The sequence below is a fragment of the Variovorax paradoxus B4 genome (assembly GCF_000463015.1).
Taxonomy (GTDB): Bacteria; Pseudomonadota; Gammaproteobacteria; order Burkholderiales; family Burkholderiaceae_C; genus Variovorax; species Variovorax paradoxus_E.
Genome location: NC_022247.1, coordinates 1,522,210 through 1,577,513, shown reverse-complemented (window position 1 = coordinate 1,577,513; position 55,304 = coordinate 1,522,210). Strand labels below are relative to the sequence as shown.

The following is a 55,304-nucleotide window of genomic DNA, read 5'->3' as shown; positions in this document are numbered from 1 at the left end:
GCCTCGTAGGCGATGCCAAGTGCGCCGGCCACGTCGCCGTCGGTCACCAGTTGCGCCACCTCGGCATCGGTGCGCTGCGCGGCGATCTGCTCGGGCGTGCGGCGGTCCACCGGCGCGCCGTCGTCCACGCCGCCGCCGGGCAGCAGGTCGATGCCGAAGGCGTCGTGGTGCTGGTACATCACGTAGCCCAGCAGGCTCGACATCACCCAGCCGAAGTAGATGAACGCGAAATTGGCGATCGGCAGCATGATGAGGCCGTCGATCATCGGCAGCAGCATGCCGATGGCAATCTGCGCGCCCGCGCTCAGCAGGAACAGGAAGAAGCACAGCAGCGCATAGGGCCAGCCGATGATGCGCATCGCATCCATCACGTGGCCGGGGTTCATGGCCTGGAAGAAGCTGCCCGACTGCACCAGCACGATCATCGCGGCCGGAAAGGTGAACGACACCACGAACAGCGCCACCGTGCCCAGCACCGGCTCGAACCACGCGAGCCAGCCGATCAGCGCGCCCTGCACCAGCGAAATGGCAAACAGCTTCCACGGCAGGTTGACCCAGTCTTCATTCAGCTCGCGCGGAAAATCGGCCGAGCGCCAGATGCCACGCGAACCGAGCGCCGTGACCTTGAAGCCGTAGCGGCTGGCCGCCAGCACGATGCCCAGTTCGATCACGATCAGCGACAGGCCGGGATGCAGAAAAGGAATGGCCTCGAACAGCAGGCTGCAGAACGCGAGCACCAGGCCGTACATGAGCGGCCGCAGCTGGAACGGAAACGCGAAGAAGCTGTTGAGGCGGTGCCAGAAAGGCGGCGGGGGCGGGAGCGATTCCTTGATGAGCATGATGGCGGCGCCTGCTTACTTGAAGAAGTCGCTCTGGCTCATGGCGCCGCGCCCGCCCAGACGCACCACCGTGACGTCGTCGCCGCGCACGAGCCGCATCTGGCCCAGTTCGCGCTCCAGCCGCTGCGTGAAGCTGCTCTTGAACTGCATGGCCGCCTCGCCCATCTTCAGCACGCTGGTGCCCTCGACGGTGGCGCTCCTGCGGTCGCTCGCCACGTCGATGCTGTCGATGTGGTACTCGTATTCGATGGTGAGGATGCCGCCCATGCGCTCACCCACCGACTCGAACATCTTGAAAGACTTGCGGATGCCTTCGCAGGCCTGCTCGCGGTCGCTGGTGGTCTCCTGCGTGCGGCCCATCATGATCGTCTTGCTCTGGATCACGGCCTTCTTGCTGAGCTGCTTGCACAGCAGCTCGGTATCGCGCGAATAGACGGCGTGCGCCTCTTTCTCGTAGTACTTGCGCACCATGGCCTCGTCGAGCTTGCGCCCGCCGATGAAAAAGTACCACGCGCCCACGCAGAGCGCGACAACGATCGCAATTTGCTTCATTCCCCGCCCCCGCACCCTGGTGCGCCCCGCTCCGATTTTGCGGGGCAGTATACGTTGCCGAATGTTTCCTGCGTGCGGGAAACGGGGGGTCGGGGCGCTCAGATGGCGCGGTAGAAGATGTAGTCGGCCTGGTACTTCACGACCTGCTTCCGGCCCATGGCCGAGGCGTCGCAGGCCGCGGCCGGCGCCACGCCACCCTGCGTGGAGACGCGCTGGATGTAGCTCACACCCTGCATGGCCCCCGTGCCCATGGCCGGGTTCGCCCTTACCAGCTGGTGCGGGATGTTGCCGCCGCCGTTGGGCGCCACCGCCACCTGCGTGGCCGTGACCTTGGAGCCATCCATGCTCTCCCAGGTGGCGGGTGGACCGTAGTACCTGCCCACCTGCTTGCCGCTGCGGTCCGTCAGCCTGGCGTCGGGGCCGACGAAGACCCATTCGTGCTGGCCGGGCATGTTGGCCTTGGCCCTGCATTCGTAAGTGATCTCGCCGGTGCCCACGGTCTCCATGGCCACGGCGTGGCCGGCCGGCACTTTCACCGCGTCGGGCAGGCTGGCCTGGGAATACATCGGGGGCTTGACCCCCATGCCGGAACAGGCGGCAAGGCCAGCGGCTGTGGCGAGCGCGGTCAGGATGCGGATGGTCATGGACGGTTCCTTTGCCCGAATTTCTTCGGATCGATGATGAATGAATGGAGCGCGAGTCCGTCCTTGGTGTCGTGCGTTTTCGACGGTCTCGCAGGCCTGTACGGCAGCCGTGGCCGAATGGATTCACGGCGGCCGAAGTGAATCCGTCAACGCCGCGCCGCCGTACCTTTTCCATGCAGGCCAATGCCCCACAATCCGCGCATGACAGCACCCAGCCCCGACGCCGAACTGATCTCGCTGATCGATCGCATCGGGCGCCGCGACGAGGTCGCGCTGCGCCTGCTCTACGACCGGACGGCGCCCAGGCTCATGGGCCTGGCGATGCGTGTCGTGCGGCAGCGCGAGTGGGCCGAGGACGTGCTGCAGGAATCGTTCATGACGGTCTGGCGCGCGGCCGGCGACTACCGCGGCACGCTGAGCCCGCCGCTCGCCTGGCTGGGGCTGATCGTGCGCAGCCGCTCGCTCGACCTGCTGCGCCGCCGCACCGCCGATCGCGCCCAGCTCACCCAGGAGTTCGACGAGCTGATGGCCGAGACGATCGAATCCGATGCACCCAGCCCGGCCGACACGGCCGACGCCAGCGAGCAGGCCTGGGCGCTGCACCAGTGCCTGAGCCAGCTCGAGGCCCGCCAGCGCGAGGTCGTGAGCCTGGCCTACCTGCGCGAGCTGAGCCACGGCGAACTGGCCGAGCAGCTGAAGCTGCCGCTGGGCACGGTCAAGACCTGGATCCGGCGCGGGCTCGAAAAACTGCGCCTGTGCATGGGACGCTTCGCCTAGCAGCGATGACAAAGGCAAGTTTTCCATGAACCTTCTCGCCCACCCCGAACTGCTCGAGCTGCTGGCCGCGAGCCATGCGCTCGGCACCTTGCGCGGCGGCGCCCGCCGGCGCTTCGAAACCCTGGCGCGCGAACAGGCGCCGGTGCGCGCCGCGGCGCTGGTGTGGCAGGGCCGGCTCGCGAGCATGACCGAGCTGCAAAGCCCGGTCGTCCCCGACGCCGCGGTCTGGACCCGCATCCGCAACATGGTCGACGCCGAGCAGGCGCAGCACGCCATCGGGCGGCAGCGCGGTGCGGCCCCCAACGCCTCCCCGGCACCTGGCGGCTGGCTGCGCAGCCTCGCGCTCTGGCGCGGCGCCGCCGCGGCCGGTGCGCTTGCCACCGTCATGGCGGTGGTGGTCGGGCTGAACCTGCGCGATCAGCTGCAGAACGCGCCGGCGATCCAGTACGTGGCGGTGCTGTCCGACGACAAGGCCACCGCCTCGATGCTCGTGACCTTCGACCCCAGGAAGCGGCAGCTGGTGCTGCAGCGCGTGGGCAGCTACAGCGAAGACGCCGACAAGTCGCTGCAGCTCTGGGCCCTGCCGCCGGGCGGCGCGCCGCGCTCGCTCGGCGTGCTCGACAATGCGCCGGCGCTGCGGCTGGCTGCGTCAGAATCCGATGTCCACGCCGTGCCGACCCTGGCCGTTACGTTGGAAGCCAAGGGCGGCGTGCCACCCGGCAGCGGTCCGAAGGGCCCGATCGTGTTCAAGGGCGCCCTCATTGAGAAAACCATCTGACCTGCTTCCCGTCTTCCCGATGTCTTCGATGAAATCCGCGCTGCTCGCGGCCGCACTGCTGACGGCAGCGCTTGCCTCGCATGCCCAGACCGCTTCGGCCGCCTTCCCCTACGAGGCGGACGGCTCCGCCGCCGCAGACGCTTCCTCCGAATACCTCGCCGCCAAGGCGCGCTGGGCACGACGAGCTTGCCGCCTTCTTCCGGGCCGACCAGCAGCAGTTCCCGGCTCCCGGCGGCGTGGTGTTCGTGGGCAGTTCCACCGTGCGCATGTGGAAGAACCTCGGGCAGGATTTCCGCCAGGTGCCCGGCATCGTCAATCGCGGCTTCGGCGGCTCGACCCTGGCCGACTGCAGCCTGTTCGCGCGCGACCTGGTGGTGCGCTACAGGCCGCGGCAGGTGCTGGTGTACGCCGGCGACAACGACCTGGCCGAAGGCCGCACGCCGCTGCAGGTGCTCGAGAGCTTTGCGCGCTTTGCCAACGCGGTGCGCGCCGAGTTGCCCAACACGCGCATCAGCTTCATCTCGATCAAGCCGAGCCCCTCGCGCGAGCACCTGATGTCGCAGATCCGCGAAACCAACAACGTGATCTCGGCCTACCTCAACCGGCTGCCCGACAGCGAATACATCGACGTCTTCACGCCGATGCTCGGTGCCGACGGCCGGGCCCGGCCGGAACTGTTCAGGAGCGACAGGCTGCACATGACCGACGAGGGCTACCGGCTCTGGCAGTCGATCATCGCCAGTTATCTTTGACTCGCCCTCAGGCCCGCGCGGTCTCCGTCGGCACGTCTTCGGCCGGCGGCGGCAGGTCGGCCCCGCGCGTGAAGCGCGCCACGGCATACATGCCGGCGAACACCGCGAGCAGCAGCAGGCCGTCGCCCCACCAGGGCCGGGCGGTCTGGCTGTCGCCGTAGAAGGCCAGCACCAGCAGCACCGCCACCAGGTGCGCGCAGAACACCGGCAGCGAGGCCGCGCCCATCGCCTCGAGCCAGTGCAGGCGCGGAATCCTGCGCATGAGCCCCGGCCCGAAGCGCACCGCCAGGATGCCCAGCGCCACCAGGTTCACGAGGCGCAGCGGCCCGAGCTGCCACTTGTCGAACAGCAGGTTCAGTTCCACGTCGCCGCCGAACGGTGCCTGGCCGTTGATGCCGTGGTGGCGCCACCAGAAGCCGTAGACCGAAATGGCCAGCGCGGGCACCCACAGCCAGGCCGGAAAGCGCAGCGGCCGCGCATCGGGCAGGTTGCGGCTGGCACCGAGGCACAGGCCCGCAAACCACAGGAACTGCCAGGCGTAGCTGTTGAAGGCGCCCATTTCGTGGAACGGAACCGGCAGGCCGAGGTAGTGCACCGCCAGCCCGTAGATCCATTCGCTGAGGCCGAATTGCGCCAGTGCCCACAAGGCGACGCTGGCGCCCATCACCGGCGTCCAGCCGTGGCGCATGGCAAAGGCCAGCACCCAGGGGCTCATCAGCATGAAGAAGATGTACATCGGCAGGATGTCGAGCAGCGCGGGCTCGTAGATCAGCAGCAGCCCGAAGAGAAACCCGTCGCGCGGCTCGGCCAGGTAGTAGGACACCAGGTTCTTCACCGCGGGCTGGTCGACGTGCAACCCAAGCGCGGCAATGACCGTGAACAGGAACAGCAGGATCGCCGCCTGGCACAGGTACACCTTGAGCACGCGCCGCCAGAAGGCCTGGCGCATCGGGTCGACGCCGCGCACGTAGCCGATGCGGCTGTAGACCAGCCCGGCCACGAAGGCCGACAGCAGCACGAAGCCTTCCGCGGCCGAAACGAAACCGAAGGGCTGGCCCAGCGGGTCGGTCAGGCGGGTCGGCAGATGGGTGACGGTCATCAGCACGAGCATCAGCCCGCGCAAGGCGTCTATTTCCCAGTAGCGTTTCATCGGTCGGCGGCGAGGTCTTGGTGGCGGTCTGCGCGGCGCACGCACGACAGTGCCGATTGTATGAAGAGCGGCCGAGGCATATGACTCCTGGCACTGCCGGAGCGCCTTTCAAATCGGCTACGCTGCGCGCTGCTTCCAGGTGGAGAAAAAATTGAAAAGAACCATTCCAGCGCTGCTTCTGGCCGGCAGCGCCTTGTTCGCCGGCCCGGCCCTTGCCCTCCAGATCATCAGCCTGACGCCGCAGGGCGAAGTGGCGCGCGTGCGCCAGGTGGTCGCCAAGTTCGACCAGCCCGCGGTCAATTTCGGCGACCCGAAAGCGCCCGCGCCGCTTGCCGTGAGCTGCACCGACGCGCAGGCCGGCAAGGGCACCGGCCGCTGGACCGACGCGAAGGCCTGGGTCTGGGATTTCGAGAACGACCTGCCGCCCGGCGTGCGCTGCACCGTCACGCGGATTCCCGGCTTCAAGTCCGGTTCGGGCGGCGAGCTGACCGGGCCGGATCGCTATCAATTCAATAGCGGCGGACCATTCGTGCGCAACTTCATGCCGGGCAGCTATGGCCGGATCGACGAGCAGCAGATGTTCGTGCTCGAGCTCAACGGCGCGGCCACCGTGGAGAGCGTGCGCCAGAACGTCTGGTGCGCGGCCGACGGCATCGGCGAGCGCATTCCCGTGCGGTTGCTCGAAGGCGAGCAGCGCACCGGGCTCCTCAAAGCCTTCGGCCGCGAGAAGGAAGCCGCCAAGGACCCGCTGCGCTTCATCGCACTGCAATGCAACCGCACGCTCACGCCGGGCAGCAAGGTGCAGATCGTCTACGGCAAGGGCGTGGCCACCCCGTCGGGCGTGGCCAACAACGTGGAGCGCCGCCTGAACTTCCAGGTGCGCGAGCCGTTCGCCGTGTCTTTCAGCTGCGAGCGCGAGAACGCGCAGGCCGCCTGCCTGCCGCTGCGGCCGATGCAGCTGCAGTTCAACGCGCCGGTCACGCGCAAGATGGCCTCGCAGATCCAGCTCAAGGGCGGCGGCAAGTCGATCGCCGCCACGCTCGAAAACGACGGCGGCACGCCCAGCGAAGACGACGTCGTCAGTGCCGCGAGCTTCGGCCCGCCGTTCGCCGAAGACACCAAGTTCACCATCGAGCTGCCCGCCAAATTCGAAGACGCCTCGGGCCGGCCGCTGGCTTCGCCCGACAGCTTCCCGCTGAAGGTGGCCACCGGCGCGATGCCGCCGCTGGCCAAGTTCGCCGCCTCACCTTTCGGCGTGGTCGAGCGGCTGGCCGAACCCGGCACGCCGGCCATGATGCCGGTGACCGTGCGGCGGGTGGAACCTGCGCTCATGGTGCAGGCGCTGACGCCCGGCAAGGTCAGCGACATGAACCCGAAGACCGACGCCGAAATCATCGCGTGGTTCCGCAAGGTGCGCCGCTACGACGAATACACCGTGAGCCGCGAACAGGCGCGCAAGGACATCAAGGGCGCGCTGCCCGCCGTCATCGAAACCAGCGAACGCACCCGCGTGCAAAGCCGCATGCTGTCCCTGCTCGCGGGCCAGCCCGGCGTGAAGGCGCTCGACATGCCCAAGGCCGAGAGCGGCGATCCGCGCCCGTTCGAAGTCATCGGCATTCCGCTGACGCCGGGCTTCCACGTGCTCGAGATCGCTTCGCAAAAGCTCGGCGACGCGCTGCTCGACGAGCGCTACGGCGCCAGCCGCACGATGTACGTGCGCACCACCGCGCTGGCCACCAACCTTGCCGTGCACTTCAAGCTCGGCCGCGAGAACTCGATGGCCTGGGTCACCACGCTCGACAAGGGCAAGGTGGTGCCGAACGCCGAGGTGCGGGTGTCCGATTGCCGCGGCGTTGCCGTCGCATCGGGCACCACCGACGCCAACGGCATCGTCACGCTGACAGGCGTTGCGCCCGACGCGCCCAACTGCAACGGCCCGGACGAATACAACGCGGGTGCCTGGTTCGTCAGCGCGCGCGCCAAGGACGACAAGGGCATTGAAGACCTGGCCTTCACCTGGAGCGACTGGCAGCGCGGCATCGAGCCCTGGCGCTTCAACGTGCCCACCAGCCTGCAGCCCGAGCCCGACCGCGTGGCCCACACCATCTTCGACCGCACCTTGCTGCGCGCCGGCGAAACGGTGTCGATGAAGCACCTGATCCGCACCCAGACCAGCAAGGGGTTCGGCCTGCCCGAGAACCGGCCCGACACGCTGGTCGTCACCCACACCGGCAGCGGCCAGCGCTTCACGCAGCCGCTGGCCTGGCGCAAGACCCCGACCGGCGGCCTGAGCGCGGAGAACACCTTTGCCATACCGCCGGCCGCCAAGCTCGGCCTGTACGAAGTGATGCTGCGCAGCGGCAAGGGCAAGGACGCCAGCAGCGGCGGCTCCGAAGAAGAAAGCGAAGGCGACGACGGCTACAACCGCAGCTTCTCCACCGGCCAGTTCCGCGTCGAGGAATTCCGCCTGCCCGTGCTCGAAGGCCGCATCGCACCCGCCGACAAGAAGCCGCTGGTGAGCGTGGCCTCGGTGCCGGCCGACGTGCAGATCAACTACGTGGCCGGCGGCGGCGCCGCCAACCTGCCGGTGCGCGTGTCGGCCATGGTGCGCGGCAAGAGCCTGAGCTTTGCCGACCACGAGGCCTTCAGCTTCAATCCGCCGCGCGTGCAGCCCGAAGGTTCGCAGGCGCCCGCCGCGCCCGCCGCCGACACTGCAGGCGGCGAAGAAGACATCAACAGCGCCAACGACACCCGCGTGATCGCCGACAAGCTGCCGCTCACGCTCAACAAGGACGGCGCCGGCAAGGTCACGATCGACAAGGTGCCCAAGGTGAAAGCCGCGCGCGAGCTGCTGCTGGAGGCCACCTATGCCGACCCGAACGGCGAAGTGCAGACCATCCGCAGCACGCAGACGCTGTGGCCCGCGTCGGTGATCGCCGGCATCAAGACCGAAGGCTGGGTCTCGACCAGCCAGAAGCTCAAGTACCAGGCACTCGCGCTCGACCTCTCGGGCAAGCCCCAGGCCGGCGTCACCCTCAACGTGCGCGCCGTGGCGCGCATCACCACCACCAGCCGCAAGCGCATGGTGGGCGGCTTCTACACCTACGACAACAAGACCGAGACCAAGGACATAGGCACCGTCTGCAGCGGCAAGAGCGATGCGCGCGGGCTGCTGCTGTGCGAATCCGAACTCAAGGAAGCCGGCGAGGTCGAGCTGGTGGCCAGCGCCACCGACAGCGAGGGCCGCGACAGCCGCGCCGCCAGCTCGGTCTACGTGACCAAACAGGGCGAACTCTGGTTCGGCGGCGAGGACAACGACCGCATCGACGTGCTGCCCGAGAAGAAGAGCTACCAGCCCGGCGAGGTCGCCAAGTTCCAGGTGCGCAGCCCGTTCCGCTTTGCCACCGCGCTGGTGTCGGTGGAACGCGAAGGCATCATCGAGACCCGCGTGGTGCAGCTCGACGGCAAGGACCCGACCGTGAGCCTGCAGGTCAGGCCCGAATGGGGACCGAACGCCTACGTGAGCGTGCTCGCGCTGCGCGGGCGGCTGCGCGAGGTGCCGTGGTACAGCTTCTTCACCTGGGGCTTCAAGGCACCGCGCGAGTGGTGGACCGCCTTCTGGTACGAAGGCAAGGAATACGTCGCGCCCACCGCGATGGTCGACCTGAGCAAGCCCGCCTACCGCCTCGGCATGGCCGAGATCCGCGTCGGCACGCGCGCGCACCAGATCGACGTGACCGTCACGAGCGACAAGCCCAGCTATCCGGTGCGCAGCAAGGCGCAGATCACCATCTCCGCCAAGCTGCCCGACGGCAAGCCGGCGGCCGGCGCCGAAGTGGCCCTGGCCGCGGTCGACCAGGCGCTGCTGGAGCTGATGCCCAACGACAGCTGGAACCTGCTCAACGCCATGCTGCAGCGGCGCAGCTGGGGCGTGAGCACCTCCACCGCGCAGATGGAAATCGTCGGCCGGCGCCACTACGGGCGCAAGGCCGTGCCCGCGGGCGGCGGCGGCGGCAAGGGCCAGACCCGCGAGCTGCTCGATACCCTGCTGCTGTGGAACCCGAAGGTGGTGCTCGACGCCAACGGCCAGGCCGTGGTGACGGTGCCGCTCAACGATGCGCTCACCACCTTCAGGATCGTGGCCGTGGCCGATTCGGGCACCAGCCTGTTCGGCACCGGCCAGGCCAGCATCCAGGCCACGCAGGACCTGCAGATCATCAGTGGCCTGCCGCCGCTGGTGCGCGAGGACGACCAGTTCCGCGCCCAGATCACGCTGCGCAACACCACGCAAAAACCGATGAAGGTCGAGGCCACGCCGCGCGCCACGCTGCTCACGCTCGAGCCGCAGACGGTGGACATCCCGGCCGGCGAAGCACGCGAAGTCGCATGGACCGTGACCGCGCCCGCGCAGCTCGCGCAGACGCGCGCCGAAGCCATCCTGTGGGAGATCGAGGCCAAGGACACCATTGGCGGCGCACGCGATGCGCTCAAGGTGCGCCAGCGCATCATCCCGTCGGTGCCGCTCACGGTGCAGCAGGCCACCCTGGTGCAGCTCGACGGCCCCTTCACCATCGACGTGGCACCGCCTGCGGACGCCCTGCCCGGCCGCGGCGGCCTGAAGCTCGCATTGCAACCCAAGCTGGCCGAAGGCCTGCCGGGCGTGCGCGACTGGTTCGCCAACTACCCGTTCGTCTGCCTCGAACAGAAGACCAGCAAATCGGTCGGCCTGCGCGACGCGAAGATGTGGCAAAGCGTGCTGGCCCAGCTGCCGACGTACCTCGACAGCGACGGCCTGGCCAGCTACTTTCCGCCGCGCGACGGCGAGTCCAACCGCGGCAGCGACATCCTCACCTCGTACCTGCTGGCGGCCACGCACGAGGCGGCGGCGCTGAACCCCGCCTTCGCGCTGCCCGACGCGGCGCGCGCGCCGATGGAGTCGGGCCTCATCGCCTTTGTCGAAGGCCGCATCCAGCGCGAATTCTGGAGCCCGCGCAAGGACCTGGACGTGCGCAAGCTCGCCGCGCTCGAGGCCCTGTCGCGCTACGGCACGGCCAAGGGCAGCATGCTCGGCAGCATCACCATTGCGCCGAACCAGTGGCCCACCAGCGCCGTGATCGACTGGCTCAACATCCTCAAGCGCGTGCAGGACGTGCCGCAGCGCCAGCAGCGCCTGGACGAAGCCAGCAACGTGCTCAAGGCGCGCCTGTCGTACCAGGGCACCAAGCTCGTCTTCAGCACCGAGCAGGACGACTACTGGTGGTGGCTCATGACCAACGGCGACGTCAACACCGCGCGCCTGCTGCTCAGCGTGATGGACGACCCGGCCTGGAAGGACGACATCGGCAAGCTCGCCAACGGCTTCATCGGCCGCCAGCAGAACGGCGCCTGGCACACCACCACCGCCAACCTGTGGGGCGGGCTCGCACTCGAAAAGTTCTCGAAGGTGTTCGAGAGCACGCCGGTGGCCGGCGTCACGGCCGCCACGCTCGGCGCCGTCAAGGCGCAGGTCGACTGGCGCAACGTCGAGCGCGTGAAGACCACCGACGCGGCCGGCGCGCCCAACCAGAGCACCTTCTTCGGCGCACCCGCGTCGCCGGGCAACCTGAAGAACAACACCATGTTCCTGCCCTGGGCCGCTTCACCTGCCGGCGCGCCGGTGCGCGACACGCTGCTGGTCACGCAGCAGGGCAGCGGCAAGCCCTGGCTCACGATGCAGTCGATTGCCGCGGTGCAGCTGAAGGCGCCGTTTGCCGCCGGCTATGCCATCAAGAAGACCATCACGCCGGTCGAGCAGGCCACCGCGGGCAAGTACACGCGCGGCGACGTGCTGCGCGTGGCCATCGAGGTGAACGCCAGCACCGACATGACCTGGGTCGTGGTCAGCGACCCGATTCCGGGCGGCGCCACCATCCTCGGCACCGGCCTCGGCCGCGACTCGCAGATCGCCACGCAGGGCGAGAGGAAGTCGGGCGCCGGCTGGCTCGCCTTCGAGGAACGCAGCTTCGAGGCCTTCCGCAGCTACTACGAGTACCTGCCCAAGGGCGTCGTGAAGATCGAATACACCGTGCGCCTCAACAACGTGGGCGACTTCGCGCTGCCGCCGAGCCGTGTCGAGGCGATGTACGCGCCCGAGATGTTCGGCGAGACACCGAATGCGCGCGTGAAGGTGGAGGCTGCGAAGTAGCCGCCTGGTCGAACCGGTCATTGAAACGAGGAGGACCCCATGGGCCTGTCAATTGGTGTCGGCATGCTCGCCGATCTGCTCGCAAACGATCCCGAGGGTGCCGAATGGCTCAATGAGGGTTTCGCTGCGGCAAACCGCAAGCTCGCCGAAGCGGGCCTGCCGCCGCACGTCGAGCCTCGCGAGTTGCCACCGATCGAGTCTCGCGCACAGCTCGACGGCCTGCCGTACTCGTTCATCCACCACCTTCGCCGCGCCTACGCGCATCGCGTGAGATCACCCGGGTGGATGGCCGCGCCCTTGCCGGAGGGCACCGACCCCACCGAGGACGCGACGCTCGAAGACGTGGCCAGCGGGTTCGACAGCCACCTGCTCTGCCACTCCGACGCGGAAGGCTTCTACCTGCCCGTCGACTTCGAGGAAGTGCTGTTTGCCGAGGAAGACGAGACCGATTTGCCCGGCGGCATGCTTGGTTCTTCGTACAGACTGCTTGAAGAACTGGTGCTGGTGGCACCTGCACTCGGCATCGCGCTCTCGAACGGTCAACTCTCGGACGCCGAAGCGGCCCGCCTCGGCGCGAGCGGCGAAGACGAGGAAGGTCTGTATCGAGAGATCGAGTCGTGGCTGCTGCTTTATGAGTCGGCCCGACTCAGCATCGCGCACAAGACGGCCATCGTTTTTTGCTGAGCGGCATTGCCGTCTCTCTGAAGCAAGGCGCGGGAGGGCCTGCGTTCTATGCGGGCCTCGCCGCCGCAAGCGCCGCCTCGTACACGGCAAGGTCCGCGTCCGAGAAGCAGCAGAACGCGACCTCCTGCACGCTCGCACCCGCTGCCAGCGCCGATCGGACCGAGACCACCGCGATGGGCGCCGCGAGTTCGATCGGATAGCCGTAGATGCCGGTGCTGATCGACGGAAACGCAAGCGTGCGGACATCGCATTGCCCGGCGATTTCCATCGACTTTCGATAGCACGATGCCAGCAGTTCCGGCTCGCCGTTCGAGCCGCCGCGCCAGACCGGCCCGACGGTGTGAATGACGAATCGGGCCGGCAGCCTATAGCCCTTGGTCAGCTTGGCGTCGCCGGTCTTGCAGCCCGACAGCAGCCGGCACTCGTGCAGGAGCTCGGGCCCGGCCGCGCGGTGGATGGCGCCATCGACGCCGCCTCCGCCGAGCAGCGATGAATTCGCCGCATTGACGATGGCATCGACCTGCAGCGTGGTGATGTCGCCGCGCATGGCACGAAGCGCTTTCCGCATGATTCAGCCCCCTTCAGGGCAGATTAGACGACAGGCGCGCTGAATGCGATCAGCTTGCCCATGTTGCCGACGAAGCTGGCCACCGCGATCTCCTGCGGCTGCTCCTTCTTGACGTAGGGCTCGATCAGGGGCGGGTCTTGCGGATCGCCATGTTTGGGGCGGGCCGGGTGCGTGCCCCGGGCCGGTTGCGCGCACTGGCCGCTCAGACCCGCGCGGCAAACCGCTCCACAGCCTCCGTCGGGCCGGCCACGATCAGGAGGTCGCCGGGTTTGACGACGGTGTTCTCCTTGGCGTAGATGAAATCCTCGTGGCGTCGCTTGATGCCCACCACCGTGACGCCGTGCCGGGTTCGCACTGCCGATCCGGACAGCGGCTTGCCATGGGTTTCGCTCGGTGCCCGCGTCTTGGCAATGGCAAAACCGTCTTCGAACTCGATGAAATCGATCATCTTGCCCGTCACCAGGTGCGCGACGCGCCGCCCCATGTCCGCCTCCGGGTACACCACGTGATGGGCGCCCACCCGCTCGGCGATGCGTCCGTGCTGCTGGCTGTTGGCCTTGGCCCAGATGTCCTTGTTGCCCATCTGGCTCAGGTTCAAGATGGTCAGCACGCTGGCCTCGAGGTTCTGGCCGATGCTGACCACCGCATGCTGGAATTCGTTCACGCCAAGCTGCTTGAGCGACTCCAGGTCCGTGGCGTCGGCCTGCACCACGTGGCCGAGCACGCCGGCATGCGCCTGCACCGCCTCGGCGTCGGTGTCGATGGCCAGCACGTCGTGCCCCAGTTCCGCCAGTGCGCGCGCCACGCCGGAGCCGAACCTGCCCAGGCCGATCACGACCACGCTGTCTGCATTGTTTCTACTACCCAACAATTGGCTTCTCCTCAGGAAAACGGTAGCCGCGCCGTGTGTGGTTCACGGCCATGGCGGCGGCCAGGGTGACGATGCCGACGCGCCCCGCGAACATCAGCAGGACCAGGACGAACTGCCCCGCCGGCGGCAATTCGGCGGTGATGCCGGTCGACAGCCCGACGGTGGCAAATGCGGAAATGACCTCGAACAGCACCTTCTCGTAAGGCAGCGACGTCATGGGCACCAGGGTCAAGGTGGCCAGCACGATGGCGCCCGCGCTGAGCACCAGGATGGCCAGCGCCTGGCGCTGGACGGCGGTGGAAATCCGCCGCCCCTGGAACTCGACGTCCTGGTGCCCGCGGATCTCGTTCCAGACCACCAGCAGCAGCACGAAGAAGGTCGTCACCTTGACGCCGCCGGCGGTCCCGGCGCTGCCGCCGCCGATGAACATCAGCAGGTAGTGCAGGTTCAGCGACTCCACGGTGAGTCCGCCGATGTCGACGGCATTGAAGCCGGCCGTGCGCGCCGAGACCGAGGTGAAGGCCGCCGCAAGCACGCGCGTGGGCCAGTCGAGCGCTCCGAGGGTTGCCTTGTTGCCGGACTCGGCCAGCAGCAGCGCCACCGTGCCCGCGACGATCAGGAAGATCGTGCCCCACAAGGTGAGGACCGTGTGTATCGATCGGACCTGCCGGCGCCGGCGCAGGCCGATGAGCTCGTGCAACACCGGAAAGCCGAGCCCGCCGACCACGATGGCCACCATCAGCGGCCCCAGCACCCAGGCGTCGTGCACGAACCGCACCACGCTGTCGCTCCAGGTGGAAAACCCGGCATTGTTGAAAGCCGACACGGCGTGGAAGACACCCTGCCACAGCGCTTCGCGCCAGTCCATGCCGTAGCCGAGGGCGAAACGGGCGCCAAGCAGCAGCGCAGCAACGGCTTCCACCGCGAAGGTCACGATCAGGACCAGTTTCGCGACGCTCCTGACGTCGCCCAGCCCGAGCGAATGGGTTTCCGCCTGCAGCAGCAATTTCGACCGCAGGCGCATCTGCCGATTGACGAGCAGCCCGAGCAGCGTGGCGGAGGTCATCATGCCGAAGCCCCCGAGCTGGAACAGGCCCAATATGACGGCCTGCCCGAAGCCCGACCAGTAGCTTCCGGTGTCGACCACGGCGAGCCCGGTCACGCACACGGCCGAGGTGGCGGTGAAGAGCGCCGCCAGCCAGGGCGCGCCCTCGCCCGCCGCATGGGACACGGGCAGCATCAGCAGCCCCGTGCCGGTGCCGATGACCGCGAGAAACGCAAGCGCCAGTACGGACGACGGGTGCGTGAGCCTCGTGGTCACGCTTTTCCTAGCGGTAGAACGCTTCGACCCTGCCCTTCAGCTTGATCAGCAGCGGCTTGCCCTTGCGGTCCACCGTCTTGCCCGCGGGCACCTTGATCCAGCCTTCGCTGATGCAGTATTCCTCCACGTCGAGGCGTTCCTTGTCGTTGAAGCGGATGCCGATGTCGTGCTCGAAGACAGCCGCCACGTGGTGGGGGCTGCGCGGGTCGGTGGACAGGTGATCGGGAAGAGGCGGAAGAGAATTGGCTTCGGTCATGACGCGGATGATATGGCCTCTCTCCGAAGCCCCGGCCGGCGCCCCACCCTAGCGCCGCTTCCTCGGCGCCTTCCTGGCCGCAGGTTTGGGCGCAACGCCCAGCGAGGCGCGCGCGAGCGCATCGGCCTCGTGGTTGCGGTGCCGCGGCACCCAGCGCAGGCTCGCCTCCTCGAACGACTCGAGCAAGGCGCGGGCATCTTCGAACAGGCCGGCCATGCGCGCGATCGGCCTGGCGCCGGGCGTGCCGAGTTGCTCGACGAGGATGCTGTTGTCGGTATAGGCCAGCACCGCGGTCGCGCCTCTTGCCTTCAGTTCCTCGAGGGCGAGAGTCAGCGCCCTCAGCTCGGCTTCGTTATTGCAGCCAATGGCATGGCTGGCCAGCGACAGGGTGTGGCGGGTGCCGTCGGGCTCGGTGATGACCGCGCCGGCGCCCATGCGGCCGGGGTTCGGCATCGCGCTGCCGTCGCAGTACACGGTCCAGTGGCGAAGTGGCATCGCTGCGTCGACTCAGCAGTTGTTGCGCTTGATGCCCGCAAGGTTCTGGCAAGGCCGCTGGCCTGGCGGCGGACCTGGGTCCTGCGGTCGGGGAGGCCGTGGTGGACGAACGATCGGACGGCCGCCGTCGTAGTACGGGTCCGGGCCCCAGGTATAGACCGGCGGTTCGGTCACCGGGCGCTGCGGCTCGTCGACGTTGCGCGGAATGATGGCCGGGCCCTGCGGCGCGTTGCTGGTCGGGGGCGGCGGCGGCGGCGGTGTGTACGCCGGCCGGCGCGCTTCTTCGGCCGAAGCGGGTGGGGTCACGGTCAGCGGCTCGGTGATGGGCACCTGGCGCGAAAGCCGGCTGCCGGCGGGGCAAGGGCCGTCGGTATAGACGATGCGCCCGCTCGCATCGGTGCAGCGCACCACGTCGGCCGCCTGCGCGCCCATGGCGGCGGCCGCGCCGAAGAAGAAAACCGGAATGAAGAGAACCGATGTGCGCATCATGCGACCTCCGCCATTGGCAGCCGAAGACGACAGTGTCTCCCCTGCCCTGCATTCTGGCCGGGTTTCTACAATCGAAGGTTGTCCGCTCTTTCCTCCAACCGCATCAGGCCATGACCGTATCGATTGCAATGTTCGCTCTGGTGGCCGGTGCCGGCCTGGCAAAGGGCCGGCCGCGACGCCACCTGGGGCAGCCCCATGCGTGAGCACGACAACCCGCGCCACCAGCCCACGCGCGTGGCGGACCTGCACCGGTTCGACACCGTCATCGACGCGCGCTCGCCCTCCGAGTTCGCGCTCGACCACATTCCCGGCGCCATCAACTGCCCGGTGCTCGACGACGAAGAGCGCCGCATCGTCGGCACCATCTACAAGCAGACCGGCGCCTTCGAGGCGCGGCGCGTCGGCGGCGCCATGGTGGCCGCCAATCTCGCGCGGCACCTGCGCGAACGCTTTGCCGAGCAGCCCGCCAACTGGCGCCCGCTCGTGTATTGCTGGCGCGGGGGGCTGCGCAGCGGCTCGATGGTGACCTGGCTGCGCCTGGTCGGCTGGGACGCGCAGCAGCTCGCCGGCGGCTACAAGAGCTTTCGCCATCATGTGCTGGCGCAGATCGAAGCCACGGTGCCGAAGCTTCGGCTCAAGGTGATCTGCGGCGCCACCGGCAGCGCCAAGACGCGGATCCTGCAGGCGCTGGCCGCGCGCGGCGAACAGGTGCTCGACCTGGAGCACTGCGCGAGCCACAAGGGTTCGCTGCTGGGCGCCCTGCCCGGCGTACCGCAGCCGTCGCAAAAGCAGTTCGAGACGCGCATCGCCACCTGCTTCAGTGCGCTCGACCTGTCGCGCACGCTCTACGTGGAAGGCGAAAGCGCGCGCATCGGCCGGCTCTCGGTGCCCATTCCGCTGGTCGCGCACATGCGCGCCGCCGCCTGCATCGAAGTCCAGGCGGATGCGGCCGCGCGGCTCGACTATCTGCTGCGCGACTACGCCTACCTGGGCGACGACCGCGCCGCGCTCGCTGGCCAGCTCGACAGGCTGAAGGAAATGCAGGGCAAGGCGGTGGTGCAGCGCTGGCAGGAATGGGCGCTGCAGGGCGACCTGCCGCAGCTCTTTGCCGAACTGATGGCGCTTCACTACGATCCGCACTATGAACGCTCGCAGGCGCGCCACTTCGAGAAGTGGCCGCTGCGCCAGCAGGTGGCCGCGCCCGACCTGACGGACGCGGGCATCGAAGCGGTGGCGGAGGCCATCCTTCGGCTGAACGCCGGGGGATAGCGGGCCGATTGACGGCAACAGAAAGGCAGGCTGCATGACACTCGAATGGCGCCATTCGCTCGAAGGCCTCGACTGGGACGAGCTCTCGCGGCTCTACCAGGCCGCGCCGCTCGGCAACAAGCAGCCCGACGGCCTGAAGCTCGTGTTTGGCAACAGCATGTTCAAGTGCCTTGTGTTCGACGAGGGCCGCCTCGTTGGCGCAGGCCGCGCCATGGCCGACGGGCTCGACTGCTCCTACATCTGCGACGTGGCGGTATTCCCCAGCCACCAGGGCACGGGCCTTGGCAAGCAGATCGTCTCGCGGCTGGTGGAACTCTCGCGCGGGCACCGCAAGATCATTCTCTATGCCGTGGTTGGCAAGGAGCCCTTCTACGAGAGGTTCGGCTTCAGGCGCATGAAGACCGCGATGGCGATCTTCGAAAACCAGGCGCAGGCCTTCGAGCGCGGCCTGATCGAATGAGCCATTCCGTCGTCTCCACCGACGAGCATCACTTCGAAAGCCTGCACAAGGCGCTCGACGTCGTGGCGCGCGAACAGAAGTACCTTGCGCTGACGCAGGCGCCGCCATGGGAACAATCGCTGGCCTTCTACCGCAACGTGCTGGCAGCGGGCTTTCCTCATTTCGTGGCGGTCGATGGCAGCGGCAAGGTCGTGGGCTGGTGCGACGTATCGCCGGTCTTCGGCCACTCGAGGGCCCACATCGGCGTGCTTGGCATCGCGTTGCTGCCCGAGGCACGCGGCCACGGACTCGGCGCGCAGCTGCTGCAAGCGGCCATCGGCAAGTCATGGGCGCGCGGACTGACTCGCATCGAGCTTTCCGTTCGCGCAGACAACCCGAAAGCGAAAGCGCTGTACGAGCGATTCGGCTTCGAACACGAAGGCCTCCTGCGCCGCGCCAGCCTGATCGACGGCACCTACCACGACGCCCACGCAATGGCGCTGCTTCGATAAACTGACGCATCCCCTGCCGAATGGAGTTCCCGTGTGCAGAAGCATCAAGACCCTCTACAACTTCGAACCTCCCGCCACCGAGCAGGAGATCCGCGCCGCCTCGCTGCAGTTCGTGCGCAAGCTCAGCGGCTTCAGCGTGCCGTCCAAGGCCAACCAGGAAGCCTTTGAGCGCGCGGTCGACGAAGTGGCCGCCAGCGCGGCCCGGCTGATCGGCTCGCTGGTCACCACTGCCGAGCCGCGCGACCGCGCCATCGAGGCCGAACGCGCGAAGGCCAGGTCGGCCGCACGCTTCGGTACCTGAACCCCATCACGACAACATCATTGGAGAGAACCAACCCATGCCGATCGAACTCTGGCTTGCCTTCGTCGCCGCATCGTCCGTGCTGCTGATCATTCCGGGGCCGACCATCCTCACGGTGATCAGCTATTCCATGTCGCACGGCCGGCGCGCGAACGTGCCGCTGGTGGCCGCGGTGGCGCTCGGCGATTCCACCGCGCTGGTGGTTTCGCTGCTCGGCCTCGGCGCGCTGCTGGCCGCATCGGCATTCTGGTTCACGGTGGTGAAGTGGGTGGGCGGGCTGTATCTGCTTTACCTCGGCATCAAGCTCCTGCGCGCGGGCATCGGCGGCACCGAAATCGCGGCGCCTGCCGCGCCCGATTCGCGCTGGAGGCTGTTCGCCAACACCTACCTGGTGACGGCGCTCAACCCCAAGGGCATCGTGTTCTTCGTGGCCTTCCTGCCGCAGTTCCTGAGCCCCGCGGCCGACATGACGCGCCAGCTGTGGGTGCTGGGGGTCACCTTCGTGGCCATGGCAGCGCTCAATGCCACGCTCTACGCCGTGTTCGCGGGATCGGCCCGCAAGCTGCTTTCCTCGCCGCGCGCGCAGCGGCGCTTCAATCTTGCGGGCGGCTCGCTGCTGAGCGCGGCGGGCGCGTGGGCACTGCTCGCGCGCCGGCCCGCCTGAGGCGCGCTCCGGCCAGGGTCAACGGTACGGGTTGTTCGGGTTGCGGTCGTAGCGGTTCGGCACGCCGTCGCCATCGCGGTCCCGGTCGTAGCGGTTGGGCACACCGTCGCGGTCGCGGTCGCGGTCGCGATCTCCGTAGCCATAGTGCGGGCGCGGCGCCGGACGGTCATAAGGTGCAACGACGCAGCCGGCCAGAGCGGCCGATGCGGCAAGCAGAATGGCCAATGTCTTCATCATCATTTGATCTCTCCTTGGAGTTCTGGAAAAGACGGCTTGCCTCCGCAAGCCGGCATCTGCATTGAAGGCCACCTCCGTCTCGGCTGCGTATCCGCCATGAGGCCGGGGTGTGAAGTTCGTTACCGGATGTGGAACGTGCTGCAAACTTTGCAGCCAAGTCCTTCCCGTCGCAGGCGGCGGCGCGCCCGTCTGCAAGTAGGTGCAATTCCCGTGGCCGCTTCGCCGAGAATGGCGCCGCCACGCCGCCGATTTCGGCCCCTGCCATCACGACTTCCATGCACCGCCTGCCCTTCTCCGCCAGCCGCAGTTGCCTTGCCGCAACGCTGACGGCCATCGCCTGTGCACAGCCGGCACCTGCGCTGGCCGGTGCCGTGAGCTTCGAGGAGGTGAAGCGAGAGTTCCGTTCTTCCGACACCGCCGTGCTCGACCGCAACGGCGAGCTGCTGCAACGCGTGCGCACCGATGCCAGCGTGCGGCGCGGCCAGTGGATGGCGCTGGCCGATGTCTCACCCGCGCTGCGCATGGCCATGGTGCTGAGCGAAGACCGGCGCTTCTACGAACACAGCGGCATCGACTGGCGCGCGGTGTCGTCCGCCGCATGGGGCAACCTGTGGAACACCCGCACCCGCGGCGCATCGACCATCACGATGCAGCTCTCGGGCCTGCTCGACGAAGACCTGCGCCGCGCCAACAGCGGCCGCACCTTCACGCAGAAGATCGGCCAGACCGTGGCGGCCACGCAGCTGGAGCGCAGCTGGCGCAAGGACCAGATCCTGGAGGCCTACCTCAACACCGTGCCCTTCCGCGGCGAGATCGTGGGCATCGACGCGCTCTCGCGCACCCTGTTCGGCAAGGCGCCGAGCGGCCTCGACGCGCGCGAGGCCAGCGTGGCCGCCGCGCTGGTGCGCGCGCCCAACGCCAAGCCCGCGCTGGTGGCACAGCGCGCATGCGAAGTCATGCGCGCGATGGAACCGGGACAGAAGATCGATTGCGATGCGCTCGACATGTTCACGAGCGCCGCGGTGCAGCGACGGGCGTTCGACGCGAACGAAGGCATTGCGCCGCATGCGGCGCGGCGTGTGCTCAGAGACCTGCGCGAGGCCGGCGACAAGGAGGCCGCCGTGCGGACCACGCTGCGCGCGCCGCTGCAGCGCTTTGCGCTGGCCACGCTGCAGCGCCACCTGAAGGAGCTGCGCGGCCGCCACGTGGAAGCGGCGCGCTCGTGGTGCTCGACAACGCGAGCGGCGAGGTGCTCGCCTGGGTCGGTTCGTCGGGCCCGCTGAGCCAGGCCGCCGAGGTCGATGCGGTCACCGCGCTGCGCCAGCCCGGTTCCACGCTCAAGCCGCTGCTCTACGCGCAGGCCATCGCCGAGCGGCGGCTCACGGCGGCCTCTCTGATCGACGATTCGTCGGCGCAGATCAGCACCGCGAGCGGACTCTACATTCCGCAGAACTACGACCGCCAGTTCAAGGGTCCGGTGTCGGCTCGCACCGCGCTCGCCGCCTCGCTCAACGTGCCGGCCGTGCGCACGCTGGTGATGGTGTCGCCCGAATCCTTCGCGCGCCAATTGCGCGCGGCCGGCCTGCCGCTGCGCGAAAGCGGCGACTACTACGGCTACAGCCTTGCGCTCGGCAGCGCCGAGGTGTCGCTGCTGTCGCTCGCCAACGCCTATCGCACGCTGGCCAACGGCGGGCGCTACGGGCTGCCCACGCTGACTGCGCGGGCGCCGGCGCAGGCTTCGACCGCGAAGGCCAGGGCCGGCGACAACGCCGCCGCGCCCATCCTCGATCCGCGCGCGGCCTTCATCGTCGGCGACATCCTGTCCGACGCGAACGCACGCACGCGCACCTTCGGGCTCGACAGCATTCTTTCCACGCGCTTCTGGACCGCGGTGAAGACCGGCACCAGCAAGGACATGCGCGACAACTGGGCCGTGGGCTGGTCGCAGCGCTACACGGTCGGCGTGTGGGTCGGCAACGCGAGCGGGGCATCGATGTGGGACGTGAGCGGCACCAGCGGTGCGGCGCCGGTGTGGGCCGAGGTGATGCGCTTCCTGCACGCGCGCGAACCCAGCCGCGCGCCCAGGCCGCCGGCCGGGCTGGTCGAGGCCAGCGTGGCGTTCGGTCCCGGCGCCGACGGCAATCCGCTCGAAGCGGCGCGCAGCGAATGGTTCCTGCAGGGCACGGAGCAGCCGCTCTTCGCGCTCGACAACACCGGCGCCGGTACATCTGCGGACGCCGCAGCCGCGCGCATCACCGCGCCGGCCGACGGCACTATCATCGCGCTGGACCCCGACATTCCGCCGCTGCACCAGCGCGTGCGCTTCGAGGCCGAAGGCCGCGGCGTGCAATGGCGCATCGACGGCAAGCACTTTGCGCGCGGCAACAGCGCGCAATGGCTGCCCTGGCCCGGCCGCCACGTGATCGAACTCGTCGACGCCACCGGCAAGGTGATCGACCAGCGCAAGCTCGAAGTGCGCGGCGCGGGCGTGGTCGCGAAAAGCGCGCGCCGATGAACGCGGCTGCCGGCGGCTGCGCCGGCCGGCAAGCCCCCCAATCCCCCTGCCTTCGACTGCGGCATTGAAGTCGAGCGAGAATTCATCCAATGATTCAATGAATTAGTTCTTTCTTATTCATATGCTCCTCCAAGCCCCCCGAACCTCCCTGGCCGACAGTGCCGCCAACAGCATCCGTGCCGAAATCGCGGCTGGCCGCTGGGCCGTGGGATCGCGCATTCCCATCGAGCCCCAGCTCGCGCAGTTGCTGGGCGTGAGCCGCGGCACGGTGCGCGAAGCCGTGAAGACGCTGGTTTCGCGCGGCCTGCTCGAAGTCCGGCAGGGATCGGGCACCTATGTGCGCTCGGGCTTCGATCCCTCGGCCAGCCTGCAGAAGATGCGACGCGCAAGCCTGCGCGACCAGTTCGAGGTGCGCCGCGCGCTCGAGGTCGAGGCCGCGCGGCTGGCCGCCGTGCGCCACACCGCCAAGGACCTGCGCAACCTGAAAGCCCTGCTCGAGAAACGCGGCGTGCCCGACGCGAGCGACGGCGGCGCGAGCTTCATCGAACGCGACCTGGCCTTTCACCTGGCCATCGTCGACATCTCGGGCAACCTGGCGCTGGCGGAGACCTGCCGCTTCATCGCCGGCTACATCAAGGAAACCATCGCGAGCACGATGGACACCAGCCTGCCGGAACCCGACACGGCCGCGCACACGGCCATCATGGAGGCCATTGCAAGCCGCGACCCCGACCGTGCCGCGGAGGCCGTGCGCGCCTTCATGTCGCCCATGATCGATGCGCTGGCGCAAGACGCAGAGCTTGTCCGATGAGCGCGGTGGCGTTCCGGGCGGCCCGCGCCGCCGACGAGCTGCTGATCGACGCCGAGGCCGACAGCACGCCCGCGCCTCGCCCCACGCCTGCAGGCAACCTGGGCCGCCGTGTCCTGCTGGGCGCCAGCGTGGTGCTGATTGCCTTCAACCTGCGGCCGGTGTTCGCCAGCCTGTCGGTGGTGCTGCCGGAGATCATCGCGGCCACCGGACTCTCGGCCACCGCTGCGAGCCTGCTGACCACGCTGCCCATCGCCTGCCTCGGCGTGTTCGCGCCGCTGGCACCGGGCCTGGGTCGGCGCTTCGGCACCGAGCGCACGCTGCTTGCCTGCATGGTGCTCATCCTGCTGGGCACGCTGCTGCGCGGCACCGGCAGCATCCCGCTGCTGTTCGTGGCCTCGGCCATCGCGGGCAGCGGCATCGCGGTGTCGAACGTGCTGCTCTCGGGCCTCGTGAAGCGCGACTTCGCCAAACAGGCGGCGCTGATGATGGGTCTCTACACCATGGCGGTGTGCGGTGGCGCGGCCAGCGCGGCGGGCCTCACGGTGCCGCTCGAGCATGCGCTGGGCGGCGGCTGGACCTATGCGCTTGCGATGTGGGCGGTGCCTGCCCTGCTGGTCACGCTGATCTGGGCGCCGCAGGCCCTGCCCCTGAAGCCGGTGGCCAGCGAATCGGGCTTTGCCGTGCGCGGGCTGTGGCGCGACCGGCTGGCCTGGCAGGTCACTTTCTTCATGGGCCTGCAATCGGCGCTGGCCTACACCGTGATGGGCTGGCTCGCGCCCATCCTGCGCGAACGCGGGCTCGGCGGCGAAACCGCCGGCTACGTGGTGTCGCTGGCGGTCATGACGCAGGTGGTGACCTGCCTCGTCGTTCCCGCGGTGGCGGTGAGGCTGCGCAACCAGCGCGGGCTGGCGGTGGTGCTGGCCGTCGTCACCGTGGCTGCCATGCTGGCGATGCTGTTCGCGCCGCTCGGCGGCGTGTGGCTGTGGGCCGTGCTGCTGGGCATTGCGCAGGGCGGCACCTTTGCCCTGGCGCTCACGTTCATGGTTCTGCGCTCGCCCGATTCGCACGTGGCGGCGCACCTCTCCGGCATGGCGCAGGGCGTGGGCTACGTCGTGGCCGCATGCGGGCCGCTGGTGGCCGGCCTGCTGCACGGCTGGACCGGCAGCTTCCGCGCGTCCTCATGGCTGTTCATCGGGCTGGGCATTGCGCTGGTGATGGCGGGCCTTGGCGCGGGGCGCACGATGCACGTGGGCGCGGTGACGGTCCCCCGGCGCTGAGGGAACCCGCCTCGCTTCGTGCCTGCTACTGCAGGTAGCTCTCGGCCAGCAGCGCCCAGTAGGCTGCGCCGATCGGCAGGTTGCTGTCGTTGAAGTCGTAGCATGGGTTGTGCACCATGCAGCCGCCGTGCTCGCCGGGCGCGCCGTTGCCGATGAACAGGTAGCAGCCGGGCTTCTTCTCGAGCATGAACGCGAAGTCTTCGCTGCCGGTCACGGCCGGGCCTTGCGGCTCGACGTGCGCGGCGCCCACCAGTTCATAGCCGATGCGGCGCGCGAACTCTGTTTCTTCGGGCGTGTTCACCAGCACGGCGTAGCCCTTGCGGTAGTCGATGTGCGCCTTCACGCCAAAGCTCTCGGCCTGCGCCGTGACGATGGCCTTCAGGCGCTTTTCGAGCAGCTCGCGCACCTCGCGGTCGAGCGAGCGCACGCTGATCTCCAGCACCGCGGTCTCGGGGATCACGTTGTTGGCTTTGCCCGAGTGGATGGCGCCCACGGTGACGATCGACATCTCTTGCGGATCGGCGTTGCGCGAGACGATGGTCTGCAGCGCCATCACGATGCTGGACGCGGCGACGATCGGATCGGCCGTGCGGTGCGGCATGGCGCCGTGGCCGCCCACGCCGGTGAGCGTCACGGTGGCGTAGTCCGACGAGGCCATGGCCGCGCCTTCGCGGAACATCAGGTCGCCCTGGCGGCGGCCCGGCGAGTTGTGCATGGCGTAGACCGCATCGCACGGATATTTTTCGAACAGCCCGTCTTCCATCATCTTCACGGCGCCGCCCATGCCCTCTTCGGCCGGCTGGAAGATGAGGTTCAGCGTGCCCGAGAACTCGCCGTGCTGCGCCAGGTACTTGGCGGCGCCGAGCAGCATCGCGGTGTGCCCGTCATGGCCGCAGGCGTGCATGATCCCGGGCCGGCCGCTGCGGTACGCAAGGCCTGTTTTCTCCTCGATGGGCAGCGCGTCCATGTCGGCGCGGATGCCGATGGCGCGTGTTCCGCTGCCGCGCCTGAGCCGCCCCACGAGGCCGGTCACGCCAAGGCCGCGCTCCACCTCGTAGCCCCAGGCGGCCAGGCGCTCGGCCACCAGGTCGCTGGTGCCGAATTCCTCGAAGCCGAGTTCGGGGTTCTGGTGGATCTGCTGGCGCACCGTGACGAATTCGCCGGCGTGCCTTCTCATGTACTCGAGGTAGTGCTGGGCGCTTTGCGGCATCGTGGTCTCGTGTTCCGGATGGATGAATGAGGATCAGGAGGAATCGGTTCGCTCAGGGCTGCAGCGCCATGGTGGCAGGCAGCCGGGTCCATGGCAGGTCGGCCGGGTCGGCGGCCATCGGACCGGGCGCCTTGGCCACGAGGATGTGGCTCGCAATGGGCGCGAAATCGGCGCGAAAGTGCACCGAACTCTTGTTGACCAGCACCTTCATGGCCTCGGGCTCGATGCCCAGGTAGCGGAAGAACTCGCGGTCGAGCATCTGGCTCTTTCCGCTGGCCACGGCAATGCGCACGCCGTCGATCTCCAGGCAGGCGCTCGGGCCGAGCGACACCACGCCGCCGCGCGACATCGGCCCCTTGCCGTGCACCTGCCCGTCGCTGAGCGCGCGCACGGTGAAGAGGCCTTGCACGGGCGCATCGCTGAACCGGCCGCCCCATGTCGGCACCGAGGTGCCGAGCGCGATGCGGATCTGCGCGCCCACGCCGGCCTCGTGCGCCGCCGCGGCCGCTGCGGGATCGAACATCAGCCCCAGCGCGACCTGCCCCGGGTAGCGCTTGCCCGCGCCTTCGGTCAGCAGCGCATGCAGCATGCCGGTGGTGTTGCTGTCGGCGCCCGCGCCGGGGTTGTCCTGCGTGTCCGCGATGACCACCGGCTTGCTCGCGTCCGCTGCCAGCGCCATGGCTTGCGCTACCGCCTCGCGCGGCTCCAGCACGTCGAGCCGCCATTGCGAGCGCGGCCGGTCGATGCGCTCGTACAGCGTGGTCACCGCCGCGCCGGCGTCGTCGCCATAGCCCCACACGACCGGGCCGCACTCGGCGATGTCGGCGGCCGGGAAGCCGGTGGCAAAGCTCAACACCGCATCGTGCTTCGCGTCGAGTTCCCCGAGCAGCCGGTACACCGACGCGGCCGGCTCGATCATGGTCGACTGCACGTTGAGCGGCAGCAGGAAGCCGAGCCGCCGCGCATGCAGCGGCTCGCGCGAGCCGCGTGCGATGCGGCGCGCCAGCAGCTTTGCGGCGAGCCGGCCCGTGTCGGCCATGTCGACGTGCGGATAGGTGCGGTACGTGGCCAGCGCATCGGCCTCGGCCAGCATCCGGCCCGTGATGTTGCCGTGCAGGTCCAGGCTCGCGACGATCGGCACGTCCGGCCCCACGAGCACACGGATGCGCGCGATCAGTTCGCCTTCGGGGTCTTCGAGGTGCTCGGTCACGGCCGCGCCGTGCAGGTCGAGATAGACCGCGTCGATGCCGCCGTCGGCCAATGCGGTGGCCAGGTCTTCGGTGATGGCGGCCGAGATGCGCTCGAACGCATCCTCCGTCACATGGGCCGAGGGCGTGGCGCCGGCCCAGGCCGAAGGCACCAGCGACCAGCCTTTTTCGCGCGCGGCGTCGATGAAGCCGCCGACGGGAATGTTCCTGCCCGCGTAGGCCTCGACGATCGCGGCGCCGCGCCGGTACGGCGGGAAGCTCGAACCCGCGTTGAACGCGGCCCAGTCCGCCTTGCTCGGCGCGAAGGTGTTGGTTTCGTGCTGGAAACCGGCGATGAAGACTTTCATGGAATCCTTTTTTCTTGATCGTGGGACGAAGAGGTTTCAGCTGCGCGCAAAGGCAAAGTCGCGCCCGGGCGCCGCAGCCAGCAGTTTGCGCGTGTAGTCGTGGCGGGGGGCGAAGAACACGTCGCGCACCGGGCCGCGCTCCACGATCTCCCCCTGGCTCATGACCAGCACGCTGTCGCAGATCTGGCTGGCCACGCGCAGGTCGTGCGTGATGAAGAGAATGCCGATCTTCAGCCGCTGCTGGATTTCGTCGAGCAGGCGAAGGATCTGCGCCTGCACCGAGACGTCGAGCGCCGACACGGCCTCGTCGGCAATCAGCACCTTGGGGTCGCAGGCCAGCGCGCGTGCAATCGAGATGCGCTGGCGCTGCCCGCCCGAAAACTCGCTGGGGTAGCGGCGCAACGCATCGGGCGACAGGCGCACCAGCCGCATCAGTTCTTCGGCGCGCGCCCAGGCCTGGTCGTGCGGCATGCCGAAGTTGACCGGCCCCTCGATGATCGAGGCGCCCACCGTCTGGCGCGGATTCAGCGAGCGGTACGGGTCCTGGAAAATCACCTGCACCGTGCGCCGGAACGGCGAGAGCGCGCGGCCCCTCGCATGCGCCACCGAACGGCCGTCGGCAAAGATGTCGCCCGAGCTCGGGTCGATCAGCCGCGCGATGCAGCGCGCCACCGTCGACTTGCCCGAACCCGACTCGCCGACGATGCCCACGGTTTCGCCGGGCCGCACTTCGAGCGACACATTGCGCGCCGCATTCACCGTGCGGCGCTTGCCGGGCCAGCTGCCCGTGACGTAGGTCTTGCAGATGTTCACCGCATTGAGCAACGGATAGGTGTCGGGCACCGGCGGGCGCCGGGGCGGCGAAAGCTCGGGCACCGCGTCGAGCAGCATCTTCGTGTAGGGCTCGCGCGGCGCCGTGAGCACCGCCATCTTGCCGCCTTTCTCGATCATGGCGCCCAGCTCCAGCACCACCACTTCGTCGGCGATCTCGGCCACCACGCCGAAGTCGTGTGTGATGAAGAGCACGGCAGTGCCGTTCTCGGTTTGCAGCTCGAGGATGAGCCGCAGTATCTCGGCCTGCGTGGTGACGTCGAGTGCGGTGGTCGGCTCGTCGCAGATCAGCAGCACGGGCTTCAGGATGAGCGCCATCGCAATCACGATGCGCTGGCGCTGCCCGCCCGACAGCTGGTGCGGATACGAAGCGTAGATGCGTTCGGGCTCGGGCAGCCGCACGCGCTGCATGATGGCCAGGATCTTCTTGCGCCGCTCGGCCGAGCCCATCTGCACGTGCTGGGCGAGCATTTCGTCGATCTGCGCGCCGCAGGTCATCACGGGATTCAGCGCGGTCATGGGCTCCTGGAACACCATGGCCATCGACGGCCCGCGCAGCTGGCGCAGGCGGGAAGGCGTTGCGGCCAGCAGGTTCTCGCCCTGCAGTTCGATGGCGCCGCGCACCGGCACGAGGCCCGAAGGCAGCAGCCCCATCACCGCATTGGCGATGACCGACTTGCCCGAACCCGACTCGCCGAGCAGGCAGACGATCTTGCCGGGCGGCACGTCGAAGGAGATCTTGTCGACCGCATGCGGCCGGTCGCCGCCGCGCGGCAGCGCAATGGCCAGGTCGCAGACGGAAAGAACAGGTGCTTGCGTCATGTTCAGCCCCCGCGCTTGTTGAACTTGGGGTCGAGCGTGTCGCGCAGCCCGTCGCCGAGGATGTTCACCGCGAGCACCGTCAGCGCCAGGAAGATGCCGGGGAACAGCACGTTGTGCGGGAACTGGTTGAACTGCGCCCTGCCCTCGGCCATGATGTTGCCCCAGGTCGCCATGTCGGCCGGCAGCCCCACGCCGAGGAACGACAGGATGGCCTCCACCAGGATGGCCGAGGCGCACACATAGGTCGCCTGGATGATCAAGGGCGCAATCGCATTCGGCAGGATGTGGCGCACGAGGATCTTCCATGTCGGCGTGTCGAGCGCAATGGCGGCTTCCACATAGGGCTCCTCGCGCACTGTGAGCACCACCGAGCGCACGAGGCGCGCCACGCGCGGGATCTCGGGCACCGCAATGGCCACCACCACCGTGAGCAGCTTGCCGCCGAACAGCGCCACCAGGCTGATCGCGAACAGGATGCCGGGGATGGCCATCACGCCGTCCATCAGCCGCATGATGGCGCTGTCGAGCCGGCGGAAATAGCCGCCCAAGAGGCCGACGAGCATGCCGAACACCACCGCCAACGCGGCCACCGCCACGCCCACGGTCAGCGACACACGCGCACCGTAGAGCGTGCGGCTCCAGATGTCGCGCCCCAGGCTGTCGGTGCCCATGACGAACAGGTGCTCGAAGGTGTCGCCCGCCAGGCTGTTGAACTCGCCGCGCGTGCCCGGCATGAGGTTGCCGCTGCCGGGGTCGATGGCGGTCGGGTCGATGGTGCCGAGCCATGGCGCTGCCAGCGACATGAGCACCAGCAGCAGCAGCACGCCGCCGCCCGCGCGCACCGACCAGTCGGCCAGGATACGCTTGAGCAGCGAGCGCCGCCGGGGCGGCGGCAGCGGCTCGGCGACGGCTTCAGCAGGTTTCATCGGAGTGGCGAGCGAATCGGTCATCGTGTTTTCTTCTTGCGCCTCAATAGCGGATGCGGGGATCGAACACCAGGTAGCTCAGGTCGATCAGCAGGTTGATGAGCACGTAGACGACGGAAAAGAACAGCGTGATGCCCTGTATCAGCGGAAAGTCGCGCGACAGCACCGCATCGACCGTGAGCTGCCCGAGGCCCGGAATGGCGAACACGGTTTCGGTGACGACCACGCCACCGATCAGGAGCGCAATTCCGATGCCGATCACCGTGACGATCGGAATCGCCGCATTGGCCAGCGCATGCCGCATCAGCACCCGTTTTTCCGAAATGCCCTTGGCGCGCGCGGTGCGGATGTAGTCTTCGGTCATGGCCTCGGCCACGGCCGCGCGCGTGACGCGTGCAATCAGCGCCACGTAGATGATCGACAGCGTGATGGACGGCAGGATCAGGTGCCTGATCCAGAGCCACGGCCCCTGGCCGAGCCGCGAGTAGCCCTGCACCGGCAGCAGCTGCAGGTGCAGCGCGAAGATCCAGATGAGCACGTAGCCGATCACGAAGGCCGGTATCGAAAAACCCATGACCGAGAAGCCCATGAGCATGCGGTCGAGCCAGCCGCCATGGCGCCAGGCGGCCACCACACCCAGCGGCACTGCGATGAGGATGGTGACCACCAGCGTCACTGCGGCGAGCGACACCGTCGGCTCGATGCGCTGCCCGATGAGTTCCACCACCGTCTTCTTCATGAAGTAGGACTCGCCCAGGTTGCCCTGCAGCAACTGCCCGCTCCAGCGCACGAACTGCGTGGGCAGCGATTCGTTCAGCCCCAGCTGGTCCCTCACCTTGGCGATGTTCTCGCTGGTGCCGCTGTCGCCCACGATGGCGGCGGCCGGATCGCCGGGCGCCAGCCGGAGCATGAGGAACACGATCAGCGCGACGATGACGAGCACCGGCACGGTCGACAGGATGCGGCGCGCAAGAAAGATCAGCATGGGGTTTTGCGAAAAAAAAGAAGTGCGCTCAGCTCTTCTTGATGTTCCAGAACACGTTGACCGGCGAGCGCACCACGCCGCTCACCACACCCTTGCGATAGGCCGTGAGCGGCTTGTATTCGCCGATGGGTGCGTAGATGCCGGTGTCGTACACGCGCTGCTGGATGGCCGTGGCCAGTTCCTTGCGCTTGGCCTCGTCCGCGCTCGCGAGGAATTCGAACTTCAGCTTCTCGAGCTTCTCGTCGGTGGCCCAACCGAACCAGCCCTTCTCGCCGTTGCCCGTGAGCGGCGCGTAGAACATCGGGTTCATGTTGTCGGCAATGCCCCAGCCGGTGATGAAGAGGTTCCAGCCGCCCTTGTCGACCGGGTCCTTCTTGGCGCGGCGCGTGACCAGCGTAGGCCAGTCCATCGACTGCATGTCGACGTTGAAGCCGGCCTGCTTCAGCAGCTGCGCCATCACCGGCGGAAACTTGTTGAGCAGCGCGAAGTCGGCCGGATACATCAGAACGACCGGCTTGCCGTCATAACCCGCTTCCTTGAGCAGCGCCTTGGCCTTCTCGAACTGCGGCTTGCCGGTGAAGTAGCCGGTCTTGTCGTTCGAGAACATCGTGCCGCACGGGTAGACCGAGGCGCAGCTGCTGTAGAGCTCCTTGTGCACCATCTGGGCGCGCATCAGCGCCTCCTGGTTGATGGCCATGATGGCGGCCTGCGCGATCTTCGGGTTGTCGAAGGGCGGAATGACGTGATTCAGGTGCAGCGCAAACGAGCCCTTCGGGATCGGATTGTCGACGGTGATGGCGGCGTTGTTCTTGAGCGCCGTGTATTGCTCCGGCGGCAGCCATTCGATCATGTCGACTTCGCCGTTGGCGAGCGCATTGGCCTGTGTCTGCGCGTCTTTCAGAATGATCCATTCCATGCGGTCGACATACACGTTCTTGCCGCCTGCCGTGCCCGAAGGCGCCTCGGTGCGCGGCACGTACTTGGTATTCTTCAGGTAGACCACCTTCTCGCCAGGGCGGTACTCTTCCTTCTTGAAGATGTAGGGGCCCGAGCCCGTGGCGTCGTCGATCTGCTTGTCGGCCGGCGTGGCGGCCACGCGCGCCGGCATGATGAACGGCGGATTCGACGAAGGCTTGCTCAGCGCATCGAGCACCATGCCGAAGCCGTCCTTGAACACCAGCCTGAAGGTGTTGGCGTCGACCGCCTCGGACTTGTCGAGCGCGGCGTACATCTTCTGGCCCAGCCCGTCGCGCTGGCCCCAGCGCTTGAGCGACGCCAGCACGTCTTCCGAAGTGACCGGCTTGCCGTCATGGAACTCGAGGCTCTTGCGCAGCGTGAAGGTCCACGTCTTGCCGTCGGCGCTGGTGGTGTACTTGTCGACCATCTGCGGCTTGACCTTGCCCTGTTCGTCCACGCCGAAGAGCGTGTCGTACACGGCATAGCCGTGGTTGCGCGTGACGAACGCGGTGGTCCAGATCGGGTCGAGAATCTTGAGGTCGGATTGCGGCACCAGGCGCAGCACCTTGGCCGCGTCCTGCGCGAACGCGCTGGTGGTTGCGAAGGCGGCGGCCAGCATGGCGCCCGCGACAACGGCTTTCAGGTTTCGTTTCGACAGCATCTTCGGTTCTCCGGTTGAAAAAATCATGAGGGATAGAGCTTCGATTCAGGCGTGCATGCGCGGCCGCCTCGGAAGCTCCGATGGAAGAAGAAAAAACGCGCGGTGCACTCGAACAGAAGTCATGAAGAAGAAGGCTCCGGAAGCGCGCAAAGGCCACCCCGCGCATTGCGCGAGATGCCCCTGCTGTCCTTTGGCCTGAGAGATTCACCATGCACGCTCATCGCACACGGCTTGCCCCTTCGGCGGCTGCCCTCGGAGTCCTTTTTTATTCAGAGCTCCGGGCAGCGCTCTCCAGCGTTGATCGAGATATCCAGTCTTGGGACCTGAGCGTTATGGGCTGTCGCCTTCGGTAATGCACTAACTCGAAGCATCGAGCCGGCATTTCTCCTGGATGCATTCTTCCAAGCAGAATGCGTGCCACTCGGGCGCCACTCGAACGCGTGCGCTACTGCGGCCCGCCGCAGAAGCTCGCCCTTTCGGTGGTCCTGGCGGTGAAGTGAAGGCGCGTGGTGGTGGCGTCGCTGGCGGGCGTGTTCTGCGGCCATTCACTCTGCAGCCACGTGTACTGCCAGCTGTAGGCCTCGCCCGGCCTGGCGGGTTCGCCGTAGGTGATGCGAAGGCTGCCGCTGCTCTCGTCATGGCAATGCTTCGACTGCTTGTATTCCTTTTCGCTGAAGCAGGCGCGGATCATCTTCGAGCACGAAAAAGGAATGCCTTCGTACACGGCCCGGGCTGCATCCTCGAACGGCACGAAGTCGGCCTTGCTGAACGAAGCGCCGCCGCCCGAGTACATCTCCGACACCGTCTGGAGCACCGCCACGGCCCACTGCCCTTCGGCCAGCGGATAGAGCGCCGGCGCGAGGGAAATGCGCGCGTCCGCCATGCCGGGGGCCGCCGCCTTCTTCATCAATGCGGCCGCATAGCCGCTGAAGTCATGCAGGCGGTTCAGCTGCCACGTGCCGGCGGCGGCGACGCGCTTGATGCGCGCCATGGCCAGCGGCTCACTCGAGAACACCGCATAGTCCCCCGCCGCCGAGCCGCGCGGCCGGTACAGGCCCAGCGCCTGCGGATCGCAGGGCTGCGGCAACAGCGCACACAAGCGCGCGCGCCAATCCGGATCCAGCGATTCCGGCTTCTTCACCGCATCGAAGAGCTGCGCCGACGGCGCGGCGCCCGCATGCCCCGCGAGCAGCAGGACGAATATCGGCAAGGCGGCGGTGCGAAGAATGGGCAGCGGGTTCATGGACCGGCATGGTAGCCAGCCCGCCCGCAGGATGCTGCAACCAATTGCGGCGCGGGAGAGCCGATGTTGTAGCCTTCGCCCCTCGGCCATCCCGGCCTCGAACGGAGCAAAAGATGGCTGACAGGATCCTGGTGTTCTATGGCTCGTACCGGTCGGACCGCATGGGCATTCGCCTGGCGGACTACCTGGTGGCGGGCCTCAATGCGCGAGGCGCCGAAGCCGAGCTGATCGACGCCAAGGCCGTCGACCTGCCCATGCTCGACCGCATGTACAAGGAATACCCCAAGGGCACCGCGCCCGCGGCCATGGAAGCGCTGGCGCAGAAGATACGCGGCGCGGATGCCTTCGTCTTCGTGACCGGCGAATACAACTGGGGCCCGCAGCCCGGCCTGAAGAACCTGACCGACCACTTCCTCGAGGAATGGTTCTGGCGCCCGGCCGCCGTGGCCAGCTATTCGGCCGGCCGGTTCTCCGGCGTGCGCTCCGGCACCGTGTGGCATTCGATCCTGTCGGAAATGGGAATGGTCGTCGTGTCGAGCACATTGGCCGTCGGGCCCATCTCGCAGACGCTCGATGCGAACAGCAAGCCCACCGGCAGCGCAGGTGAATCGCTCGATCGCTCCTTCGGAAGGTTCGCGGACGACCTGGCATGGTGGACCGAGGCGGCGCGCGCGCAGCGGGCGCGCAAGGCGCCGCCGTATTGACTCACGGGCGGCAAAGCGCAGGCCCTATGTGCCGGCCCGCGCGGCATCCATCAGCGCGGCCGACACGCACTCCAGCGCAATCGCCAGCTGCGTGAGCGTCGGCAAGCCGAATCCCAGCCGGAACACCAGCGGGTCGTCGCCGAACCACGGGCCGGGCGCGACGCGTGTGCTGTACCTGGCCAGCGCCGCGTAGAAGCGTTCGACCGCCGCGGCGTCGAAGAGCTCGCGCCTGAGCCGCATGCAGCACAGCGCCCCGGCATCCGGGCGCACCCACTCGATGTGGCTGGCGTGGCGCGACACCCAGTTCTGGGTGAGCTGCAGGTTTTGCGCGAGGAGCTTTCGCCGCTCGCCGATGATCCAGTCGCGCTGCCTGAACACGGCCAGCGCAAGCGCCTCGTCGACCGGCGAGCAGGAGATCACCGTGCCGAACTTCGCCGTGACCAGGGCCTGGCGCAGCGCCGTGTCGCGCGTGATGGCCCAGCCGATGCGCAGGCCGGCCGAACCGTGGCATTTGGACAGCGAGGACACCGAGATCACCCGGTCGCCCAGCCCAGCAGCACTGGGCACCGCGGCGTCATCGCCATAGGCCGCCTCGCGGTAGGTCTCGTCGATCACGAGCCAGGCCTTCGGCGCATGTTCGGCCAGCATCGCCACGATCTCGCGCAAGGTCTGCGCCGGAATGGCGACGCCCGACGGATTCTGCGGCGAGGCCAGACTCAGTACCTTGGTCTTCGGGGAAAGCAGCTTGCGCAGCGCATCCAGGTCGATGCGGTAGCCGGTGTCGAAGCTCAGCGGCAGCGCACGCGTGGTGGCGCCGACGGCGGCCAGCGCGTTGCGCGACAACGGGAACACCGGCTCGGCCACGACGGCTTCGTCGCCCGCCTGGCACAGCGTGAAGGCGATCAGGAACAGCGCGTGGGCACCGCCGACCGTAACCACCACGTCATCGGCATCGACGCCATGTTCGTTCGCGATTTCCTGGCGCAGGCCGGGGCTGCCCGCCGCCGTGCCGTAGTCCAGCGAAAAGTCGGCGCCGTCCCCGAAGGCCGTGTCGAGCAGTTCCGCCAGCCGCACGCTCGGCCCCACGCTCTCCGCGAGGTCGAAGCGCGGCGCCTTGCTGACCAGGGAGATGATTTCGTTGTCCGGAAACCGTGCCATGAACTGCTGCTTGATCCGTTGCTGTCGATGGCATCGATATTGCAGATTCATGACCGACGATAACAGCCACACTTTCCCGAAATTAGGTGCAGTACAGTTGCGTGCAGTGCCATCCACGCAAGCAGGAGTGATCCGTGTCGCAGCCCCCCCGGTTCCGCTATGAAGAAGTCGCCGATTTCGTTGCCGGCCTGGCCGGCCGCGGCACGCTGAAGCCGGGCGCGCGAGCGCCGTCGCTGCGCGAGATCAGCACGCAGCAGCGCACCAGCCTGAGCACCGCAGTGCAGGCCTACCGCCTGCTCGAAGACCGCGGCATCCTCGAAGTACGGCCGCAGTCGGGCTACTACGTTGCCAAGGCGCCGCCCGCCCTGCCCGTGCCCGCCACCGCGCGGCATTCGATCCGGCCCTCCAAGGTGGAGCTGTCGGGCCTCATGCTCGACCTGCTGAAGCACGCGTCGGACGAAGCCTTCGTGCCGCTCGGCTGCGCCATCCCGAACCAGCGCCTGTTGTCCTCCTCCAGGCTCGACCTCGTGCTGGCCCGCACGGCCCGTGTGAAGGGCAGCCAGTGCAACACCTACTCGCCACCGCACGGCGAGATGTCGCTGCGCCTGGAGATCGCGCGGCGTGCGCTGCGATACGGACAGGCGCTGGCACCGGATGACATCGCCATCACCTGCGGCTGCACCGAGGCGCTGGCGCTGGCCCTCGACGCGGTCACGGAGCCGGGCGACACGGTCGCCATCGAGTCGCCGACCTACTTCGGGCTGCTGCAGGTGCTGCGCGCAAAAAGGCTGAAGGTGGTCGAGCTGCCGACCGATGCCAATACCGGCGTCGCCGTCGATGCGCTGCGCGACGTCGTGGCCGCGGGCAAGGTGCGCGCCTGCGTGCTGGCGTCGAGCTTCAGCAATCCGCTCGGCTGCACCATGCCCGAAGAAAACAAGCGCGCCGTGCTGCGCCTGCTGGCCAGTCACGGCGTGCCGCTGATCGAGGACGACGTTTATGGCGACGTCCATTTCGGCGAGGAGCGGCCCCCGCCCTTCAGCGCGCTCGACACGCACGACAACGTCATCTATTGCGGCTCGTTCTCGAAGACGCTCGCGCCCGGCTACCGCATCGGCTGGATCGCCACGCGCCGCCACATGGCCCGGGTGCTCGAAACCAAGTTCGCCACCAGCCTCGCGACGCCGGTGCTGACGCAGGTGGCGCTCGCCACCTTCCTGTCGAACGGCGACTATGACCGCCACCTGCGCCGTGTCCGGCGCGAGTTTGCCGACACGCTGGCCCGCATGACGCGGGTGATCGAGCAGGCGTTCCCGCCGGGCACGAAGGTGTCGCGGCCGGCAGGAAACTTCGTGCTGTGGGTCGAGCTGCCCGAGCCGGTGGACACGCGGCTGCTGTTTGCGCAGGCGCTCGAAAAGGGCATCTGCTTTGCGCCCGGCGTGGTGTTCTCGGCCAGCGGCAAGTACGCCCACTGCCTGCGCCTGAGCGGCGGCCACGGCTGGGACGCGCGGATCGAGAAGGGACTGCGCACGCTCGGCGCCATGGCGAGCCGGGAACTGCGCCGGCCGGCTGCCGCGGCAGGCACCTGAGCCGCTGGTCCGGGCCACAGGTCTTGCAGGATCAGGCAAGAAGCTTGTTCGATCCGGATAACGCCCGGAGCCCCATTCGCGAGAGACTTGCCTCCATGCCCGGCGCAGCGTTGCGCCATGGTTCATACCAACCAACCCGCACGAGGAGAGTCTCATGAGCGCAATCCAGGAAAAAGTCGTCCTCATCACGGGCGCAAGCGGTGGCATCGGCGCGGCGGCCGCGCGGCTGCTGGCACGGCGTGGCGCCAAGGTGGTGCTCGGCGCGCGCCGCACCGACCGGCTCGAAGCGCTGGCCGAAGAAATCACCGCTGCCGGCGGCACGGCGAGCTTCCAGCGGCTGGACGTGACCTACCGGCCCGACATGGAAGCGTTTGCCGAGTTCGCACTCGAGACGCACGACCGCATCGACGTGCTGGTGAACGCCGCGGGCGTGATGCCGCTGTCGCCGCTGTGGACGCGCAAGGTCGACGAATGGGAGCTGATGCTCGACGTGAACCTGCGCGGCGTGCTGCTGGGCATTGCGGCGGTGCTGCCGACGATGCAGGAACAGGGCTGGGGCCACATCGTCAACGTGGCGCCGGTGCCCGCGCAGGGCGTGTCGCCGAACTCGGCCGTGTATTGCGGCACGCAGTACGCGGTGGACGCCATCTCCGAAGGCCTGCGGCAGGAGCATGCGGGCAGGGTGCGCGTGACGGTGGTTCGCCCCGACGTGAGCGAGGCGGACCGCACGCTGGCCGATCGCATCGCGGCCTGCAGCAGCTTCGAGCGCATGGTCACGCGGCGGCGCATCGCGGTGCCGGCGGAAGCCGTGGCCCGCTCGATTGCGGGCGCCATCGAAGGCAGCAGCGTTTCGGCCCCGCGGCGCCCGGCATGGCGACCGAGGCCGGCCGAGCATGCCGCGTTCTGAGGCGCCGCGTCAGTAGGTCTTGTAGGGCAGGAACTTGCCCGAGAGCACCACGTTGACGCGGTCGCCCTTGGGATCGGCCTGGCGCTGGATGTCCATGCTGAAATCGATGGCGCTCATGATGCCGTCGCCGAATTCTTCATGGATCAGTTCCTTGATGGTGGTGCCGTACACGCTCACCACCTCGTACCAGCGGTAGATGAGCGGATCGGTCGGCACGGCCGTGGGCAGCGAGCCCTTGTAGGGCACCACCTGGAGCCACTTCTGCTCTTCCACGGTCAGGCCGAAGATCTTTCCGATGACCTTGGCCTGCTTGTCGTCGAGCGTCATCTGGCCGAGGCAGGCGGCGGTGGTCCACTCTTTCGAGAGGCCGACCTTCTTCGCCACGTCGGCCCACTGGATGCCCTTGGACACCTTCACGGTGATGATCTTCTCGGTGACGTCGTTGCGGTTCATGCGGGTTTGCTCCTGATTGAAATGATGATGAAGAAGAACGAGGAAAGAGTCACGACGCCTTGGCGCGCGTGACGAGGAAATCGACGATGTGGTTGCGCAGCGCGTAGTAGCCATCGAGGTGGTGCAGTGAAGCGCGCGTGCGCTCGCGCGGCAGCGGGTTGACCACGGTCTCGACGATGTTGCCGGGGCGCCAGCTTCCACCCGGCTGGTCGGCACCGTTCGTCATCAGCAGGATGCGGTCGGCCAGCAGAATCGCCTCGTCCACGTCGTGCGTGATCATGAAGACGGTCTGCTGCGTCTGGCGCACGATGGCCATGAGCTCGTCCTGGATGGTGCCGCGCGTGAGCGCATCGAGCGCGCCGAAGGGCTCGTCGAGCAGCAGCATCTTGGGCTGGATGGCAAAGGCGCGCGCAATGCCCACGCGCTGCTTCATGCCGCCGGAAAGCTGCGCGGGCTTCTTGTCGATGGCGGCCTCCAGGCCCACCATGGCCACGAAGCGCTCCACCTGCCTGTCGACGTGGCCGGCCGACCAGTCGGGCCAGCGCGAAGCCACCGCGAAGGCAATGTTCCTGCGCACCGTGAGCCACGGCATCAACGCGTGGCTCTGGAACACCACGCCGCGCTCCAGGCTCGGGCCGGCCACCTCGCGGCCGTCCATGAACACGTGGCCGGCGCTCGCCTGGTCGAGGCCCGCCAGCACGTTGAGGATGGTGGTCTTGCCGCAGCCCGAGTGGCCGATGATGCAGACGAACTCGCCGCGGTCGAGCGTGAACGACACGTCCGCGAACACCGGCCGAGCCGGCACGAAGGCCTTGGCCAGGCCCTCGATGCGCAGGAAGCCGCCGGTGGCGGGCCGCGGGGCGGGAACAGGTGTCATGAGGGCGCCTCGTGCCGATCGATCACTCCACATAGGTCACCTTTCGCTGCAGGCCCGCGAAGGCCTGGTCGAGCAGCATGCCGACGATGCCGATCACCAGGATCGCGAAGATCACGTTGGTGAGCGAGAGGTTGTTCCACTCGTTCCAGACGAAGTAGCCGATGCCGGTGCCGCCCACGAGCATCTCGGCCGCCACGATGACCAGCCACGCAATGCTCATGCTGATGCGCATGCCCGTGAGAATGGTGGGCGCGGCCGCCGGCAGGATCACGCGGAACGCGCGGCGCAGCGGCCTCACCTCGAGCGTGCTTGCCACGTTGAGCCATTCGCGCTTGACCGAGGCCACGCCAAAGGCGGTGTTGAGCAACATCGGCCACACCGAGCAGATGAAGATCACGAAGATGCCGCTGACCGACGAGTCCTTGATGGTGTAGAGCGCCAGCGGCATCCACGCCAGCGGAGAAATGGGCTTGAGCACTTGGATGAACGGATCGAAGGCCTTGTGCAGCAGCGGCGACATGCCGATCACGAAGCCGAGCGGCACCGCCACCACGCAAGCCAGCAGAAAGCCCAGCCCCACGCGGGCCAGCGAGTACGCCAGCTGAATGGCAATGCCCTTGTCGTTGGGCCCGTTGTCGTAGAAAGGGTTCGAGAGATGCTTCCAGGCGGTCACGGCCATTTCCGTCGGCGAGGGAAAGCCCGAGCTCTTGACCTGCCCGCCTGGATCCTTGCCGAGCATCTTCTGGTATTCGATCTGCTCGGCGGTCATGCCCGCGGCGGCACCGGTGCCGGCCGTGGGCAGGGTGGCCAGCTGCCACGCGCCAACCAGCAGCAGGAACATCAAGAGCGACACCAGTGCCGCTTTCAGCGAAAGGTTTTTCTTGCCGCGCATGGTTCAGGCCATCTTGCCGATGGCAAAGCTCTTGACATAGTCGTCGGGCTTCGCGGGGTCGAACACCTTGCCCATGATGGTGAACTTGGGGTACGCGCCTTCGGGCGCAGCCTGGCCGAGCTCCTTCATGCGCTTCTTCGCATCGGTCAGCAGGAACACCTTCTCGGCAATCTGCCTGTAGTTGATGTCGCCCTTCACGTAGCCCCAGCGCTTCATCTGCGTGAGCATCCACACCGCCATCGACTGCCAAGGAATCGGATCGAAGTCGGCGCGGTCGGGCACGGTGCGGATGTTGCCCAGGCCGTCGGCGAACTTGCCCGTGAGCACCTGGCTGATCACGGTCTCGGGCTGGTTCAGGTACTGCGCGGGCGCAATCACCTTGGCGATCAGCTCGCGGTTCTTCGGGTCGCGCGCCATGGCCGATGCGGTGAGCACTGAGCGCACCAGCGCGGCAAAGGTGTTGGGATTCTTCTCGATGAATTCGGCCGAGGTGCCGAACGCGCAGCAGGGATGGCCGTTCCACAGGTCGCGCGTCAGCAGGTGCAGGAAGCCGATTTCCTCGAACACGGCGCGCTGGTTGAAGGGGTCGGGGCCCAGGTAGCCGTCGATGTTGCCGGCGCGCAGGTTGGCCACCATCTCGGGCGGCGGCACCACGCGGATCTGGATGTCGGTATCGGGGTTCAGGCCAGCCTCGGCCACGTAGTAGCGCAGCAGGAAGTTGTGCATGCTGTACTCGAAGGGAACGGCAAACTTCATGCCCTTCCACATCTTCGGGTCGCGCTTGTCCTTGTGCTTGTTGGCCAGTGTGATGGCCTGGCCGTTGGTGTTCTGGATGGTGGCGACGTTCATCGGCACCCGGTTGGAACCCGCACCCATCGAAATGGCGAGCGGCATGGGCGACAGGAAATGCGTGGCGTCGTATTCCTTGTTGAGCATCTTGTCGCGGATGAGCGCCCATCCCGCGGTCTTGACCACCTCGACGTTGAGCCCCTGCTTCTGATAGAAGCCCAGCGGATGGGCCATGATGAGCGGCGTGGCGCAGGTGATGGGAATGAAGCCGATCTTGAGGTTGGTTTTCTCGAGCGGGGCCTTGTCTTGCGCCATGGCCTGCAGCGCACCGAGCGGCAATACCGAGGCAATGGCCGCGCGCGCGGTGTTGGCGCCCACGGCGCGCAGGAAGCCGCGGCGCACGCTGTCCACCGGGAACAGCGCCTTCATGAGGCTGGCTTCGAGCTTGTCATCGGGGCTGACGTCGATCTCTGAACCACGGCCATGGCTGCGGCCGCAGGCGCAGCGCATGTTCAGTGGCCGGTCGGCGTCGTAGAGATCACAGGCGGTCGAATCGGATGGGCTGGACATGGTGAGTGCACCTCGGTGAAAAGATGCGTGCCACGATGCAAGCCCCGGGCCGGAAGCGAGGCCCAAAGGCCCAGGGGCCGCAGATCGTGCCGCGCTTGTCGAGGCCTTGTAGGGCTGGCACTACAAGGCGGTGCCCGCCGGCTTCGTTTTCAGGCCGCGGGGGCGGCCTTGCCGTGGCGCTCGGCATACAGCGCAAGCTCGACGTCGTTCTTGGTGCCGGTCTTTTCGAGGATGCGCGCGCGATAGGTGCTCACGGTGTTGGATGCGAGGCCGAGCTGCGCACCAATTTCGCTCACGCTGTGCCCGGCGCTGAGCAGGCGGTACACCTGGTGCTCGCGGTGCGAGAGCTGCTCGGGACCCTGGCCCGCATTGCGGCCCACGGCGGCGGCCAGCGCTTCTGCCGTGGCCGCAGAGACATAAAGGCCGCCGGCGGCCACCTTGCGCACGGCGCTCACCATGTCGTCGGCATCGGCGCTCTTGTTGAGGTAGCCCGAGGCGCCGAGCTTGATGCAGCGCACGGCGTACTGCTTCTCCGGATAGGTGCTGAGCATCAGCACCGGGAGGGTGGGCCAGTCCTTTCGCAACGCCTGCAGAACGTCGAGCCCGTCGCGTCCCGGCAGCGCGATGTCGAGCAGCACCACGTCGAGGCCGTCGGGGCCGCCGAGTTCCTGTACAGCGGCGAGCACCTCGGGGCCGGTCTGGGCTTCGGCGCGCACGGTCATCGAAGGCAGGCCGTTGGAGAGGTCGCCGAGCATCTGCTTCAGGCCTTCCCGCACGATGCGGTGATCGTCGCCGATGAGTACGCGGATGTCGTTCATTTCAATGACGCGATGAGGGTTGGGTCGAGGATTGTCTGTGTTCTTGGCGCTTTTGTTCGGGGCGCGTGCACAGGCCACCGGGTACTCCCCTGCGCGAATGTCCCCCGCCGTCGGCTCCTCCTTGATTTCGCTGCGGGGAGCACCCGATGCCCTGTGCACTGGGCACGCTCGTGGTGTACCACTGATCAACGGCCGCTCTTTCCAACGATCACGCTGATGGGGTGCCTTGCGCAGCGAAATCAAGGAGGAGCCGAAGGCCGGAGGACAATCGCTTCGCCGCGTACCCCGTCGGCGGGAACGCGCCCTGAACAGCAGCGCACGTCAAACCCGACACCGCAAAGCGAAACAAGTCTTCAAGCATCCACCAGCAACGGCAGATGCAGACAGAAAGTGCTCCCCTCGCCCACGCGGCTGTCGATATCGATGCGCCCGCCGAAGTGGCGCGCACGCTCCCGCATGCCGAGCACCCCATAGGAGGTGGCGGCCTCGAAGGCCTGAACTGGCGCGCCCACGCCGTCGTCGCGCACGCTGATGCTCAGTTGCGTGTCTTCGACGCCGATGCGGATGTCGAGGCTGCGCGCCTTCGCATGGCGCCCGACGTTGCTGAGCATCTCCTGGAAGATCCGGAACACCGCGATGGCCGCAGGCTCGGGCAGCTCCACGCCCGCGGGCACGTCGAAATGCCATCGCAGTGCCAGTTCGGCCGACTGCACGAACTCGTGCGCCTGCCATTCGAGCGCCGCCCACAGGCCCTGGTGGTCGAGGATGCTGGGGCGCAGGTCGGTGATGATGCGGCCCACGTTGTCGACTGCGCGCTCGATCAGCTGGCTCATGTTGCTGCACTTGCTGCGCATCTGGGTGCGCATGGCCTCTGCCGCATCCGGCGTGCGCTCCTGCTGCTCGCCCAGGCGCTTGCCGATCCAGTTCACGTCCATCTTGAGCGCCACCAGCAGGCTGCCGAGCTCGTCGTGCACCTCGCGCGCGATGCGCGTGCGCTCGTCTTCCCGCACCTTGTCGAGCCAGGCCGAGAGTTCGCGCAGCTGCACCAGCGCGTCGCTCAGCTCGCGCGTGCGCTCCTGCACGCGCAGGCCGAGTTCGTCCTTGGCCAACTGCAGCGCCTCGGCCTGGCGGCGGCGCTCGGTGATGTCGACAAAGGTGATGACGGCGCCGCGCACCTGCGCGCCGTCCATGATGGGGTGGCTCGAATACTCCACCGCGAAGGCGCTGCCGTCGCGGCGCCAGAACACCTCGGTGTCGATGCGGCACGGCAGGCCGCGGCGAAAGGCGTTGAAGATGGGACAGTCCGTGTCGGCGTAGTGCGAGCCGTCGGGGTGCGAATGGTGCGTGAGCTCGTGCATGTTGCTGCCGATCACGTCGCGCGCCTCGTGGCCCAGCATCTGCGCTCCGGCCCGGTTGATGAACATGCAATGGCCGTCGAGGTCGATGCCGAAGATGCCCTCGCCGGTCGATTCCAGCAGCAACCCCAATTGGTGCTGCCAGAGCGGATGGCTGGCGGTGGGGTTCAGTACGGGTGTCTCCATGCACCAAAAGCAAGCAACAAACGTTCCTGGTTCTTTGCTCCCTCTCCCCTCGGGGAGAGGGTTGGGGTGAGGGAGCTCAGCGCTCCCAGCGGAACTTGCGCTCCGACTCGTCAATGGGCTGGTCGTTGATGCTCGCGAAGCGCCGCTGCATCAGGCCGTTCTCGGCGAATTCCCAGTTCTCGTTGCCGTGGCTGCGGAACCATTGGCCGGCCGCGTCGTGCCACTCGTACTCGAAGCGCACCGCGATGCGGTTGTCCATGAAGGCCCAGAGCGTCTTCCTCAGGCGGTAGTCGTGCTCGCGCTCCCACTTGCGGGTGAGGAATTCCACCACCTGCTCGCGGCCGTTGACGAAGTCGGCGCGGTTGCGCCATTCGGTGTCAGGCGTGTAGGCCAGGCTCACCCGAACCGGGTCGCGCGTGTTCCAGGCGTCTTCGGCGGCCTGCACTTTCTTCGTCGCGGTTTCCAGGGTGAAGGGAGGCAGCGGGGGGCGGGATTCCATGGCGGTCTTTCGTTGAAGGTGAAGGGAGGAAATGGCGAAGGCCCGCAATGTGCCACATGTAGACAGACCTGTCTACATGCCTACAATAGGCTCATGGACATCTCCGGACTGCCCGCGCGCGAACGCATCCTGCTCACGGCGCACGATCTCTTCTATGCCGACGGCATCCGCGCCACCGGCATCGACCGCGTCATTGCCGCATCGGGCGTCACCAAGGTCACCTTCTACCGGCACTTCCCGTCGAAGGACGACCTGGTGCGCGCCTTTCTCGATCACCGGCATGCGCGATGGATGGCATGGTTCGTCGACGCACTCGGACGCCGCGGCGCGCACGAACGCGCCGGCGATGCCGATGGCCTGCTGCTGCTCGCCGAGGTGATGGCCGAATGGTTCGCCGACCCCGCGTTTCGCGGCTGCGCCTTCATCAACGCGGTGGCCGAGGTGGGCGGCAGCGTGGAAGGCGCCGCCGAGCGCGCGCGCGAACACAAGCGCGAGATGGTGGAGGTCATTGCCGGCCTGCTGCCCGCGGCCTTGCCCGCACGCGTGGCGCTCGCCCAGGCCGCCGGGCTCGGCGTGGACGGTGCCATCGTCAAGGCGCAGATGGGCAGCGCCGCGCTGGCGCGCGAAGCCATCGACGACCTGCGGCGCCTGCTCGAGGCACTGGCCGCCACGCTGCATCGATAAGATCGCTCCCGGAAAACACCCCATGGCATCGACGCGACTTCCCTCCACGCAGGGCCTGCAGGCCTTCGAGGCCGTGGCGCGCCTGCGCAGCGTGAACCTCGCGGCGGAAGAGCTCAGCGTGACGCCCAGCGCGGTGAGCCACCGCATCCGGCAGCTCGAGACGCTGCTCGAACTCAAGCTTTTCACAGGCAACGACTTCGGCCTGAGCGCCGACGGCGTGGCCTACCTGGGCCGCGTGCGCGAGGCCATTGCGGCGCTGCAGCAGGTGCCCGGCCGCGAGCCCGCATCGCAGGTGCGGCGGCTGCGGGTGGCAGTGACGCCCACGTTCTCCCGCCAGATGCTGCTGCCCCGGCTCGCGCGGTTTCGCGATGCCTATCCGAACATCGAGCTGATGCTGCAGGTGACCATGCCGGTGCGCAACATGACGGCCGAAGAGGCCGACTTGGAACTGCGCTTCGGCACCGGACCTTTTCACGACCGCGAGTTCTGCCAATTGCTGGCCGACGACGTAGCGCCCGCCTGCAGCCCGGCGTACCTGCAGCGCCACGGGCCGTTCGACGGCTTTGCGACCGATGCCGAGGTCTCGCGCGTGCAGCTGCTGCGCACGCCGCTCGAGTCGTGGCGCACCTGGTTCAAGGCCCGCGGCATCGGCCTGCCGGAGCCGGCCACGGGGCATCAATTCAACGACCTGGGTCTGGCGCTCGACGCGGCGGCCGAAGACTTCGGCGTGGTGCTGATGCACCTGAAGCTCGGCAGCGCCTGGCTGGAGAACGGGCGCCTCGTGCGGCTTTCGGCAGAGAGCGTGCCCTCGCCCAACGCCTACTTCCTGTGCTGGCGGCCGGGGGCGATGGAGCGCTGGGAGTGCGCGACCTTCGTCGAGTGGTTGCGGCAGGCGCTGCGGGACTGACTGAATTCTTTTCAGGTCCGGCCTGGGTATTTTTCAGATCGAGGTCCGTTTCGGGCGTCACACTCGGCCCGCGGCGGAGCTTGCCCATAATCCCCGCTCGCGCGATCGAACAACAGAGACTACCCAGGAGACTCCCCGTGGCCGACCTTTCCAAGATCACCTGCATCGAAGACCTGCGGGCGATCGCCAAGCGGCGTGTGCCCAAGATGTTCTACGACTACGCCGATTCCGGCGCGTGGACCGAAAGCACCTACCGCGCCAACGAGAGCGACTTCCAGAAGATCAAGCTGCGCCAGCGCGTGGCCGTGAACATGGAGGGCCGCTCCACGCGCTCCACCATGATCGGTCAGGAAGTTGCAATGCCGGTGGCCATTGCGCCCACCGGCCTCACGGGCATGCAGCATGCCGACGGCGAGATCCTGGGCGCGCGCGCGGCCAAGGCCTTCGGCATTCCGTTCACGCTCTCGACCATGAGCATCTGCTCGCTCGAGGACATTGCCGAGCACACCGGGCGGCATCCGTTCTGGTTCCAGCTCTATGTGATGAAGGACCGCGACTTCATCGAGCGCCTGATCGAGCGCGCGCGTGCCGCGAACGTGTCGGCGCTGCAGCTCACGCTCGACCTGCAGATCCTCGGCCAGCGCCACAAGGACATCAAGAACGGCCTCTCGACGCCGCCCAAGCCGACCCTCGCCAACATGATCAACCTGGCGACCAAGCCGCACTGGTGCCTGGGCATGCTGGGCACGAAGCGCCGCACCTTCGGCAACATCGCGGGCCATGCCAAGGGCGTGAAAGACCTGTCGTCGCTGTCGTCATGGACGGCCGAGCAGTTCGACCCGGCGCTGAGCTGGGCCGACGTCGAATGGATCAAGAAGCGCTGGGGCGGCAAGCTGATCCTCAAGGGCATCATGGACGTCGAAGACGCGCGCCTGGCCGCCGCGAGCGGTGCCGACGCGCTCATCGTCTCCAACCACGGCGGGCGCCAGCTCGACGGCGCGCCCTCTTCCATCGCGGCGCTGCCCGCCATCGTCGACGCCGTGGGCAGCGAGATCGAGGTGTGGATGGACGGCGGCATCCGCAGCGGCCAGGACGTGCTCAAGGCGCGCGCGCTCGGCGCCCGCGGCACGCTGATCGGCCGCAGCTTTCTCTACGGCCTGGGCGCCTACGGCCAGGCCGGCGTGACGCGCGCGCTGCAGATCATCCACAAGGAACTCGACATCACCATGGCCTTTTGCGGGCGCACGAATATCGAGAACGTGGATTCGGGCATCCTGCTGCCGGGTACCTTCTAAGCCCCCTCGGGCATCAGGCTTGCGGCGCTGGCCGACAGCGCGGGAATCCGCGCGTGCAGAAAATGTTGCTTCCAACAACATCGCCTGCACGGGCGGCAAGAACCATCATGAGCGCAGCCACTTCCATTTCCGGGAGCTCATCGGCCCCCGCATCGTCACCCCCTCCTCCCCACTACACGGCAGAAGAAAAACGCCACCGCGTCTTCTCGATCATGGCGGCCTCTTCGGGCAACCTGGTCGAGTGGTTCGACTTCTATGTGTATGCCTTCTCGGCGCTGTACTTCGCGTCGGCCTTCTTTCCCAAGTCGGACCCGACGGTGCAGTTGCTGAACACCGCCGGCGTGTTCGCGGCCGGCTTCCTGATGCGGCCGATCGGCGGCTGGCTGTTCGGGCGCATTGCCGACAAGATCGGGCGCAAGACCTCGCTGCTGATCTCCGTGTCGATGATGTGCGGCGGCTCGCTGGTGATTGCCTTCCTGCCCACCTATGCGCAGATCGGCGCCTGGGCGCCGTTCCTGCTGCTGGTCTGCCGCCTGTTCCAGGGCCTGTCGGTGGGCGGCGAATACGGCACCACTGCCACCTACATGAGCGAGGTCGCGCTGCGCGGGCAGCGCGGCTTCTACTCGTCGTTCCAGTACGTCACGCTCATTGGCGGGCAGCTGCTGGCGGTGCTGGTGATCGTGGTGCTCGAGCAGCTGCTCACCGAAGCCGAGCTCAAGGCCTGGGGCTGGCGCATTCCGTTCGTCATCGGCGCGGTGGCCGCGGTGGTGGCGCTGCTGCTGCGGCGCACGCTGCACGAGACGCAAAGCGCCGAAGCCAAGGCCAACAAGGAGGCCGGCAGCATGACCGGGCTCTTCAAGCACCACATGCCGGCCTTCCTCACGGTGCTGGGCTTCACGGCCGGCGGCTCGCTGATCTTCTACACCTTCACCACCTACATGCAGAAGTACCTGGTGAACACGGTGCACGTGCCGATCAAGACCGCCAGCTACGTGATGACCGGCGCGCTCTTCCTCTACATGTGCATGCAGCCGCTGTTCGGTGCGCTGTCGGACCGCATCGGGCGGCGCAACAACATGTTGCTGTTCGGCGGGCTCGGCGCGCTGGCCACGGTGCCGATCCTCACGGCGCTGCAGCACACCACGAGTCCCGTGGTTGCCTTCGTGCTGATCATCGTGGCGCTGGCCATCGTGAGCTTCTACACCTCGATCAGCGGCATCGTGAAGGCCGAGATGTTTCCGCCCGAAGTGCGCGCGCTCGGCGTGGGCCTCGCCTACGCCGTGGCCAACGCCATCTTCGGCGGCTCGGCCGAGTACGTGGCGCTGGGGCTCAAGTCGCTGGGCCACGAATCGGCCTTCTTCTGGTACGTGAGCGCGATGATGGTGATTGCCTTCCTCGTGAGCCTGCGGCTGCCGCGGCAGGCGAGCTACCTGCACCACGACCACTGAGGCCGTGCCTCATCAGTCCGCGTAGACGCCCGCGGCCTTGATGATCGGGCTCCACTTGGCGATCTCGGCCGCCACGAACTTCCTGTGGCCCTCGGGCTCGATGCGGCCATCGGCGGCCACCACGGCACCCAGCGCTTCTTCGCGCTTGATGAAGTCGGGGTCCTTCAACGCGGTCTTCAGTGCGTCGCTGAGCTTCTTCAGCACCGCAGCCGGTGTGCCCTTGGGCGCATACAGGCCATGCCAGATCGTGACCTGGAAGTTCTTCAGCCCGGCTTCGTCGAGCGTGGGCAGATCTTTCAGCAGCGGCATCGCGAGGCGCCTGGGCGTGGTCACCGCATAGGCCTTGACCTTCTTTGCCTCGATCTGCGGCGAAGTGTTGGTGGTCTGGTCGCACAGGAGATCGATCTGCCCGCCGATCAGGTCGGTGATGGCGGGTGCGGTGCCCTTGTAAGGCACGGGCGTCATCTCGGTCTTCGTCGCGCTCTGGAAGAGCAGCCCGCACAGGTGCGAGGCCGAGCCGATGCCCGCGTTGCCGATGTTGATCCTGCCCTTGTTGGCGGCAATCCAGCCGGAAAGCTCCGCGTAGTTGTTGGCCGGAAGACTCGGCTTGGCGATCAGCGTCATCGGCACGTCGTTGACGATGCCGAGGTATTCGAAGTCGCTCTCGACCTTGAACGGCACGTTGCGCACCAGCGTGGGCACGGTGGCCATGGCGATGTGGTTCAGGAGCAGCGTGTAGCCATCGGGCGCGGCGCGCGCCACCTTGGCCGCACCGATGGAACTGCCCGCGCCAGGCACGTTGTCGATGATCACGCTCGCGCCGCCCAGGGGTTTGCGCAGGGCCTCGGCCAGGTCGCGCGCCACGCGGTCGGTGGGGCCGCCGGCGGCAAAGGGCACGACGATGGTCACGGGCTTGCCTGCGGGAAAGTCTTGCGCATGCGCACCGGCAGCCAGGAGGATCGCCGCAAGGGCGAACAGTTTTTTCATGAAAGTCTCCGTCAGGGTCAAAAAAGAAAAAATCAGGGCGCCCGCGCGGGCACGCGGGTTTCGAGCGCAGGCGGCTGCCATTCGGGCTTGATGTGGCAGCCGTTCTTGCCGTCGGTGTCGTAGCTCGGCATCAGCGCCGCGCAGCGCTGCGCAAGGCTCGCGGGCGTGGGCTTCTCGCCCTTGTCGATCCAGTCGACAAGCGCCGCGAAGAGTGCCGGGTACTCCGAATCGCTCAGGTAGCTGTGCTCGCGCTCGGCGCTGAAGCTCTGCACCAGCGTGCCGCCCGTGCCGGCGGCATCGCGGATGCGCCGGTAGGCGTTCTCGAGTTCGACGAAGGCCGTGGGATCGTCGATGGCATGCAGGGCCACGGTGGGCAGCGCGGTGCGGCCGGTGGGCTGGCTGTCGGCGGCAAGCGCGCCCTTGGCCTGCGGGTCGGCCGCATAGCGTGCCACGCCGGCATTCAGCGCCGCATCGTCGGCCGAGCCCTGGTAGGCCACGCCGACGTTGCCGAACGGGTTGCGTCCGCCCAGGCGCTGCTGCACCAGGTCCTGGAACAGCCAGGTGGCCCAGTTCAGGTGGCCCACCAGCGAGCGCTCCTGGATCTTCACGACCGACAGGATGGTCTTGAGCCGCGCGGCCTGATCGGGCGTGCGCTGCGCCGCGGGCACGCCGACGCCGGTGCATTCCTTGACGCGTGCGGCCAGCTCGGCGCGCGTGAGCTTCGACTCCATCGGCAGGCCCTGCCACAACGGGTATTGCGGCTCGTCGGGCTTCGGATGGTTGCGGCACACGTGCTGGTAGACGACGCGCAGGTCGAGCCGGAAGTCGTAGGCGCTGTTGCCGCCGCCGAGCACGCCGCTGGTGAGCAGGAGGCCGTCGTACGGGCTCTTTGCACCGCCTGCCGGTGCATAGAGCTCGGCCGCCTTCGCGGCCACGCCCGCGCCGTAGCTCTGGCCATGCAGCAGCGTGCGTCGCGGTGGGCCGAAGCGCTGCACGAAGATGCGGCGCAGGCGCTCGGTGTCCTCCGCGGCCATGGTCACGCCGTAGCCGCCGCGGCGGTAGGTGGAGCCGGCCCATGCGTAGCCGGCCTTCACGGTGACGGCCCAGCGCTTGAGGTCTGCCTCGCTGCGCTCGAGCCTGGGCGGGCCGGTCTCGGGGCCGCCATGGGCATGCATCACGAGCACGCGGTTCCATGCCTGCGGTATGGCGATCCAGTAGAGCGCGCCGGCGCCATCGTCGCCGGTGTAGCAGCGCGTTTGCGCGGGCAACGGCGCCGGGCAGGCCGCGGGCTTGGGGCCCCAGGCGGCGGCCTCGGCCGACAGCGCGGCCATGGTGCCGAGCAGCGCGAAAGCGAAAGTTCGAAGAAGTGGTTTGCCGTTGTTCATCAATGCCGTGCTCCGAGTTCCAGCGCGGCGGCCGTCCCCGATGTGGAGACGAAGCCGAGAACGCCGTGGGTGAAGATGAAATTGCCGGGCCGGCCCGCGTCGGCCTGCACCACGCCGGGCACCGGCGTGTCGTAGCTCAACGCCGCGGCGGCACCGCCCAGGTTGAAGGCGCCGCCCGCCACCGTGGCCTCGCGGCTTTCGCCCGCCACGCTGGCCATGGCGTAGCTGCCGTCGGCCGCGCCCGCCATCAGGCTCTGCTGCGGCGCCAGCAGCCGAAGGCCGGTATTGGCGGCCGACTCACGCACCAGGTGCAGGGGCACCGCGTTGCCGTTGACCAGACCGATCACCATCGAGCCGGTGAGCGTGCCGCCCGTGGTGGTGGCGCCACCCGTCGGCGAGGTGGTGCGCAGGTCGAAGGCGTTGCGTGCGGCGTTGTAGCTGATGTAGCCCTTCTCGGTCTGCGTGCAGCTCGGGTCGTAGGCCATGAAGCTGCCGGTGGCCGGATCGCGGCAGTACTGGAAGGTGCCCGCATTGCGCAGCCGCACCGACGAGGCATGCGCCACCGCTGTGCCGGTGCCCTGCTGCACGCCCACCGCATTGAAGATGTTCGCCACCGGGTTGAACACCGTGGGCGTGGCCGCGTTCTCGAAGGTCGCCTGGAAAGCCAGCAGCGGCGTGAAGCCGCCGCCGGCCGGCGCGTTCACGCCGCCGAGCAGCACGCCGCCGGGCGAGAAGCTGAAGACCGCACCGCTCTCCGCGCTGGCGTAGCTGCACTGGCCCTGCGCCACCAGCGTGCCGCTGCGCTGCGTGCCGGCGGTGCGCTGCAGGCTGGCGTCGATGGTGACGGTGTAGGCCATGGTGGCGGGGTCGATCTGCACGCTGAGCTCTTCGCCGAATCCGTTGCCGCCCTTGTAGGCCGTGGCGGCCGCGGGCAGGTTCGGGCAGGCCAGCGGATCGCCGACCTCGGTCACGCAGCTGTAGTTGACGGCCGCGTCGAGGCTGCCGCTGCCCCGGTACTTGGGCCATGACGGAAAGCGGCACAGCGGACGCGTGCGGCCGTAGGTGCCGGCCAAGGCGTCCACCGCCACGCCGGTGGCGGGCGCGAGGCCCTCCTCCACCCAGCCTTCAAGCGCCGAGAGCGAATCCCAGTTGGGAATGAACACCCCCGTGCCATGGCCCATGCCGGGCACGGTGTAGAAGCGCACGCTCTCGTCCACCGCGGCCTGGCCCAGCGTGGCGACGAGCTGCCGGTAGTAGTCGATGGTGGAGTTGGGGCTGATCACTTCGTCGGCCAGGCCGTGCAGCATGATGATGCGCCCGCCGTGCGCGAAGAAGGGCGCGAGGTCCGGGTTGGTGGCATCGGTGAGCCTCGACACTTCCGCAACGCGCGCCGTGTAGCCGGCCGGGTCCAGCGGATCGAAGCCGAGCGTGTCGAAGCTGTCGATGCGCGTGACGAAGTACTTCACCCACTGGTCGCCGGTGACGTACATGTTGGCATCGGCCGAGGTGGCCGGATTGGCCGGCACCTTGCGCGTGCCGAGGTCGCGCGTGGTGTACGGCCCGGCCACGAGCGCGCCCTCGAGCAGGTTGTAGCCGCCCGCGCGGCGCACGCCGTTGGCGAGCGTGTAGCGGGTGAACTCGAGCGGCGACTCGATGGTGTGCACCGTGGCGATCTGCGCGTCCGACAGGCAGGTGTCGCCCGCGTCCAGCCCGCCGCTGCAGCGCAGCGATGCGAGGATGGGCGCATTGAGCTGGCGGCAGCTTTCCACGTTGCTCACGATGTTGTCGGCCGCGCCGTCGAGCTTGTCGCAGGCCTGCATCGCGGCCTTCTGCACCAGCAGCGTCTTGGCCACGTTCATCCAGCCGGCGCCGCCGTTGCTGTAGAGCGCGCGCCCCACCGCCACGTTCGACAGCCGCGTGCCCGTGTAGTTGAGCGCGGGTTCGTTGGCGATGATGCCGTCGTAGTCGAGCGGCCAGCGCTGCACGTAGCCGAGCGCATCGCGCCCCCCGGTGGAGGTGCCGAGGAAGTAGGCTTTCTTCGGCTTGACGCCGTAGCGCGCGAGCACCAGCGCCTGCGCCACGTCGCGGGTCTTCTTGAGCGACAGGCCGCCGTAGTTGGCCAGCTGCTCGTCGTTGGCCGCAAAGCGGCCGTCGGTGATGCTGCTCGCCTGGTGGCCCGAATCGTCGCCGTAGGTGGCATAGCCGAGCGCCAGCGGCGCGGGCTTGCCGGCCGGGCCGAAGCGGATGGTCTCGGTGCCGTCGATGAGCACGCCGTCGAAACCGCCGCCGCCGAAGTGGATGGTCTTCTGGTTCCACTTCTCGGGCAGGTTGAGCGCGAAGTTGATCGCCTGCGACGCGGGGTCGACCGGCTGGATGGTGCCGCGCACGCGGCAGTAGTCGCCCATCAGGTTGCCGGCGTCGCCCGCGGCCACGGGCACGGCGCTGGTGACGGTGGCGCCCTGCGTGGGCAGCCCGATCGCCGAAGCGGGCAGGCTCTTGCCGGCAAGCTCCGCGCACGAGAGCACCGGCACCACGGGCGCAGGCGGCGGGTTGTCCGGCGGGTCGGCTTCGGGCGGGCCGTTGCTGCCTGCTGGCGGCGCCGGGAAGAAGAAGCCGCCGCTGCCGCCGCCTCCCCCACCGCCGCATGCGGCCACGAACAGGGAAATGCCGATCACAGTGCCGAGCGGGCGGCAGGCGCGGAAAGCGGCGCGAATCATCGATGAGGGGCGCGGTGTGCGCATGGACTTGTCTCCGGCATGCGGCCTCGAAGGGCCGCTTTTTTGAACAGGCGGCCGGACGATAGGTGCACGAGTGACCTGGGGTCAAATAAAATAAAGAAGCACTTTCAATACGAAAAACATATGGACATCAGAGCGCTGCGCTACTTCACGGCCGTGGCCGGCACCGGCCACATGACGCGCGCCGCCGAGCAGCTGGGCATCCAGCAGCCGCCGCTGAGCCAGCAGATCAAGGCGCTGGAGCGCGAGCTCGGCGTGCTGCTGTTCAGGCGCCATCCGCGCGGCGTGGCGCTCACCGACGCGGGCCGGCTGTTCCAGGCCGAGGCGCTGCGCTTGCTGCAGGACATGGAGGCCATGAAGCAGCGCATGGCGCGCGTGGCCAAGGGGCAGGCCGGCACGCTGGCGGTCGGCTTCACGAGTTCGGCTGCGGCGCACCGCTTCATGCCCGAGGCCCTGCGCGCCTTTCGCCGCGCGCACCCGGACGTGGAGCTGCAGCTGCGCGAGGACAACGCCGCCGAACTCACCGAGGCGCTGGCCGCCGGCCGCCTGCACTGCGGCCTTCTGCGCGTGCCGGTGGCGCGGCCCGAAGGCCTGGTGTTCGAAACGCTGCTGCGGGAACCGGTGCTGGTGGCCATGCCCATCGACCATCGGCTTGCCCTCGCGCGCAGCAAGGCCTCGCGTGCGCTGCCGCTCGCCAGGCTGTGCGAGGAAGGCATCATCCTGGTGCGGCGCCCCGGCGCGCCCGGCCTCTATGCCGAGCTGCTCGCGCTGTGCCACGCCAAGGGCCTGCGCCCGCGCGTGGTGGCCGAAGTCGATCGCATGATGACCAACCTGAACCTCGTGGCCGCGGGGGTCGGCCTCTCGGTAGTGCCGGCCTCGATGAGCGGCGTGCACGCGCATGCCATCGCCTATGCGCGGCTGGCCGATGGCGGCCAGCTCGACGCGCCGCTCACGCTGGTGCTGCGCGCCGAGGAAGACAACCTGCCCGCGCAGCACTTTGCCGCGCTGCTGCGCCGGCTCGCGAACGAGAACCCCGCGTCATGAGCATGTCGTTGCCGCGCCGCCGCTTCGTGCGCCGCATGTGCACGCTGCTCGCGGCCTCGTGCGCGGCGGCGCGCCTGCTGCACGCCGCCGCGCCGCCCTGGCCGCAGCGGCCGGTGCGGCTGATCGTGGTGTACCCACCCGGCGGCGTGAGCGACGGCATGGCGCGCGCGCTGGCCGAGCCGCTCGCGCAGGCGCTGGGCGTGCCGGTGCTGGTCGAGAACCGCGCGGGTGCCGGCGGCAGCGTCGGCATGGGCGTGCTCGCGCGCGCCGTGCCCGACGGCTGCACGCTCGCCTTCTCGGCCATCAGCCCGCTCACGCTGCAGCCGCTGCTCGCGCGCGTGGCCTACGACCCGCTGCGCGCCTTCGCGCCCGTGGCCAGCGTCATGCGAACGCCGGTGCTGGTGGTCGGCACGCCGGCCTTCGCGGGGCGCAGCTTCGGCGACCTGG

Annotated in this window: 50 protein-coding genes, 1 pseudogene and 1 riboswitch (2 of these 52 only partly in view); of the genes and pseudogenes, 22 read left to right on the top strand and 29 right to left on the bottom strand. The window is 68.0% G+C overall.

Annotated elements, in window-relative coordinates; translation table 11 throughout:
* The 3 genes from VAPA_RS07165 to VAPA_RS07155 form a co-directional block, all read right to left on the bottom strand.
* On the bottom strand, positions 1–839 hold the 5' portion of the coding sequence (locus VAPA_RS07165; RefSeq protein ID WP_021006101.1) for a tetratricopeptide repeat protein. Its footprint begins 472 nt before the window's first position; 839 of the gene's 1,311 nt are visible here — the first part of the coding sequence; its start codon is at positions 837–839; its stop codon lies off the left edge, out of view.
* A gap of 15 nt (positions 840–854) precedes the next feature.
* Positions 855–1,391 carry a hypothetical protein gene (locus tag VAPA_RS07160; RefSeq protein WP_021006100.1) on the bottom strand — a complete coding sequence of 179 codons (537 nt, stop codon included), beginning with the start codon at positions 1,389–1,391 and terminating at the stop codon, positions 855–857.
* A 98-nt stretch (positions 1,392–1,489) separates the two neighbouring features.
* Positions 1,490–2,035, bottom strand: coding sequence for a DUF3455 domain-containing protein (locus VAPA_RS07155; RefSeq protein ID WP_021006099.1), 546 nt, complete (start codon positions 2,033–2,035; stop codon positions 1,490–1,492).
* A 201-nt stretch (positions 2,036–2,236) separates the two neighbouring features.
* Between VAPA_RS07155 and VAPA_RS07150 the strand changes: the two genes are divergently transcribed.
* The 3 genes from VAPA_RS07150 (at position 2,237) to VAPA_RS07140 (ending at position 4,342) form a co-directional block, all read left to right on the top strand.
* Positions 2,237–2,812, top strand: coding sequence for an RNA polymerase sigma factor (locus VAPA_RS07150; protein ID WP_230558976.1), 576 nt, complete (start codon positions 2,237–2,239; stop codon positions 2,810–2,812).
* 25 nt (positions 2,813–2,837) lie between these two features.
* Positions 2,838–3,590, top strand: coding sequence for an anti-sigma factor (locus tag VAPA_RS07145; protein ID WP_021006097.1), 753 nt, complete (start codon positions 2,838–2,840; stop codon positions 3,588–3,590).
* Between the two features lie 80 nt (positions 3,591–3,670).
* A complete protein-coding gene (locus VAPA_RS07140; protein ID WP_021006096.1) occupies positions 3,671–4,342 on the top strand; it encodes an SGNH/GDSL hydrolase family protein in 672 nt (223 codons plus the stop codon).
* Positions 4,343–4,349: 7 nt separating this feature from the next.
* Here the strand turns inward: VAPA_RS07140 and opgC are convergent, their stop codons facing one another.
* Complete coding sequence (gene opgC / locus VAPA_RS07135; protein WP_021006095.1) at positions 4,350–5,492, bottom strand: OpgC domain-containing protein; 1,143 nt, start codon at positions 5,490–5,492, stop codon at positions 4,350–4,352.
* Between the two features lie 151 nt (positions 5,493–5,643).
* On the opposite strand from opgC, the gene VAPA_RS07130 reads away from it, so the two are divergent.
* Together VAPA_RS07130 and VAPA_RS07125 are read left to right on the top strand one after the other, a co-directional pair.
* The gene (locus tag VAPA_RS07130; RefSeq protein WP_021006094.1) at positions 5,644–11,676 is read left to right on the top strand and encodes an alpha-2-macroglobulin family protein; all 6,033 of its coding nucleotides are present in this window, start codon (positions 5,644–5,646) and stop codon (positions 11,674–11,676) included.
* Positions 11,677–11,715: 39 nt separating this feature from the next.
* Positions 11,716–12,360 carry a hypothetical protein gene (locus VAPA_RS07125; RefSeq protein ID WP_021006093.1) on the top strand — a complete coding sequence of 215 codons (645 nt, stop codon included), beginning with the start codon at positions 11,716–11,718 and terminating at the stop codon, positions 12,358–12,360.
* 46 nt (positions 12,361–12,406) lie between these two features.
* Here VAPA_RS07125 and VAPA_RS07120 read toward each other — a convergent pair whose 3' ends face one another.
* From VAPA_RS07120 to VAPA_RS07095, 6 genes are all read right to left on the bottom strand, one after another.
* Positions 12,407–12,928 (bottom strand): O-acetyl-ADP-ribose deacetylase, encoded by a 522-nt coding sequence (locus VAPA_RS07120; protein ID WP_021006092.1) that lies wholly within the window; start codon positions 12,926–12,928, stop codon positions 12,407–12,409.
* Positions 12,929–13,130: 202 nt separating this feature from the next.
* Positions 13,131–13,799 (bottom strand): potassium channel family protein, encoded by a 669-nt coding sequence (locus tag VAPA_RS07115; protein ID WP_021006090.1) that lies wholly within the window; start codon positions 13,797–13,799, stop codon positions 13,131–13,133.
* Positions 13,789–15,120 carry a TrkH family potassium uptake protein gene (locus tag VAPA_RS07110; protein ID WP_021006089.1) on the bottom strand — a complete coding sequence of 444 codons (1,332 nt, stop codon included), beginning with the start codon at positions 15,118–15,120 and terminating at the stop codon, positions 13,789–13,791. Before VAPA_RS07110 ends, VAPA_RS07115 begins: the two co-directional genes overlap by 11 nt.
* Before the next feature lie 7 nt (positions 15,121–15,127).
* Positions 15,128–15,376, bottom strand: coding sequence for a DUF3297 family protein (locus tag VAPA_RS07105; RefSeq protein ID WP_021006088.1), 249 nt, complete (start codon positions 15,374–15,376; stop codon positions 15,128–15,130).
* Positions 15,377–15,424: 48 nt separating this feature from the next.
* The gene (locus tag VAPA_RS07100; protein WP_021006087.1) at positions 15,425–15,871 is read right to left on the bottom strand and encodes a ribonuclease HI family protein; all 447 of its coding nucleotides are present in this window, start codon (positions 15,869–15,871) and stop codon (positions 15,425–15,427) included.
* Positions 15,872–15,883: 12 nt separating this feature from the next.
* On the bottom strand, positions 15,884–16,360 hold the full coding sequence (locus VAPA_RS07095; protein ID WP_041946033.1) for a DUF4124 domain-containing protein: 477 nt from the start codon (positions 16,358–16,360) through the stop codon (positions 15,884–15,886).
* 195 nt (positions 16,361–16,555) lie between these two features.
* On the opposite strand from VAPA_RS07095, the gene mnmH reads away from it, so the two are divergent.
* Genes mnmH through VAPA_RS07070 form a run of 5 tightly spaced genes read left to right on the top strand, consistent with a single transcriptional unit; the run spans position 16,556 to position 19,545 of the window.
* Entirely contained in the window at positions 16,556–17,629 is a 1,074-nt protein-coding gene (gene mnmH / locus VAPA_RS07090; RefSeq protein WP_021006085.1) for a tRNA 2-selenouridine(34) synthase MnmH, read from the top strand.
* Between the two features lie 34 nt (positions 17,630–17,663).
* Entirely contained in the window at positions 17,664–18,089 is a 426-nt protein-coding gene (locus VAPA_RS07085; RefSeq protein WP_021006084.1) for a GNAT family N-acetyltransferase, read from the top strand.
* The gene (locus tag VAPA_RS07080) at positions 18,086–18,580 is read left to right on the top strand and encodes a GNAT family N-acetyltransferase (RefSeq protein WP_021006083.1); all 495 of its coding nucleotides are present in this window, start codon (positions 18,086–18,088) and stop codon (positions 18,578–18,580) included. The genes VAPA_RS07085 and VAPA_RS07080 overlap by 4 nt, the downstream gene beginning before the upstream one ends.
* A 31-nt stretch (positions 18,581–18,611) precedes the next feature.
* Positions 18,612–18,881, top strand: a complete 270-nt coding sequence (locus VAPA_RS07075) for a DUF2277 domain-containing protein (protein WP_021006082.1) — start codon at positions 18,612–18,614, stop codon at positions 18,879–18,881.
* Positions 18,882–18,918: 37 nt separating this feature from the next.
* On the top strand, positions 18,919–19,545 hold the full coding sequence (locus VAPA_RS07070) for a LysE family translocator (protein WP_021006081.1): 627 nt from the start codon (positions 18,919–18,921) through the stop codon (positions 19,543–19,545).
* Between the two features lie 18 nt (positions 19,546–19,563).
* Here VAPA_RS07070 and VAPA_RS07065 read toward each other — a convergent pair whose 3' ends face one another.
* On the bottom strand, positions 19,564–19,782 hold the full coding sequence (locus VAPA_RS07065) for a hypothetical protein (protein ID WP_196232564.1): 219 nt from the start codon (positions 19,780–19,782) through the stop codon (positions 19,564–19,566).
* Between the two features lie 275 nt (positions 19,783–20,057).
* Between VAPA_RS07065 and pbpC the strand changes: the two are divergent.
* The 3 genes and pseudogenes from pbpC (at position 20,058) to VAPA_RS07050 (ending at position 24,385) form a co-directional block, all read left to right on the top strand.
* Positions 20,058–22,297: pseudogene (gene pbpC, locus VAPA_RS07060) on the top strand (penicillin-binding protein 1C).
* 121 nt (positions 22,298–22,418) lie between these two features.
* Entirely contained in the window at positions 22,419–23,108 is a 690-nt protein-coding gene (locus VAPA_RS07055) for a FadR/GntR family transcriptional regulator (protein ID WP_021006079.1), read from the top strand.
* On the top strand, positions 23,105–24,385 hold the full coding sequence (locus tag VAPA_RS07050) for a CynX/NimT family MFS transporter (RefSeq protein ID WP_021006078.1): 1,281 nt from the start codon (positions 23,105–23,107) through the stop codon (positions 24,383–24,385). Before VAPA_RS07055 ends, VAPA_RS07050 begins: the two co-directional genes overlap by 4 nt.
* A 25-nt stretch (positions 24,386–24,410) precedes the next feature.
* Here VAPA_RS07050 and VAPA_RS07045 read toward each other — a convergent pair whose 3' ends face one another.
* The 7 genes from VAPA_RS07045 to VAPA_RS07015 all read right to left on the bottom strand — a co-directional run bounded on the left by VAPA_RS07045 (position 24,411) and on the right by VAPA_RS07015 (position 33,575).
* On the bottom strand, positions 24,411–25,595 hold the full coding sequence (locus tag VAPA_RS07045) for a M20 aminoacylase family protein (protein WP_021006077.1): 1,185 nt from the start codon (positions 25,593–25,595) through the stop codon (positions 24,411–24,413).
* Positions 25,596–25,647: 52 nt separating this feature from the next.
* Positions 25,648–27,150 carry a M81 family metallopeptidase gene (locus VAPA_RS07040; RefSeq protein ID WP_021006076.1) on the bottom strand — a complete coding sequence of 501 codons (1,503 nt, stop codon included), beginning with the start codon at positions 27,148–27,150 and terminating at the stop codon, positions 25,648–25,650.
* Between the two features lie 36 nt (positions 27,151–27,186).
* Complete coding sequence (locus VAPA_RS07035; protein ID WP_021006075.1) at positions 27,187–28,803, bottom strand: dipeptide ABC transporter ATP-binding protein; 1,617 nt, start codon at positions 28,801–28,803, stop codon at positions 27,187–27,189.
* 2 nt (positions 28,804–28,805) lie between these two features.
* Positions 28,806–29,753 (bottom strand): ABC transporter permease, encoded by a 948-nt coding sequence (locus VAPA_RS07030; RefSeq protein ID WP_021006074.1) that lies wholly within the window; start codon positions 29,751–29,753, stop codon positions 28,806–28,808.
* A 19-nt stretch (positions 29,754–29,772) separates the two neighbouring features.
* The gene (locus VAPA_RS07025) at positions 29,773–30,714 is read right to left on the bottom strand and encodes an ABC transporter permease (protein ID WP_021006073.1); all 942 of its coding nucleotides are present in this window, start codon (positions 30,712–30,714) and stop codon (positions 29,773–29,775) included.
* A gap of 28 nt (positions 30,715–30,742) precedes the next feature.
* The gene (locus VAPA_RS07020) at positions 30,743–32,332 is read right to left on the bottom strand and encodes an ABC transporter substrate-binding protein (protein ID WP_021006072.1); all 1,590 of its coding nucleotides are present in this window, start codon (positions 32,330–32,332) and stop codon (positions 30,743–30,745) included.
* 173 nt (positions 32,333–32,505) lie between these two features.
* Positions 32,506–32,637, bottom strand: a riboswitch (glycine riboswitch).
* A 140-nt stretch (positions 32,638–32,777) separates the two neighbouring features.
* Positions 32,778–33,575, bottom strand: a complete 798-nt coding sequence (locus VAPA_RS07015; RefSeq protein ID WP_021006071.1) for a hypothetical protein — start codon at positions 33,573–33,575, stop codon at positions 32,778–32,780.
* Between the two features lie 113 nt (positions 33,576–33,688).
* On the opposite strand from VAPA_RS07015, the gene VAPA_RS07010 reads away from it, so the two are divergent.
* Positions 33,689–34,279 carry an NADPH-dependent FMN reductase gene (locus VAPA_RS07010; protein WP_021006070.1) on the top strand — a complete coding sequence of 197 codons (591 nt, stop codon included), beginning with the start codon at positions 33,689–33,691 and terminating at the stop codon, positions 34,277–34,279.
* 24 nt (positions 34,280–34,303) lie between these two features.
* Here VAPA_RS07010 and VAPA_RS07005 read toward each other — a convergent pair whose 3' ends face one another.
* Complete coding sequence (locus VAPA_RS07005; RefSeq protein ID WP_021006069.1) at positions 34,304–35,437, bottom strand: pyridoxal phosphate-dependent aminotransferase; 1,134 nt, start codon at positions 35,435–35,437, stop codon at positions 34,304–34,306.
* 134 nt (positions 35,438–35,571) lie between these two features.
* Between VAPA_RS07005 and VAPA_RS07000 the strand changes: the two genes are divergently transcribed.
* Both VAPA_RS07000 and VAPA_RS06995 read left to right on the top strand, forming a co-directional pair.
* Entirely contained in the window at positions 35,572–37,023 is a 1,452-nt protein-coding gene (locus VAPA_RS07000; protein WP_021006068.1) for an aminotransferase-like domain-containing protein, read from the top strand.
* Between the two features lie 154 nt (positions 37,024–37,177).
* Positions 37,178–37,930, top strand: coding sequence for an SDR family oxidoreductase (locus VAPA_RS06995; RefSeq protein WP_021006067.1), 753 nt, complete (start codon positions 37,178–37,180; stop codon positions 37,928–37,930).
* Positions 37,931–37,939: 9 nt separating this feature from the next.
* Here VAPA_RS06995 and cynS read toward each other — a convergent pair whose 3' ends face one another.
* From cynS to VAPA_RS06960, 7 genes are all read right to left on the bottom strand, one after another.
* A complete protein-coding gene (gene cynS, locus VAPA_RS06990; RefSeq protein WP_021006066.1) occupies positions 37,940–38,383 on the bottom strand; it encodes a cyanase in 444 nt (147 codons plus the stop codon).
* Between the two features lie 49 nt (positions 38,384–38,432).
* Complete coding sequence (locus VAPA_RS06985) at positions 38,433–39,293, bottom strand: ABC transporter ATP-binding protein (RefSeq protein WP_041946032.1); 861 nt, start codon at positions 39,291–39,293, stop codon at positions 38,433–38,435.
* Positions 39,283–40,152 (bottom strand): nitrate ABC transporter permease, encoded by an 870-nt coding sequence (ntrB, locus tag VAPA_RS06980; protein WP_021006064.1) that lies wholly within the window; start codon positions 40,150–40,152, stop codon positions 39,283–39,285. Before ntrB ends, VAPA_RS06985 begins: the two co-directional genes overlap by 11 nt.
* A 3-nt stretch (positions 40,153–40,155) precedes the next feature.
* Positions 40,156–41,511, bottom strand: coding sequence for a CmpA/NrtA family ABC transporter substrate-binding protein (locus tag VAPA_RS06975; RefSeq protein WP_021006063.1), 1,356 nt, complete (start codon positions 41,509–41,511; stop codon positions 40,156–40,158).
* Between the two features lie 149 nt (positions 41,512–41,660).
* Positions 41,661–42,329, bottom strand: a complete 669-nt coding sequence (locus VAPA_RS06970; protein ID WP_021006062.1) for a response regulator transcription factor — start codon at positions 42,327–42,329, stop codon at positions 41,661–41,663.
* Positions 42,330–42,682: 353 nt separating this feature from the next.
* The gene (locus VAPA_RS06965; RefSeq protein ID WP_021006061.1) at positions 42,683–43,870 is read right to left on the bottom strand and encodes a sensor histidine kinase; all 1,188 of its coding nucleotides are present in this window, start codon (positions 43,868–43,870) and stop codon (positions 42,683–42,685) included.
* A gap of 76 nt (positions 43,871–43,946) precedes the next feature.
* On the bottom strand, positions 43,947–44,369 hold the full coding sequence (locus tag VAPA_RS06960) for a nuclear transport factor 2 family protein (RefSeq protein ID WP_021006060.1): 423 nt from the start codon (positions 44,367–44,369) through the stop codon (positions 43,947–43,949).
* 93 nt (positions 44,370–44,462) lie between these two features.
* On the opposite strand from VAPA_RS06960, the gene VAPA_RS06955 reads away from it, so the two are divergent.
* The 4 genes from VAPA_RS06955 (at position 44,463) to VAPA_RS06940 (ending at position 48,703) form a co-directional block, all read left to right on the top strand.
* Complete coding sequence (locus tag VAPA_RS06955) at positions 44,463–45,053, top strand: TetR/AcrR family transcriptional regulator (protein WP_021006059.1); 591 nt, start codon at positions 44,463–44,465, stop codon at positions 45,051–45,053.
* Between the two features lie 22 nt (positions 45,054–45,075).
* Complete coding sequence (locus VAPA_RS06950; protein WP_021006058.1) at positions 45,076–45,960, top strand: LysR substrate-binding domain-containing protein; 885 nt, start codon at positions 45,076–45,078, stop codon at positions 45,958–45,960.
* Between the two features lie 137 nt (positions 45,961–46,097).
* Positions 46,098–47,255 carry an alpha-hydroxy acid oxidase gene (locus tag VAPA_RS06945; RefSeq protein WP_021006057.1) on the top strand — a complete coding sequence of 386 codons (1,158 nt, stop codon included), beginning with the start codon at positions 46,098–46,100 and terminating at the stop codon, positions 47,253–47,255.
* A gap of 107 nt (positions 47,256–47,362) precedes the next feature.
* The gene (locus tag VAPA_RS06940) at positions 47,363–48,703 is read left to right on the top strand and encodes an MFS family transporter (RefSeq protein WP_021006056.1); all 1,341 of its coding nucleotides are present in this window, start codon (positions 47,363–47,365) and stop codon (positions 48,701–48,703) included.
* Positions 48,704–48,715: 12 nt separating this feature from the next.
* Here VAPA_RS06940 and VAPA_RS06935 read toward each other — a convergent pair whose 3' ends face one another.
* From VAPA_RS06935 to VAPA_RS06925, 3 genes are read right to left on the bottom strand one after another with little or no spacing between them, the layout of a single operon-like run.
* Positions 48,716–49,690 (bottom strand): tripartite tricarboxylate transporter substrate-binding protein, encoded by a 975-nt coding sequence (locus VAPA_RS06935; protein ID WP_021006055.1) that lies wholly within the window; start codon positions 49,688–49,690, stop codon positions 48,716–48,718.
* 32 nt (positions 49,691–49,722) lie between these two features.
* Positions 49,723–51,075, bottom strand: coding sequence for a hypothetical protein (locus VAPA_RS06930; protein WP_021006054.1), 1,353 nt, complete (start codon positions 51,073–51,075; stop codon positions 49,723–49,725).
* A complete protein-coding gene (locus tag VAPA_RS06925; RefSeq protein WP_021006053.1) occupies positions 51,075–53,816 on the bottom strand; it encodes a tannase/feruloyl esterase family alpha/beta hydrolase in 2,742 nt (913 codons plus the stop codon). Before VAPA_RS06925 ends, VAPA_RS06930 begins: the two co-directional genes overlap by 1 nt.
* Positions 53,817–53,936: 120 nt before the next feature.
* Between VAPA_RS06925 and VAPA_RS06920 the strand changes: the two genes are divergently transcribed.
* Together VAPA_RS06920 and VAPA_RS06915 are read left to right on the top strand one after the other, a co-directional pair.
* Positions 53,937–54,857 carry a LysR substrate-binding domain-containing protein gene (locus VAPA_RS06920; RefSeq protein ID WP_021006052.1) on the top strand — a complete coding sequence of 307 codons (921 nt, stop codon included), beginning with the start codon at positions 53,937–53,939 and terminating at the stop codon, positions 54,855–54,857.
* Positions 54,854–55,304: the 5' portion of a Bug family tripartite tricarboxylate transporter substrate binding protein gene (locus VAPA_RS06915; protein WP_021006051.1), read on the top strand. Its footprint extends 548 nt past the window's final position; the window shows 451 of its 999 coding nt (coding positions 1–451); its start codon is at positions 54,854–54,856; the stop codon falls past the right edge of the window. The genes VAPA_RS06920 and VAPA_RS06915 overlap by 4 nt, the downstream gene beginning before the upstream one ends.

What these genes read in the sequence shown, in the direction of transcription:
- VAPA_RS07035 (WP_021006075.1), bottom strand. Translation starts at nt 28,803, where the DNA reads ATGACGCAAGCACCTGTTCTTTCCGTCTGCGACCTGGCCATTGCGCTG.
- VAPA_RS07030 (WP_021006074.1), bottom strand. Translation starts at nt 29,753, where the DNA reads ATGACCGATTCGCTCGCCACTCCGATGAAACCTGCTGAAGCCGTCGCC.
- VAPA_RS06930 (WP_021006054.1), bottom strand. Translation starts at nt 51,075, where the DNA reads ATGAACAACGGCAAACCACTTCTTCGAACTTTCGCTTTCGCGCTGCTC.
- VAPA_RS06950 (WP_021006058.1), top strand. Translation starts at nt 45,076, where the DNA reads ATGGCATCGACGCGACTTCCCTCCACGCAGGGCCTGCAGGCCTTCGAG.
- VAPA_RS07105 (WP_021006088.1), bottom strand. Translation starts at nt 15,376, where the DNA reads ATGACCGAAGCCAATTCTCTTCCGCCTCTTCCCGATCACCTGTCCACC.
- VAPA_RS07040 (WP_021006076.1), bottom strand. Translation starts at nt 27,150, where the DNA reads ATGAAAGTCTTCATCGCCGGTTTCCAGCACGAAACCAACACCTTCGCG.
- VAPA_RS06970 (WP_021006062.1), bottom strand. Translation starts at nt 42,329, where the DNA reads ATGAACGACATCCGCGTACTCATCGGCGACGATCACCGCATCGTGCGG.
- VAPA_RS07045 (WP_021006077.1), bottom strand. Translation starts at nt 25,595, where the DNA reads ATGCCGCAAAGCGCCCAGCACTACCTCGAGTACATGAGAAGGCACGCC.
- VAPA_RS07160 (WP_021006100.1), bottom strand. Translation starts at nt 1,391, where the DNA reads ATGAAGCAAATTGCGATCGTTGTCGCGCTCTGCGTGGGCGCGTGGTAC.
- VAPA_RS07025 (WP_021006073.1), bottom strand. Translation starts at nt 30,714, where the DNA reads ATGCTGATCTTTCTTGCGCGCCGCATCCTGTCGACCGTGCCGGTGCTC.
- VAPA_RS06960 (WP_021006060.1), bottom strand. Translation starts at nt 44,369, where the DNA reads ATGGAATCCCGCCCCCCGCTGCCTCCCTTCACCCTGGAAACCGCGACG.
- VAPA_RS07010 (WP_021006070.1), top strand. Translation starts at nt 33,689, where the DNA reads ATGGCTGACAGGATCCTGGTGTTCTATGGCTCGTACCGGTCGGACCGC.
- VAPA_RS06995 (WP_021006067.1), top strand. Translation starts at nt 37,178, where the DNA reads ATGAGCGCAATCCAGGAAAAAGTCGTCCTCATCACGGGCGCAAGCGGT.
- VAPA_RS06925 (WP_021006053.1), bottom strand. Translation starts at nt 53,816, where the DNA reads ATGCGCACACCGCGCCCCTCATCGATGATTCGCGCCGCTTTCCGCGCC.
- VAPA_RS06955 (WP_021006059.1), top strand. Translation starts at nt 44,463, where the DNA reads ATGGACATCTCCGGACTGCCCGCGCGCGAACGCATCCTGCTCACGGCG.
- VAPA_RS07155 (WP_021006099.1), bottom strand. Translation starts at nt 2,035, where the DNA reads ATGACCATCCGCATCCTGACCGCGCTCGCCACAGCCGCTGGCCTTGCC.
- cynS (WP_021006066.1), bottom strand. Translation starts at nt 38,383, where the DNA reads ATGAACCGCAACGACGTCACCGAGAAGATCATCACCGTGAAGGTGTCC.
- VAPA_RS07120 (WP_021006092.1), bottom strand. Translation starts at nt 12,928, where the DNA reads ATGCGGAAAGCGCTTCGTGCCATGCGCGGCGACATCACCACGCTGCAG.
- VAPA_RS07100 (WP_021006087.1), bottom strand. Translation starts at nt 15,871, where the DNA reads ATGCCACTTCGCCACTGGACCGTGTACTGCGACGGCAGCGCGATGCCG.
- VAPA_RS07050 (WP_021006078.1), top strand. Translation starts at nt 23,105, where the DNA reads ATGAGCGCGGTGGCGTTCCGGGCGGCCCGCGCCGCCGACGAGCTGCTG.
- VAPA_RS06935 (WP_021006055.1), bottom strand. Translation starts at nt 49,690, where the DNA reads ATGAAAAAACTGTTCGCCCTTGCGGCGATCCTCCTGGCTGCCGGTGCG.
- opgC (WP_021006095.1), bottom strand. Translation starts at nt 5,492, where the DNA reads ATGAAACGCTACTGGGAAATAGACGCCTTGCGCGGGCTGATGCTCGTG.
- VAPA_RS07095 (WP_041946033.1), bottom strand. Translation starts at nt 16,360, where the DNA reads ATGATGCGCACATCGGTTCTCTTCATTCCGGTTTTCTTCTTCGGCGCG.
- VAPA_RS07080 (WP_021006083.1), top strand. Translation starts at nt 18,086, where the DNA reads ATGAGCCATTCCGTCGTCTCCACCGACGAGCATCACTTCGAAAGCCTG.
- VAPA_RS06965 (WP_021006061.1), bottom strand. Translation starts at nt 43,870, where the DNA reads ATGGAGACACCCGTACTGAACCCCACCGCCAGCCATCCGCTCTGGCAG.
- VAPA_RS07085 (WP_021006084.1), top strand. Translation starts at nt 17,664, where the DNA reads ATGACACTCGAATGGCGCCATTCGCTCGAAGGCCTCGACTGGGACGAG.
- VAPA_RS07145 (WP_021006097.1), top strand. Translation starts at nt 2,838, where the DNA reads ATGAACCTTCTCGCCCACCCCGAACTGCTCGAGCTGCTGGCCGCGAGC.
- VAPA_RS07020 (WP_021006072.1), bottom strand. Translation starts at nt 32,332, where the DNA reads ATGCTGTCGAAACGAAACCTGAAAGCCGTTGTCGCGGGCGCCATGCTG.
- VAPA_RS07070 (WP_021006081.1), top strand. Translation starts at nt 18,919, where the DNA reads ATGCCGATCGAACTCTGGCTTGCCTTCGTCGCCGCATCGTCCGTGCTG.
- VAPA_RS07055 (WP_021006079.1), top strand. Translation starts at nt 22,419, where the DNA reads ATGCTCCTCCAAGCCCCCCGAACCTCCCTGGCCGACAGTGCCGCCAAC.
- VAPA_RS07140 (WP_021006096.1), top strand. Translation starts at nt 3,671, where the DNA reads ATGCCCAGACCGCTTCGGCCGCCTTCCCCTACGAGGCGGACGGCTCCG.
- VAPA_RS07150 (WP_230558976.1), top strand. Translation starts at nt 2,237, where the DNA reads ATGACAGCACCCAGCCCCGACGCCGAACTGATCTCGCTGATCGATCGC.
- VAPA_RS07125 (WP_021006093.1), top strand. Translation starts at nt 11,716, where the DNA reads ATGGGCCTGTCAATTGGTGTCGGCATGCTCGCCGATCTGCTCGCAAAC.
- VAPA_RS06920 (WP_021006052.1), top strand. Translation starts at nt 53,937, where the DNA reads ATGGACATCAGAGCGCTGCGCTACTTCACGGCCGTGGCCGGCACCGGC.
- VAPA_RS07005 (WP_021006069.1), bottom strand. Translation starts at nt 35,437, where the DNA reads ATGGCACGGTTTCCGGACAACGAAATCATCTCCCTGGTCAGCAAGGCG.
- VAPA_RS06975 (WP_021006063.1), bottom strand. Translation starts at nt 41,511, where the DNA reads ATGTCCAGCCCATCCGATTCGACCGCCTGTGATCTCTACGACGCCGAC.
- VAPA_RS07065 (WP_196232564.1), bottom strand. Translation starts at nt 19,782, where the DNA reads ATGATGAAGACATTGGCCATTCTGCTTGCCGCATCGGCCGCTCTGGCC.
- VAPA_RS06985 (WP_041946032.1), bottom strand. Translation starts at nt 39,293, where the DNA reads ATGTGGAGTGATCGATCGGCACGAGGCGCCCTCATGACACCTGTTCCC.
- VAPA_RS06940 (WP_021006056.1), top strand. Translation starts at nt 47,363, where the DNA reads ATGAGCGCAGCCACTTCCATTTCCGGGAGCTCATCGGCCCCCGCATCG.
- mnmH (WP_021006085.1), top strand. Translation starts at nt 16,556, where the DNA reads ATGCGTGAGCACGACAACCCGCGCCACCAGCCCACGCGCGTGGCGGAC.
- ntrB (WP_021006064.1), bottom strand. Translation starts at nt 40,152, where the DNA reads ATGCGCGGCAAGAAAAACCTTTCGCTGAAAGCGGCACTGGTGTCGCTC.
- VAPA_RS07015 (WP_021006071.1), bottom strand. Translation starts at nt 33,575, where the DNA reads ATGAACCCGCTGCCCATTCTTCGCACCGCCGCCTTGCCGATATTCGTC.